Consider the following 55,229-nt stretch of genomic DNA (forward strand, 5'->3'; position numbering starts at 1 on the left):
AGACGAAGGCGTCTGGCTCTACGCCGAAACGGTCCGCAAGATCCACGAACTGAACCCCGGCACCGGCGTCGAACTCCTCATCCCGGACTTCTCCGGCAAACCCGAGCACATCGCCGCGATCTGCGACTCCAAACCCGAGGTCTTCGCGCACAACGTCGAAACCGTGCCCCGGATCTTCAAACGCATCCGGCCCGCGTTCCGCTACGAACGCTCCCTGGACGTCATCACCCAGGGCCGGAACCTGGGCATGGTCACCAAATCCAACCTGATCCTGGGGATGGGCGAAACCCGCGAAGAGATCTCCGAGGCCCTCCGCGACCTCCACGCCGCCGGCTGCGATCTGATCACGATCACCCAGTACCTGCGCCCCTCCGAACGGCACCTCCCCGTGGACCGCTGGGTCAAGCCGCAGGAATTCGTGGACCTCCAGCAGGAAGCCGAGGAAATCGGATTCCTCGGCGTCATGTCCGGCCCCCTGGTCCGCTCCTCCTACCGCGCCGGCCGGCTCTGGGCCACCGCGATGCGCAAAAAAGGCTGGGAAATCCCCGCCGAACTCGCCCACATCGAATCCTCCGGATCCACCCGCCAGGAAGCCAGCTCCCTGCTCGCGCGGCCGGCCTGATCTCCATCCCGACCGGGTCCCGACCGGGGTATAGCGTTATTGGATGACGGCAACCTACCGGTACGACGTGGACGTCCTGCATCTGCTCGTTTCGCCGGCGCACGCCTATTTCGGCCGCGCGCGCGACGGGGCCGCTGACGTGCCGACGGCGGATGCCAGCCAAGTGGAGATCGTGGCCGGAAAGGGCATCGTCGGGGACCGGTTCTTCGGCAAGGCTGCGCACATGGACGCGGCGGTCACGCTGTTCGCCGTCGAGGCACTCGAGGCCATGGCTGCGGAGCTGGGCGCCGGCCCCTTCGACCCGCTCCTGACCCGGCGCAACGTGATCCTCCGGGGCGCACACCTGGCCCCGCTCCTGGGTCAGGACTTCGCGCTGGAATCGCAGGGCGACGTGGTGCGATTCAAGGGCGGGCGGCCGGCCCACCCCTGCGCGTGGATGGACCGGATGCTCGCGCCCGGCGCGCATGCCGCCATGCGCGGGCGCGGGGGCATGCGCTGCCGGCCGCTGTCCGACGGGGTGCTGCACCGCGGGCCTGCGGTGCTGGTCAGCCCGGTGCTACTTGAGCCCGGACAGGCGGGCGTTCCGAGCGTGCTGCGGCCGAGCCGGCTGCCGTAGGGCGGCCAGTGCCTTGCGGTTAGCGGCCTACAGGCCCGGCGCCCGGCCCAGCTCGGCGCGCAGCTGCGAGAGCCGGGCGTAGGCGCTGTCCCGGTAGGCAACAAGGCTCTCCCTGCTGGCCTGGTCCACGTCCAGGAAGCCCTGGCCGGATTTCAGGCCCAGGTTGCCCTCCTCCACCGTGGCCGTCAGCGCGGCGGGCGGGGCGAACCGTTCACCGTAGGCCTTTTCCAGGGTCCGGAACGACGACTCGTAGACATCCAGGCCAGCCATGTCTCCAATGGCGAACGGGCCGAACAGCGCAAGGCGGAACCCGAAGGTGTTACTGACGACGTCGTCGATCTGGGAGGGGTTTGCGACGCCCTCTTCAACGATCCGGGACGCCTCCTTGTACAGCGCGAACTGTAGCCTGTTGGCGACGAATCCCGGTGTGTCGGCAACCCTCGCGGGCGTCTTGCCAAGGGTCCGGATGAGCTCCTCGGCAAGGTCCACAACGGAAGGCAAGGTCTCGGGCCCCGGGATGAGTTCGACGCCGGGGATGAAGGGTGCCGGGTTCATCCAGTGGACGCCGAGGAACCGCTCCGGGCCGGTGACGGACGCGGCCAACTCCCCGATCGGAATGGCGGAGGTGTTCGTACCGATGACTGCATCCGCCGGGGCCGCTGCGGAAATGCGCCTGAGAATATCCGCCTTGATCACCGGGTCCTCCGGGACCGCCTCGGCGACATAGTCCGACGTCGCCACAGCATCCTCGATGCTGGCCGCAGCCGTGAGGTTGTCCGCGATCATGTCCGCTGCGCCTGCAGGCAGCAGCCCCTGGGCCTCGAAAGCCCTGGCCTGGTCCACGAGGCGGACGCGGGCACGCTCGGCGATTCGGCCGTCGACGTCGCCGAGCGCCACCGGGTAACCGTGCAGCGCCAGCACCTGGGCTATGCCGCCGCCCATGTAGCCGGCGCCGACCACTGCGGTCTTCGAGATGGTCTGCGTGATTTTCATATTGCTGCTCCTGGGAATGGGCCGCTTCAGACGGATGGACCGTTCAGCGGATGGTGTAGCCGCCGTCGACGGCGAGAGTGTGGCCGGTGATGAGCGACGCCGCGTCGCTCAGCAGGAACGCCACGGCCCCGGCGACGTCCTCGGGTTCGCCGAAGCGGCCGATCGGGATGCGGGACAGCAGTTCTGCTGCCCAGTCCGGCCTGCTGAGGGTCGACGCCGTCAATTCCGTCCGCACGAAGGTCGGGGCAACGGCGTTGACCCGGATCCCCGCGGCAGCCCATTCCAGGGCCAGGATCTTGGTGAGGTGGATCATTCCTGCCTTGCTGGTGCCGTAGGCCGCCCGTTCCTCGATTGCAACGATCCCCGCCTGGGAGGCGATGTTGACGATGGCACCAGGGGTACCGGCCGCCACCCAGTGCCGGGCCAGGGCCGTGGTCAGGAAGAAGGTGCCCTTGAGGTTGGTGTCGAAGACCGTGTCCCAGTCGTCCTCCGTGAGCTCCAGGGCAGGCTTGGGCACGTTTACGCCGGCATTGTTGACGAGCAGGTCAATCCCGCCGCTGGCCTGCTGGAGTGATTCGGCGAACCCGCCGATGTTGCCGGGGCTGCTAAGGTCCACGGCCAGGGGCGGTGTCCCATACCGTTCGCTGATCTGCTGGGCCGTTGCGGCGTCCCGGCTGGTTCCGTAGACGGTGGCGCCGGACGCGGCAAGGTCATCTGCGATGGCCTTGCCGAGTCCCCGGCCCGCCCCGGTGACCAGTGCTTTCTTGCCGTCGAGGCGGAAGTTTGGCACGTTCCGGACCTCTTAGCTATCGAAAGTGTGGTCCGACCAGGGCAATGACGTGCCGCGGTACTTCGCTGCGCGCACGTCGCCGGACCGTGCATGGCCCTCAAACCGCTCTACCCTGGCTGCGCGTCCGCAGAGCTCACCGAAGAAGGCGCTGGATTCGGTGTTGGTCACTTCCTGGTAGGTCACGGTGCGCAGGTACTTGCCTACCCAGAGTCCGCCGGTGTAGCGGGCAGCACCGCGGGTGGGCAGGACGTGGTTGGTGCCGATGACCTTGTCGCCGTAGGAGACGCAGGTTCCCTCCCCGAGGAACAGCGCGCCGTAGTCGTGCATCTTCTCGAGTGCCTCGCGGGGGTTCTGGGTGAGGATCTGCACGTGCTCGTAGGCGTACTCGTCGCCCAGGGCGTAGGCGTCGTCCAGGGTATCAACCACGTGGACGGCACCCCAGTCGCGCCAGGCCGCCGCGGCGTAATCCCGGGTGGGCATGTCGACCAGGATCGTGTCGATGTGCTCAATGACCTTGCGGCCCAGGTCCTCACTGGTCGTAATGAGGACGGCCGGGGAATCGGGTCCATGCTCAGCCTGGGACAGAAGGTCGACGGCGACAATGAACGGGTCAGCATGCTCATCGGCCACGATCAGGACCTCGGTGGGCCCGGCGAAAAGGTCGATGCCCACCTCGCCGAAGAGCTGGCGCTTGGCCTCGGCAACGAAGGCGTTGCCCGGGCCGGCCAGCATGTTCACCGGCTTGATGGTCTCGGTGCCGACGGCCAGCGCTGCTACCGCCTGGATGCCGCCGAGCAGGTAGATCTCATCGGCGCCGGCCAGGTACATCGCGGCCACCGTGGCGTCCGGGACCTCGCCCTGGATCAGCGGGGTGCACGCCGCGACGCGCTCAACGCCGGCAACTTTGGCAGTAATGATGGTCATATGGGCGCTGGCCAGCAGAGGGTACTTCCCGCCGGGGATATAGGCTCCAGCGGCCTGGACCGGCACATTCTTCTGCCCGAGGAGCACGCCGGGCATTGTTTCGATTTCGAAGTCGGTGAGGGACTCACGCTGCTTCTGCGCCATGACGCGGACCTGTTCCTGAACGAACTTGATGTCCTCAATGGTCTGCTCAGGAACGCGCGCCATGATCTCGTCGAGCTGCTCCTGGCTGAGCAGGAAGGACTCGGGGGCGTGCTTGTCGAACTTGGCGGAGTACTCACGGACAGCCTCGTCGCCGCGCTCCCGGATGTCTGCAATGACGGTTTCCACAGTGGCGCGGACCTCCGGGGTGCTTCCCCGGGCCACGCTGTTGCGGGCCGGCTCCTTCAGCAATTTGGAATCCGCGGCGGTGCTAAGTGCTGTTGTAACGGTCATCAGGATTACCTTTCCATCTTCATCGATGGGCGACGTATGGAGCGCCCGGACCAGTCCCGCAGGACCGGATGATGATCGAGTGTATACGTATACATTTTTTGGCACAAGGGGTTGTTTCTGCTTTTTGCATACGTATACACTGCTAGTCACGAGCCAGCCGGTGTGGCTGGGCTCACTGTCCGGACGAAGACAAAGGAGTCTCTACATGAGCGCCCCCGTGACAACACCGGCACCGCCGGCAATCGATCCGAAGATGCGCCGGAAGGCGCTGATTTCCTCAGTGCTTGGCAGCTGCATCGAGTGGTACGACTTCTACGTCTACGGCGTAGCGGCCGCCATCATCCTCAACAGCCAGTTCTTCCCCCAGGCGAGTCCGTTCGTTGGGATCCTGCTCTCCTTCAGCACCTATGCCATCGGCTTCGCGGCGCGCCCCATCGGGGGCGTCATCTTTGCCCACTTCGGTGACCGCCTGGGCCGGAAGAAAATGCTCATGGCCACGCTGGGCCTGATGGGCGGCGGCACGTTCCTCATCGGCTGCCTGCCAAACTTCGCCACAATCGGTATCGCGGCACCGATCCTGCTGGTCCTCCTGCGCATCGTGCAGGGCATCGGGGTCGGCGGCGAGTGGGGCGGGGCCGCCCTGATGGCAACAGAATTTGCCCCGGCCAAACGACGGGGGTTCTTCGGCTCCTGGCCGCAGATCGGCGTACCAGCGGGAACACTGCTGGCCAACGGAGCTTTCTACGTCATGGGTTACCTGATCTCGCCCGAGGCTTTTGTGGCCTGGGGATGGCGCATCCCGTTCCTTGTCTCCATCCTGCTGGTGGTGCTCTCCTTCTACATCCGCAGCAAGGTGGATGAATCCCCTGCATTCGAAGAAATCAAGCGCAAGGGTGAGATTGAGAAGATGCCGGTGGTTAAGGTCATCAAGACCCGCCCGCTGACCATCCTCAAAGTCATCATGATGCGGTTTGCCGAGAACGCGAACTACTACATCTACACCACCTTCCTGCTCGCGTACGGTCCCGCAGTACTGCTGGAAAAGAACAGCATTCTGTTGGCAACCATGATCATGGCAGGCCTGGGCATCTTCTCCATCCCGTTCTGGGGCTGGGTTTCGGACCGTTGGGGGCGCCGCTACACGGTCCTCGCGGGAGCTACCACCATGCTCCTGATGGCATTCCCCTTCTTCTGGGCGGTGCAGACCGGTGACTTCCTGATGCTTTTGCTCGTGCTCATCCTGACCTGCAACGTCGGCCGCGACCTCTGCTACTCCGTGGAACCCGCCTACTTCACCGAACTCTTCGAGCCCAAGCTCCGCTACTCGGGAGCATCGGTTGGCCCGCAGGTTGCCGCCGTCTTCGCCGGTGGCTTCGCACCACTGATCGCCACCGCGCTGATCGGCCCGGACTTCGACCGGTACTGGCTGGTTGCGCTGTACATGATCGCGACGTCGGTCATCACCATCGTCGGTGCGCTTTGGTCTCCGGAAACGGCGCCCCGCGTCCGGCTACGCCGCGGCCTGAGCGCCGAGCACGATCCCACAACAGGCCGGTAGCCATCTCTTCCCCTGTGCCGCCGGTGACCTGCATTCCGCAGGGACCGGCGGTGCAGGCTTGGGACATTGGCTAGTCTGAAACAACAAGCTGAAGCATCTGCAACACACCGGCGCCAGGCGCGCCAGATAGCAAGGAGAACGCCCTGATGGTCACAAGCCGCGACGTGGCAGAACTGGCGGGCGTATCGCAGGCCACGGTGTCCCGGGTGATGTCCTCCCCTGCAAAGCTGTCCCCTGCCACCCGCGCCCGGGTCCAGGCGGCCATGGAAACGCTGGGCTATGTGCCCCATGCCGGCGCGCAAGCCATGAAGACAAGGCGGACCAACACCATCGGCGTGGTGGTCGCCGACCTGACCAACCCGTTCTACCCGGAGGTTCTCGATGAACTTAGCCGGGAACTGGACACCGCGGGCTTCCGTGTCGTGATCTGGAACGCCGGCGGCGGCAGCCACCACGATGCGCTCAAAGCCATCCGGGAACACGCAGTCGACGGCGTCATCTTTACGACGGCGACGGAAGACTCCGTCGAGCTGCAGGCAGCCATTGAGAAGAAGAGCCCGATCGTTCTCATCAACCGCGTGGTGGAGGGTCTGCTCTGTGACCAGGTCACCAGCAGCAACACCGAGGGGGGCGCCGCCGTCGCCGACTACCTCCTGGATAACAGCAGGACCCGGGTGGCCTTCATTGGCGGTGCCGAAAACGCCAGCACGTCGCGTGAGCGCGCCAAGGGCTTCCTGGACAGGATGGCCGAGCGGGGCCACGGCGTTCCGGAACACTTCCGCTTCCGTGGCGGGTTCTCCCACGACGTCAGCGCGCAGGTCATGAACCGCCTGCTTGCCCGCGCCGACAAGCCCCAGGCCGTCTTTTGCGCCAACGATCTGATGGCCTTCGGCGCCCTCGACGCGCTGCGGGCCAACCGGATCCCGGGGCAGGATTGCTGGGTCATCGGGTACGACGACGTCGACATGGCGGCTTGGGATTCGTTCAGCCTCACCACCGTGCGCCAGCCCAGCCGCGAAATGGCACGGGTGGGAGCTCGGATGCTGCTGGAGCGCATCCATGCGCCCGGGGAGCCGCCGCGCAGGGTGAATTTTCCATGCGACTTGATCGTCCGCGGCAGCACCGGACTCGCCGAGGCGGCTGCGCGACCTATTGATTTTGTTGCAGATTGAAGTAACGTCGCCCACGTGGACATGGATTTTCCTCACCCTCTGGAAGGAAGAACGCAATGGCTGACGTCACCATCATCGGAACAGGCAACATGGCCCGCGGACTCGCAACCCGCGCACTCGCAGGCCGCAAGACCGTCCAGTTGCTGGCGCATGACGACAAAGCCAAGGCCGATGCCCTCGCGGCCGAGCTTGGGGGCCACGTGACCCCCGGCGTGGTGGGCGATGAGATCAGCGGTGCCATCGTGATTCCCGCCGTTTACTACGATCCCGCCAAGGACGTCGTCGCCAAATACGGCAACGCGCTGGACGGCAAGGTGTACGTGGACATCACCAACCCGGTAGACACGTCCACCTACGAAGGCCTCAGCGTCCCCGATGGCAGCTCCGCGGCCGAAGAGCTCCAGAAATCCACCGGGGCCAGGGTGGTGAAGGCCTTTAACACCACCTTCGCCGGAACGCTTGTCGCCGGTGACGTGGCCGGCCAGCAGCTCGACGTCCTCATCGCGGGCGACGATGAGGACGCAGTGCGGGCCGTGGCGGACTTCGCCTCGGCAGGCGGCCTCCGGCCGATCGTCGTCGGACCCCAGCGCCGCGCCCGGCAGTTGGAGCAGGCGGGATTCCTCCACATACTGCTCTCGGCCAACGACCAGTTGCCGGAGTTCCAGTGGAACTCCGCACTCAAGGTGGTTCCGGCGGGCAGTTAGAAACCCATCGACTGCTCCGCAACTGCCGTTTTCGGGCCTGATAAGGGCAGTTGCGGAGCAATCGATTCCGGGGTTTAGCTCTTGGGCAGCCCTGCCGGGTTAAGTTCCGACTTGGCCACGGCTTCCGCCGACAGGCCCCAGCGGTCCAGGATCTTGCCGTAGGTGCCGTCCTCGATCAGGTGGTTCAGCCCTGCCTCCGCAGCTGCGGCGAAGCCATTGCCCTTCTTGGTGGTGGCGGCGATGCTCGCCTTCAGCGGCCAGCCGCCGTCCACGAGGCCCACCAGCTTGATCTTCTCGTCTGTGGCGGCCTTGTAGGCGGCCGTGGCATTCGGCCCGAACGTCAGATCCGCGCGGCCGGACTGCAGCGCCAGGTTCGAGGCGGAGTCGTCGTCATAGTACTGGAACTCGACCGGCTTCAGTCCCTTGGCCTTGTTCTCCTCGTCCCAGCGCAGCAGGATCGACTCCTGGTTGGTGCCCGAACCGACAATCACGCGCTTGCCGGCCACGTCCGGGGCGGATTCGACCTTGGTGATGTCGCTGCCGCTCTTGGCGTAGAAGCCGAGCTTGTCGTCCCGGTAGCTGGCGAAATCGAACTTGAGCTTGCGCTCCTCCGTGACGGTGACGTTGGAGAGGACAGCCTCGTACTTGCCCGATTCGACGCCGAGGGGCCAGTCCGCCCAGGCGGTGGGAACGATCTCGGCTTCCAGCCCCAGCGTCTGGGCCAGTGCGACGGCGATGTCCACCTCGTTGCCCACCGGCGTCTTGTTATCGGTTGCGTAAACCGCCAGCGGCGGTGCGAACGGGCTGACCGCCACCGTCAGCTTTCCGTCCTTCTTGATCGACTCGGGAACCAGCGCCGCAGCGGCCTCGTCAACAGTGACGGGAAACCGGTCCTGCTCGGGCGTCAGGTTGAAGGTCTTGGCTGATGACGTGGCGGTGTTGGTGGCGGCCGGCGCGTCCGCGGACGCCGCAGCCCCGGGATCGGAGCAGGCGGAAAGCGCCAGCAGGCTGGTCGCGGCGAGGGCCAGGCCCACCGCCGGCTTGAGTGCCGGTTTGAGCGCGCCCCCACGGGACTTGGGAGTGCGTGACTTAAGAGACTGACGGACCATGGTTGCCCCTTGGAAAGTAGCGATGGAAGGAGTTGATGCGAAGGTTGTGGCAGCAACTATCCGGCAGCAAAAAAGCGGCGGTCAAAGCGCGGGGAAACCGGAGGATATACGGCGTAACCGCGATTCATACGGCGTTCGAAGGCGTCATTCGGCCTGCCCAACAGCCCAGTACCGCGGCTAGCATCGAGTATGAGCGATCAATTCACCACCGAACGTGACAGCTACGGCAGGCTCCTGGCAGACCGCGAAGTATGGCGGCAGGCGGGCACCCTCGCCGCCGCCGGGGAGCTGACCGCGCGGTGGCTTGAGGGCACCAGCGAATACCAGCCCGGAACCCTGGCCCCGCGCTTCGACGACGAGACCCTGCCCATCGCCGGCCAACTGGCTGAGCTCAACCGCAGCGGACTGTTCACGAAGGAATCCCAGCCCGGCCTCGGCCCCGAGGCCGGCCATGCCCAGCGCGAGTACGTCACCGGCTTCTGCTCCGCAGAGTCGGCGGCCCTCCTGCTGCGGCTGTCCGCCGAGACGGAACTCATTGCCATCGTCCACGCCCCGGGGGAGGTCAGCCAGGCCTCCGTTCCGGTCACGCTGCACGACGGCGAAGTGGTCACTGTCCTGGGAAGCAGCGAAAGCCCGGTCGAATCGGAGCAGATCCAGGACTGGGCTCGCGAGAGCAGCGAAACCCTCGCCCTCCTGCTGTCCGATTCCTGGTACGTCGAGCTCCTCGACCCGGTCTGGGGCCGGCAGCAGCACCTTTTGCCCGCCGTCCTGGAAACCCTGAAGTCCGCCCCGGACGAGCTGTAGGCCCCCGATTTTTGACGTTCCGCGACTCCTGATGAAGCTCTGAGTCGCCCAGCATGAACGTTTACGACGCCGGGTGAACGCCTGCGTCGACAGCCATTGTGGCCGCCGGAGGCGCCTCCGTAATCTCAATCCAACGCGCAGCGCCATCCCCTCCGCTCCATCATCCAAAAGGAAAACGTCATGTCTTCGTCAAACGAAAACCCGGGCTCCACCCGGATCGCCGCGGGCCAGACCGCCGGCCGGAAACGCCCCAGCGGGCTCAAGATCGGCATCGCCGCCGGCATCCTTGCCGTGCTCGGCGCAGGCGTCGCCGTCGCCACTACGGCGGCCAACAGCTCCGCCCCGGGTTCCGCCCCCGCGGCCGCTGCCACCAGCCCCGCTACCGAACTGAAACTGGGCTACTTCGGGAACATCACCCACGCCACCGCGCTGGTGGGCGTCCAGAAGGGCTTCATCGGGAAGGAGCTCGGCGACACCAAATTGACCACGCAGGTGTTCAACGCCGGCCCTGCCGCCATCGAGGCGCTGAACGCCGGCGCGATCGACGCCACTTACATCGGCCCGAACCCGGCCATCAATTCGTTCGTCAAGAGCAAGGGCGAGTCCGTCAGCGTCATCGCCGGGGCGGCTTCGGGCGGGGCGCAGCTGGTGGTCAAGCCGGAGATCAAGACCGCCGCTGACCTCAAAGGCAAGACCCTGGCCTCCCCGCAGCTCGGCGGCACCCAGGACGTGGCGCTGCGCGCCTGGCTCGGGAAGCAGGGCTACAAGACCAACACCGACGGCGGCGGGGACGTTGCCATCAACCCCACCGAAAACGCCCAGACGCTGAAACTGTTCCAGAACGGCAAGCTCGACGGCGCGTGGCTGCCCGAGCCGTGGGCCTCCCGTCTGGTGCTCCAGGCCGGAGCGAAGGTCCTGGTGGATGAGAAGGACCTGTGGGACGGGTCGCTGACGGGCAAGCCCGGCGAGTTCCCCACCACCATCCTCATCGTGAACAAGAAGTTCGCCGCAGAGCACCCACAGACCGTCGAGGCCCTGCTCAAGGGGCACGTCGAGGCCGTGAAGTGGCTCAACGACACCCCGGCCGCGGAGAAGGCCACGGAGGTGAACGCAGCCCTGAAGGAAGCTGCCGGCAAGGCACTCCCGCAGGAGGTCATTGACCGTTCCCTGAAGAACATCGTGTTCACGGTGGACCCGCTGGCCGGAGCGTTCAAGAAGCTGCTGCAGGACGGTGTGGACGCAGGCACCACCAAGCAGGCTGATATCAACGGCATATTCGACCTGGCCAAGCTGAACGAGGTCACCGGCGGCAAGACGTCTGCCGCAGGGCTGGGCAAGGAGTAACCGAGCAAGGCACGCAAGAGGATCCGGTGGGAACATTCCCGCCGGATCCTCTTGGTTTTAAGTCGTAGCCCCTAGACAGCGCGACGGCGCCGGTCCTAGTTACAGCGCCGTGGAATAGTCCGCAGAATATTCGGGCACGGCCGAGTACTCCGGCACCGCCGAATACTCGGGCACGGCGTCAGGGCCCTCCGTATTTTTCAGGGCGTAGTGAAAGACCATACCGGCCGGGCTCTCCTGGCTTCCGACATACTCGGCGGCAGCCCATTCCCCGCCGGCCACGGCCCCTGCCCAGGCATGGGCCTCCTCCCAGTGGACGGCGGAGGCCACCCGGCCGGGCTGCAGGCTCAGGGACACGGCCACCCGCACCGAAGGCGCGCCGCCGGAGGACCGCGGGCAGGTGAAGCCGACGATGTCCACGGAAACTCCCGGGGTGGCAAGGCACGCCCGCCGGGCCATGGTGGTGGCTGCCGCGTCCAGGCCGGAACCGATGTCCTGCCGCGCCAGTGCGTGCATCTGGCTGCGGAAGGTGCTCAGTTCCGCGCTGCACTGCGTCCTGATCCTGTGAACCAAAGCTGTGATCATGTCCCCCTCGATCCAGGGAGGGCGTTGCGCCGCCCCGTCGCTGATTATGGACTTACACAACCACCGGGTAACTTGCTTCACAACGCTTGGCGACACCCGCCGTCGTGCAACGCAACAGTGCTTCACTTTCCGCAGTGGGGCGTAATAAAGGGAAGCGCTGAACGCAAGAGACGCGCCCCCGTCAGACGTGCATCCGCGCCACGAAGCGGAACCTGTCCCCCCGGAACACCGACTCGGTCCACTCCACGGGCTGCCCGTCCGGGGTGAACCCAAGCCGGTGGACCAACAGCATGGGGGCGCCCATTTCGACGTCGAGAAGCTGCACCTCGGCCGGCCCGGCCAGTTTCGTCTCGACGGTATCCTCCACCTCGGCGATCCGGATTCCGTAGTCCTCGCGCAGGGCAGCGTACAGGGAGCCTCGCTCCGCCACGGTCCTCGCCAGGTCCGGCAGCGGCCCCGCAAGGAACGCAACCTCATGCGCCAGCGGCTCGCCGTCAACCAGCCTGATGCGCTCCACCCGGTGAATGTCCGTTCCCGGCTCCACCGCCAGGCGCCGTGCCGTGGCAGGGTCGGCCGGGAGCACGCTCACGTCCACGATCCGGGCCGCAGCCGTGAGGCCCTGGCTCGCGGCGTCGTCTGTAAAGGACGTGAGCTGGCGGACGTGCGTCACCTTCGGGGGCGCCACGTAGGTCCCCCGCCCCTGTGTCCGGTCCAGGCGGCCCTCTGCCACCAGCTCGCCGATTGCCTGCCGGACGGTGGTGCGGGATGTTCCGTACTGCTCAGCGAGCGCGCGTTCGGTGGGGATCAGCGTCCCGGGCGCCGCGTCCTCGATGAGGGTGAGGATCTGCTCCTTGAGTACGTAGTACTTGGGCAGGGCAGCGGCCGCGGAGGTTTCCATGAATCTGATGGTACCTATTGACACGAAAATTGGTCTAGGCCAAAATAATGGAAATTGGTTTACACCAATTCCGGTTTGAAACAGTTCCAGACCACCAAATCCCCCTCCCACTTCCAAGGACCCAAAGATGTCGTTCCTGCAAGACCTGCGCCAGACGCCCCGCCTCGGCCTCCTGGTGGGCGGCACAGCCGCCACCATCGGCATAATCTACGGCTACGATCTGTCCAATATCGCCGGCGCCCTGCTGTTCATCACCAAGGAGTTCCAGCTCTCCACCAGCCAACAGGAGCTGGTGACCACCGCCGTCGTCGTCGGTGAAGTGCTGGGCGCCGTCCTGGGCGGCTGGCTCGCCAACAAAGTGGGCCGCAAGGCCTGCATGGTGGGCGTGGCCGGAGCGTATGCCGCGTTCGCCGTGCTCAGCGCCCTCGCCGCTGGCGTGCCCATGCTGCTCGTGGCCCGCCTGCTCCTGGGCCTTACCATCGGCATTTCCGTGGTGGTGGTCCCCGTCTTCGTGGCGGAGTCAGCACCGCCCAAGGTGCGCGGCGCCCTGCTCGTCGCCTACCAGGTGGCCACCGTCATCGGCATCATCATCGGCTACCTGGCCGCCTACGTCCTGTCCGCCACCGAAAACTGGCGGCTGATGCTGGGCCTCGCCGCCGTCCCCGCCCTCGCGGTCCTCGCTGTCACCTTCCGCCTCCCGGACACCGCCCGCTGGTACATGATGCGCGGACGCACCGAAGAGGCCCGCCGCACCCTCAGCTCGATCGAGCCGGATGCCGACGTCGACGCCGACCTGGCGGACATGCGCCAGGCCATCAGCGAAGAGCGCGGCGGCGGCCTGCGCGAGATGCTCCGCTCGCCGTACCTGAAGGCGACCGTATTCGTCGTCGGCCTCGGCTTCTTCATCCAGATCACCGGCATCAACGCCGTGGTCTATTACAGCCCCCGCATCTTCGAGGCCATGGGCTTCACGGGCAACGCCGCCCTCCTGCTACTGCCCGCGCTGGTCCAGGCCGCTTCCCTGGTGGCCGTGTTCGTCTCACTGTCCCTGGTGGACCGGGTGGGCCGGCGCCCCATCCTGCTCGGTGGCATCGGCATGATGATCGCGGCCAACGCCATCCTGGTGGGCGTCTTTCTGGCCGGACGCGACTTCGGCGGAATCCTGACCGTGGTCGGCTTCCTCGGAGTGCTGCTGTTCACCGTGGGCTTCACGTTCGGCTTCGGCGCGCTGGTGTGGGTCTACGCAGGTGAGTCGTTCCCCGCACGGCTGCGTTCCCTGGGCGCCAGCGCCATGCTGACCTCGGACCTCGTGGCCAACGTGATCGTCGCGGCGTTCTTCCTGACCATGCTGCAGCGGCTCGGCGGTGCCGGCACGTTTGCGGTGTTCGGTGCGCTGGCCATCGCCGGCTTCGTCTTCGTCCACCGCCTGGCCCCCGAAACCAAGGGCCGGAACCTCGAGGAAATCCGCCACTACTGGGAAAACGGTGCCCGCTGGCCGGAAGCCACCGGCAACAATGACAGCAGCAGCACGCCGGCGGCCAAGTGATGCGGCTCATCCTCGGCTTGGACCGTGTCCTTGGTTTGGACATCGGCGGCTCCAAGACGCACGCCATTCTGGCGGAGATTGAAGGGACAGACGACGGCGGGACAACAGTTCCCCGGCAGCTCGCCGAATGCACGGTGGGCAGCGCAAACATCGCCTCGGTCGGGCCTGACGAAGCCGCAGCGTCGCTCGATGACCTCGCCGCGCGGCTGGGCATCGGTGACCCTGTGAACCACGGAATACACACCGTGTTCGCCGGGGCCGCGGGAGCAGACACACCCGCGGCCCGGAAACGGCTGGCCGGCCTCCTCTCCCGACGCTTCCCCGGAGCCCGGATCCAGGTAGATCACGACACCCGCATCATCCTCGCCGCCGGTGGCCTGACGGCAGGCACCGTCCTCATCTCCGGCACCGGCTCCGCCGCGTGGGCGAAGTCCGCCGACGGCCGGGAAGCCCGGGCCGGCGGCTGGGGCTACCTGCTCGGCGACGAAGGAAGCGGCTACGCCGTGGCCCGCAGCGCGGTCCGTAACGCCCTGCAGGACTCCGACGACGGCCTGCCCGCCGGGCCGCTGACGTCTCAGCTGCTGGCGCAGACCGGAGCCGCGGAACCCGCTGAGCTCCTGGATTTGTTCTACCGCAGGCCGGAGCGCCGGTACTGGGCCGGGCTGGCCGGAACCGTATTCGACCTCGCCGCCTCGGACGCTGCGAGCGCAGCCATCGCCGACGACGCCGCCCGGCAGCTCGCCCGCCTGGCCCTGACGGTGAACCGACGGCTGCGCACCATTCCGGAAAATGCGCCGGTGCTGCTGGCCGGCGGCATGCTGGTGAACCAGCCGGCGCTGGCTGTGCGGGTGCTTGAGCTGCTGGCAACCGGCGGCCTCACCGAAGTCCGAGTGCTGGACCGTTCCCCCGCCTGGGGCGCCGTGGAGCTGGCCAGCCCGCTTGCCGGCGCACCAACCCGGCCTGCCGCCACAATTTCCGCCTGACCGGCGCCGCACAATTTCCCTTTGTCCCTGACCCACTGATCCCCCCAAGGAGACCCATGACCGCCCAGCGCACCGAAATCACCGCCACCTCACCCGTTCCCGGTTCCCTGATGGCCGCCGAAATCCTGGAACAGCCGGAGGCGCTCGCCCGGCAGCTTGAGCGGGGGCGCCCTGTCATCACCCGGCTGGCCGCCACCCTCCGGGACGCAAACATCAAGTACGTGCTCCTGGCCGCGCGCGGCACCAGCGACCACGCGGCCCTCTACGCGAAGTACCTCATCGAGACGGTGCTGGGGCTCCCGGCGGGGCTGGCATCGCCGTCGAGCCTTACGGTGTACGGCGCCGAACCGAAGATGGACGGGGTGCTGTGGCTGGCGGTCAGCCAGTCCGGCGGCTCCCCGGACCTGGTGGACTCCACCGCCGCTGCCGCCCGGGGAGGTGCCCTTACCGTGGCCGTCACAAACGCGCCGTCCTCACCGCTGGCGGCTGCCGCCCGGCACCACCTGGACATCCTGGCCGGGCCGGAGCGCGCCGTGGCCGCCACCAAGAGCTACACCTCGCAGCTGCTGGCGCTGTGGCTGCTGGTTGACGCGTGGGCAGGAGGGAACGGCGCGGAAGCGGCGGACCTGCCGCGTCTCGCTGCCGATGTCCTGGCCCGGCCGGAGATACTGGAGGTGGCAGACCGCTACCGCTTCGTGAACCACATCGTCACCACGGGACGCGGCTTCTCCTATCCCACCGCACGGGAGGCGGCACTGAAACTGATGGAAACGTCCTACCTGGCCGCTCACGCCTTCTCCGGCGCCGACCTGCTGCACGGGCCCTTCGCCCTGATCGACGCCGACCGGCCGGTCATCGCCGTCGCCTCCCCCGGCGCCGGCGGCCGCGCCCTGCATCCCGCTCTGGACCGGCTGGCCGAACGGGGCGCGGATGTCTGCCTCGTGGGCGACCCCGGTGCCGCCCGTCCGCGGAACCATGTGGTGCCGCTGCCCGCAGTCCATCAGCAGCTCTCCCCGATCCTGGAGATCATGCCCCTGCAGCGGCTGGCGCATGCGATGGCGTCAGCCCGCCACCTGGACCCGGACGCTCCCCGGGGCCTGCGCAAGATCACGGAAACCTGGTGAGTCCGACGCTCATTGCTGCTTCCCGGGTCATCCTGCCCAGTGACGCTAAAACCAGTGCTGTGCTGGAGCCCGGCTGGGTCGAGACCGACGGCGGCCGGATCGCCGCGGCGGGTCCCGGGCTGCCCGCCCGGGAGCCCGACGCCGATTTTCCCGACGCCACCCTCGCCCCGGGCTTTGTGGACGCCCACATCCACGGCGGCGGCGGCTCCAGCTTCAACGACGCCGACCCCGCTGCCGCCGCGGTCCGGATCGCCGGGGTGCACCGTTCCCACGGCACCACGACCCTGATGGCCAGCCTGGTCACCGCCCCGCTCACCCAGCTTGAGAAGGCGGTGGCCGCGCTTGCCCCCCTTGTGGAGGAAGGCGTTCTGGCCGGGATCCATCTGGAGGGCCCCTGGCTCAGCCCCGACCACCGGGGCGCCCACGCTGAGGATCTTCTGCTTTCCCCGGAACCGGTGGCCGTCGACCGGCTGATGCTGGCCGGGCGGGGCACCGTCCGGATGGTCACCATCGCGCCGGAACTGGAAGGCGGCCTGGCCGCCGTCCGGCAGATCACCGGCTACGGTGCCGTCGCGGCCATCGGCCACACGGGCGCCGGCTACGACCTGGCGCGGCAGGCGATCGCGGCCGGGGCCACCGCCGGTACGCACGTGTTCAATGCGATGCGGCCGCTGCACCACCGGGAACCCGGCCCCGCACTGGCGCTGCTGGAGGATCCCGCGGTGTTTGCCGAGGTGATAGCGGACGGCGTCCACCTCCACCCCGCGCTGGTCCGCTTCATTGCCGCCAGCCCGGCGCGCGCCGTCCTCGTCACCGACGCCATGGCGGCGGCCTGCGCGCAGGAGGGCAGGTACCGGCTGGGCGGGCTGGACGTCCAGGTGTCCGACGGCGAGGCGCGCCTGGTCAGCGACGGCACCATCGCCGGCAGCCTCCTCACGCTGGATGCGGCGGTGCGGCACGCTGTCCACGACGCCGGCATCCCGCTCGCCGATGCCGTCCGCGCGGCCAGCCAGAATCCGGCGGACATGCTGGGGCTGTCCGACGTCGGACGCATCGAAGCCGGCCGGAAGGCGGACCTGGTGGTCCTCACGCCGGATCTGAAGGTGGCCGCCGTGATGAAGGCAGGCGAATGGCTCGCTGGCTGAGCCCTGCTGCTGGTTGAGCGGCGGTGGGGTTGAGCGGCGCTGGTCGTTAGTCCTCCGCGCTCTGGTTCAGCACCTGGAAGTTGGGGCCGATGTTGACTTCCACCTCGGACCCGTCGCTCTTGCGGATCTCGACCTCGTAGGAGGAACCGGCGTCGTCGCCCCGTTCGACCTCGGTGACCTGTCCGGGGCCCACTTTGGCCATTGCGGCGTCGACGGCTTTGTCGCGGTCGGTCTGATTCAGCGGCTGCTGGGTGCCCCCGTTGCCCGTTGTGTCATCATCGAAGGGGTTCACGGAAGCCGCAGCCACCGACGCGCCCCCCAAAGCCGCCACAGCGACCGCCGCTCCGATGATCCACGCTGTTCTCTTGCGCACGGCAGACTCCTTTCTCATCGTTTTTTCCAGTGTCCCCCTGCGAAGGGAACCGGACAAGGAGCGTTGGTCTCGCTCGGCGGACCCGGCAGGAGCCGGTCCTTGCGGGCGCCGCTCTTTGCCGGCGGCCCGGGGGTAGCCTAGGGGCAGGAGGGCAACATGGCGGTCAGGAGTGCAGGCCTTCTGCTGTATCGGCAGAACAGCGGGGCGGAAGTGGAAGTGTGGATCGCCCACATGGGCGGCCCCTTCTGGGAGCGCAAGGATGAGCGCGCCTGGTCGATTCCGAAGGGCGAGTACCCCGAAGGGGAGGATCCGCTGGCCGCGGCACAGCGTGAGTTCGCCGAGGAAATGGGAGTCCCGGCGCCGGCCGCGGATTACGTGCTGCTCGGCACCTTCCGGCAGCCCTCGGGCAAGCTCATCACGGCGTTCACGGCGGAATCCGCCTTCAAGCCCGAAAAAATCCTGAGCAACACGTTTCCGCTGGAATGGCCCAAGGGCTCAGGAACGGTCCAGCACTTCCCCGAGATCGACCGCGCCGAGTGGATCGGTGAATCCGAAGCACGAATAAAGCTCGTCAAGGGCCAGCTGCCAATCCTCGACGCGCTGCTCGAGCACCTCGGGGCATGACGCCGTTGAGATCGGCATACCTGCATCTGGCCACGGTCGCCATGGACGCCGCCCAGGACGGCATGCGAGCCCCCGATGTTGCCGCCCTCGGCGCGGCGGTCACCCGCGAGCTGTGCGGAAGCTGGGACCACCCGCCGCCCTGCCCGCTCGCGCCGCACCATACCCGGCCTGAGCAAAAAGGTGACACCGTCACGCTGCGGATCATCTTCGCCACCGAACCGGCGAATGAGGCCCTGGTCCGCAGCCGGATAGACGGCGCCCTCCGCCAGGGAAGCCTTGCCGGCCCGGATGGGCGTACCAGCCATTGGACGTTCCTGGGCGGCGGCCCGGGCGAACTCGAATACTCCGAGGCCGAGCACGCGCGGCGCCTTACCGACTCCTGAGACGCCGCTAGCCTGCCGCCACCCTGACTGGCCTATCCTGGCTGCCCCAGGACCGTCCGGTAGATCCCCGTGTGGTCCAGGTCGCCGTCGCCTGCGTCCACCATGAGCTCGAAGGCGCTGCGGACGCTGGCGGAGAGAGGCAGCTTCAGCCCGCTGTCCTTGGCGATCTCGGCGATGAAGTTCAGGTCCTTCAGCTGGTTTTTCGCGGACCCGCCGCCCTCGAAGTCCCCGTCGATCCAGCGCTGCCCCTTCTGCCGGAGGACTTCCGAATTCGCCAGGCCGCCGGCCAGGATGGACTGTACCTTCCCAAGGTCCAGCCCGGTGGCGGTCGCCACGGCCATCGCCTCGGCCAGCGCCGTGACCGTGGCGGACACGACGATCTGGTTGCAGGCCTTGACCGTGGACCCCGCACCCGCTTCGCCGAACCAGACCACCGTGGAACTGTAGAGCTCGAAGAGCGGCAGGAGGCGCCGCACTGTCTCGCGCGGCCCTCCGGCCATGGTGCTCAGCCGGCCCTCCTCGGCTCCGATGGTTCCGCCGCTGAGCGGCGCGTCCACCACCGTAACCCCGTACCGGCTCCGGCACTCCTCGGCGAACCGGGCCACGGCCACCGGGGACACTGTTCCGTGGATGACCAGGACAGGGTCCTCGATGCCGGCCGCCTTCCATCCGGCCAGCAGCCCGTCTTCGCCGGCCAGAAGGCCGGCGACCTGCGGCAGGTCCGGCAGGACGGTCAGGACGACGCCGGCCGCAGCCTCCGCCGGGGTGCCGGCCACCTGTCCCCCGCCGATGGCCCTGGCCTTTTCCGCGGTGCGGTTCCAGAGCGTGAGGGGAACACCGGCGGCCAGGATGTTGCGGGCGATCGGGGCGCCCATTGGGCCCGTGCCCAGCAGGGCGACGGACATCGGAACCCCGGGCTTCAACTCATTCTGTGTGCCTGCCACTGCTTTGTCTGTCACTGTGCTCACGTCGTTAGAAGGGGATCAGGCCGGCCATGGCGGGCAGGAAGGTGCTGAACCACGGAACGGCGGCAAGCACCAGCAGCCCGATGAACACCGCGATGAGGTAGGGCCAGAAGTGTTTGAGGCTCTTTTCCACGGTCTCGAGGCCGGTTGCGCACGCCACGTAGAAGCCGACACCGGCCGGCGGAGCGAACGAACCGATGCCCATGGAAATGATCAGCACCATGGCGTACTGCACCGGGTTGACGCCGAATTCGGTGGCGATGGGCAGAAGCAGCGGCGCGAAGATCAGGACCGCGGGCAGGCCTTCGAGCAGCTGGCCCATGATGATCAGCAGCACGATAGTGAACAGCATGAAGAGCAGCGGTGAGTCGCCCAGGCCGGACATGAGGTCATGGATCTGCTGGGATACCCCGGCCAGGGCAAGCGTCTGGGCGAGCGGTGAAGCTGCCGCGATGATGAACAGAACCATGCCCGCCGTCGTCGTGGTTTCCCGCAGGGTATCGCCCAGCAGCCGCTTGCTGCCGCGCCGGTAGGCGGCCGCGAGAACGAAGGCGTAGGCGACGGCGACCGAGGACACCTCGGTGGGGGTGGCGAAGCCGCTGAGGATGCCCACCACCATGCCGACCGGAAGCAGCAGCGTGGGGATGGCGAAGAACGTGGCCGAGCCGCGCGCACGCCAGGTGGCCTTGGGGCTGGCAACGCCGCCTTGCTTCTTTGCGCGAAGGAAGACGAGCGCCATGACCACGAGGGCCAGGAAGGCAGCCGGAACGAAGCCGGCGAGGAACAGCGTGGTGGTGGAAATCGTGGTGATGGAGCCCATGATGAGCAGGACGATGCTTGGCGGGATGGTCTCACCCATGATGGCCGAGGCGGACAGCACCGCCACCACCTCGCCGCGCGGGTACTTTCGTTCCTCAAGCATGCCGCGCATGGTGGTGCCCACGGCGGCGACGTCCGCAACCTTGGAGCCGGAGATGCCCGAGAAGATGTACATGGTCACGACAACCACCTGCAGCAGGCCGCCCCGCAGGTGCCCGATGAGCGCGTCCACCAGCTTGGCGAGCGGCAGGGTCAGGCCGGCAGAGTTCATGACGGTTCCCGCGAGGATGAAGAACGGGATGGCCAGCAGCACGAAGCCCTTGGCCCCCGACGCCATGCCGATCGGGATGGCGCTGACCTCGGAGATACCACCGAGGTAGAGGTAGATGCCCGAAGCCAGCGCGAGGACAAACGCGATGGGCAGGCCAAGGAACAGCAGGGCGAACAGGGCAACCAGAACCACGCCGAGGAGGAGGTTGGGCGAGGCGGTGTAGAACAGCGGCTGGGACAGGACAACGACGGCGGCCAGGGCTGCGGTGATCCCCGCGCCGACCAGAACGGCGCGGCGCGGCTGGCGCCAGAGCTTCAGGACGGCAAACCAGGCGATCAGCACCATGCCGATGGAGAAGGGCAGCGATACCCAGAACACCGGCAGCTGGAGGATCGGGGTCTTTTCCTCGAGCTGCTGGACCAGGGTGGGAACGAAGAGCGCAAAGGCGCCCGCACTCATGACGAAGACGAGGCAGTCGACGAGGGCCGCCAGATACGGCTTCCAGTGTGCCGGAAGCCGCATGATCAGGGCCTGGACGGCCATGTGCGCACCCTTGGGATAGGCGATCGCACCGCCGATGAAGGCGATGGTCAGGAGCGCAATTTCAGACACTTCCTGGGTCCAGAGCACAGAGTCGCCCGTGACGACCCTGACCGCGATGTTCAGCAGGATCACGACGAGCTCGGCGAGGATCGCCGCGCCTACTGTCCATTCCAGTGCCTTGTCCAGCCAGACCGCTCCGCTCCAGCGCGGTGCGACGTGCCCGTGGTGAAGGATCTCTTCCGCATCAGACGGAAGGACCTCTTCGAGTTCCTTGAGGGCGAGTGTATGTTCCATGTTTTTCCAGACTGTCATCGTTGAAAGCGGGATGCTGAGTGCGGGGATGCTGTTCGGGGGAATGCTGTTTGAGGGCCGGGGCGCCGGAGGGCGCTCCGGCCCTCAAAGGGGCTTACTTGGCTGCGGCGATCGCCTGGTCGAAGAATTCCTTGCCGATCAGCTTCGAGAAGTCCGGGTAGAGGCTCTTTGAAACGGCCTTGAACTGCTCAAGCCCGGCGGCGGTCGGCTCGTTGGCCTTCATGCCCTTGGCGGTGAGCTCGTCGAGCTGCTTTCGGGACTGCTCCTCGTCGTAACCGGTCTTGAAGGTGGCCGTCTCAGCCGAGGCGTCCGTCAGGATCTTCTTCTGGTCCTCGTTCAGCGAGTCCCACTTCTTGGAGGACAGGGCCAGGACCCAGGCGTCGTTGATGTGGTGCGTCAGCGAGACGTACTTCTGGACCTCCGAGAACTTGTTGGTCCACGGCACCTCGATCGGGTTTTCCTGTCCGTCGATGGTTCCGGTCTGCAGGCCGGTGAAGACCTCCGAGAATGCCATGGTGGTGGGGCTGGCGCCCAGCTTGCCGAAGAAGTCGGTCCACAGCGGGTTGCCCGGGACGCGGATCTTCAGGCCCTTCAGGTCCGAGGGCTGTTCGATGGGGCGTTCGGAGTTGGTGATCTGGCGGCCGGTCCGGGTGAGGAAGGACAGGGCAACGGTGTTCTTTTCCTTGAGCTTTTCCTTCAGGACGTCGCCCGGCTTGCCCGCCAGGAACGCAGCCTCTTCCTTCGTGTCATCGAAGAGGTAGGGGATGCTGATCGCGTTCATTTCCGGCACCACCGACGCGTACACCGACGTCGACAGGATCAGCGCGTCCAGCGACCCGCCCTGCAGCCTCGTGACGGCGGCGTTCTGGTCCCCGCTGAAGCTCGTACCGTTCGGCACCACCGTGACAACCACCGAGCCGTTGGAGGTCTTCTTCACCTGGTCGGCGAAGTGCTGGGCCGAGACACCCACCGAGGAGGTCAGCGGGTCCGGGATGGACAGCTGGATCTTGGCCACCGGCGAGCCACCGCCGGGCGCCCCGGAGGCGCAGCCGGCGAGGACGGAGGCGGCGAGGGTGCATGCCAGCACTCCGGTGAGGGCGCGGGTCTTCGATTTCATGTGATGCCTTTCTTCATTGGAAGGAGTCTTGTGAATTGCTGGATGCAATTAGGAGGTCAGGGCGGCTTCGGTAACAAGCGCCTCGGTTTCGCGGCGCAGCTCGAGGGCCTGGGCGAGCGAGTCGTCCATGATGACGTCTTCCCAGCGGACGGTGGCACCCTTGGCGACGTCGGCACGCAGCTCGACGTGGTGTGCCAGGGCTACCGGCAGGGCGCCGATGGCCACGGAGTGCTTGGCCGAGACGAGCTTGCCCCAAACGGTGAAGCCGCCCTCGCCGTCGAGGAATTCGCCGGCCTTCAGGTCCTTCTTGGCGGTGGCGACGACGTCACCGAAGAAGCCGACGGGCGAGCCTGTTGCAATGCCGCGGAGGGCTGCGTTGGCAATCGACATGTTCAGCTCGAGGCCCACGTAGTGGTACGGGCGGTACAGGGCTGCGTACTGGCCGGTGGGGTCCGGGTGCCACGGGTATTCATTGAAGCAGCCGGAGACGTAGCCGTTGGTGGCCTTGACCACGACGAAGACGCCTTCCTGGGTGTTGTGGCTGATCCAGCTGCCGTCGCGGTTGACGCTGGACATGACGTCCACGCTTCCCTCGTGCGCCAGGGCACCCCCGACGTCGGCCGGGCGGCAGATGGTGGCAATTTCCTCCACGTCACCGGGCGTGAAGCTCAGCCCGTTGTCAGAGGGCACCAGGCCGGCACCGTTGGCGACGGCTGCCATCTCGATGGATGCCTTGGTGCCGTCACGGAAGGAGGTGTGCATGTACGGGTTGAGCTGGCCGGAGTCGGTGAGCTCCTTGGAGAACTCCCAGTTTTCCCAGACGTTGTCCGGGTTCATCTCGTGGTAGTGCTCGAGGTACTTGGCACCCTTGCCGGCACATACGACGTCGAAGCCGCTGGTCCGGGCCCAGTCCACCAGTTCCATGATGAGCGCGGGCTGGTCGCCGTACGCCATGGAATAGACGACGCCGGCCTCTTCCGCGCGCTTGGCGAGGGCAGGACCCGCAAGGGCGTCGGCCTCGACCGTGACCATGATGATGTGCTTCTTGGTTTCGATCGCCCGCAGCGCGTGCTTGACGCCGACGATCGGGTTGCCGGTGGCTTCAACGATGACGTCGATGTCGACGTCGAACAGCTCGTCAGCGTTTGCCACGATAGTGGTGGAGCGGTTCTCCAATGCGGTGGCGATGTCCGGAGCGATCTGGTTCTGGGGCCAGCCGACCAGTTCGAAGGCGCCCTCAGCCCGCTTCACGTTGATGTCAGCGATGGCCACAACATGGATGCCCGGGATGTTGTTTGCCTGGGCCAGGTACATGGTGCCGTACCGTCCGGCCCCGATGAGGCCCACTCGAATGGGACGGCCCTGGTTCTCGCGGTCGCTAAGAAGCTTGTGAAGGTTCATGGGGATCTCTCTGATTGATGTCTGACCGAAGAGAGACAACCTCCACCGTGGGGCCGGTGGAGCAGCTCTTCGGCGTTGCTGCTGTGATTTGGGTTACCGAGTGGAACCGGTTCCACTTTTGTACCAGTCGGTGTTAGGCTGTGTCAACAGATGTCGGTGAAGACCACCGGTTGCAAGGAGGAGCATTGAAGAAGGCGCCCACTATCCGCGATGTGGCGGCAGCGGCGGGGGTCTCCGTATCCGTAGTCTCGCGGGTGCTGAACCCGGACTCCGGCCCGGTCGCCCCGGCCAAGCGCGAACAGGTCCTGAACGTCATCAGTGAACTCGGGTACCGTCCCCGCGCTGCGGCGCGTGAACTCAGCGCGGGCCACGCACTCACCGTCGGCCTGGTGGTCACGGACCTCGCCAACCCGTTCTTCGCCCAACTGGCGGACCGTGTTGTGTGGGAAGCCCGCAGCCACGGTGTGCAGGTGGTGGTCATGACCACGCAGGAGGACCCGCACCTTGAGGCGGAATCCCTGGACACGCTCCTCGACCGTTCGGTGGGCGGCGTCATCGCCACGCCAACGGGCGGAAACGTCGAGAAATGGGACCGCCTACGGGACCTCGGGGTACACGTGGTTTTCGTGGACCGCGCCATTGCGGAGCTCAGCGACGTCGACGTCGTCAGCATCGAAAACTCCGACTCGGCCAGGCGCGCAACCGATCACCTTATCGCCCTCGGCCACGAGCGGATCGCCCTCATCACCGGCCCCGCCAGCACGTCCACCGGCCGTTCCCGGATCGGCGGCTACCGGGCGGCCCTCGAAAGCGCTTCGCTTAGCCTCGATCCCATGCTGGTCAGGGACGTTCCCTTCCGCGGAGACGGCGGGGGTGACGCCGTCGGGTCCCTCCTTGCGTCCCCGGACGCCCCCACCGGATTGATCGTCGCCAACACCGCCCAGGTGCAGAGCTCGGTCCGGCGCCTCGTCCAGATGGGCGTCCGGATACCCGACGACCTCTCGGTTATCGTCTTCGACGACAACCCGTGGACCGAACTGACAAGCCCGCCGCTCAGCGTGATCCGGCAGCCGATCGGCATGCTGGCGGTGCATTCCCTCGAACTCGTCCTCGGCCGAATGCAGGGCCGGCTCCCCGCGGGTGCCAGGACCATCGAAGTCAAGGCGGATTTTGTGCCGCGCAGCAGCTGCGTTGCACCGGTCGGCCTCGTCGCCAGCAAGTCCGTAACCGGGTAAGGAAAAGGAAAACCCATGACCGTAGTTGTCACCGCCATGTTCACACCCAAGGAAGGCGCCTTCGACGACGTCGTGGCCGCCCTCTCCCCCGCCATCGCGGAGGTCCACGAGGAGCCGGGCTGCGAACTGTACGCCATCCACGAAGCCCCGAACGGCCAGATCGTCATGATCGAAAAGTGGGAAAGCGCCGAACTCCTCGATGCCCACGGCGCCGGCGACCCCGTCAAACGCCTTAACGCCTCCCTTGAGGGGCTCCTGGCGGAGCCGGTGGAGGTGACGCGGCTGGCCGCAATCCCCGCCGGCACCAGCGCGCAGGGCGCACTCTGATCTGAAGGCTTACGCCTGAAGAAACGACGGCAGCCCCTTGCCTGCGCAGGTCAGGCGGGGGCCGCCGTCGATCCCCTGACCACCAGCTCGGGGTCCACGAGCTCCGTCCGGACCGGCAGTCCCGGATCCTTCATGCGGTCCAGCAGTGCCTTCGCAGCCCCGGCACCCACCTCGCCGTTGCGGCCGTCGATGGTGGTCAGGCGCAGAAGGTTCGCCGACGCGAGCGGCGAATTGTCGTAGCCGATCAGGGAAAGCTCCTCCGGGATGCGCCGCCCCCGGTCCCGCGCCGCGGCCGCCACACCCATCGCCATCACGTCGTTGGCCGCGAAAATCGCCGTGATCGCCGGGTACTGGTCCAGCAGCCTCAGCGCACCCTCGTAGCCGTCCGGCTCCATCGTCTGCCCGTGGCCCTGCACCGTGTGCGGCTGCAGCCCGTGGTCGCGAATCGCGGCCTCAAACCCCTTCGCCCGCAGACGGGCGGCGCCGCCCCCGCCGGTCACATGCCCGATTTCCCGGTGCCCGAGCCCGATCAGGTGCTCGGTGGCCAAGCGGCCGCCGGCCTCGTCGTCGTTGGCGACGATATCCGCCCCCGGGACCACGACGTCCCGGTTGCCCGCCACCACCGCGGGAACGTCGACGGCGGCGAACATCTCCTGCGTGGGTTCGGTCGCGATCACTATGCCGTCCACCCGCAACGACATGAGGCCGTCCACCGGCGTCCGGTCCAGGTGGGCGTTGAACGACGGGTCGGCGACGGCCACGCGGAAGCCGAGCGGTGCAAGTTCGTCGTGCAGCCCGCCCAGCAGGCTGACGAACCAGAGGTTCCGGTAGTCGTCCAGAACGACGCCGATTGTCCGGGACCGGTTGCCGGCCAGGGTCGCTGCCGCCCGGCTCGGGCGGTAGTTCAGCCTTTCGATGGCCTCCTCGACGGCAGCCCGGCGGGCGGCCGAGACGCCGGGCGCGCCGCGCAGGACCAGCGAGACCAGGGATTTCGACACCCCGGCCGCGGAAGCGACGTCGTAAATGTTCGGGCGTTTTCCGGTCTCCTGGGTCACTCTGCCATTGTCGCCCATGCACTGACCTTATAGGGATATTGACAGGACAAAGTTCCGCCCCTATCGTGTTTATGGAGCGCTCCATTTTGCGTCCCACGTCACAGCGGTCGAGTCCCGCAAAGCCCGTTTCAAAGGAGAAAACCAATGCCCACAGATCTCGGCGTAGCCGTCATCGGGGCGGGCATGGCCGGCAAGGCCCACGCCGCCGCCTTCCGCACCGCATCCGCCCTGTACAACCCCGTCCTGCCGCCGATCCGGCTCGTTTCCGTCGGAGACGTTAACCCGGAGTTCGGTTCCCTCGCGGCACGGCGCTTCGGCTACGAGCGCAATGACACCTCATGGCAGGCCATCGCCGAGGCCGATGACATCGACGTCGTCAGCGTTGTCATCGCCAACTCGCTGCACCGGGAAGTGGTGGAGGGCCTCCTGGCCGCCGGCAAGCACGTATTGTGCGAGAAGCCGCTGAGCGACACCCTGGAGGATGCCCGGGCCATGGCCGACGCCGCCCGCAGCGCCTCCTCGATCGCCCGCATCGGGTTCACCTTCCGCCGCACCCCGGGCATCGCCTACATCCGCGACCTCATCCGGAACGGGACCCTGGGCAGGGTGCTGCACTTCAGCGGCCGCTACTGGACGGACTACGGCTTCAGCCCGGATGCGCCCATGAGCTGGCGCTACAAGGGCGGCCCCGGCTCCGGCGCGCTGGCCGACGTCGGAAGCCACCTCGCGTACGTGTCGGAGTTCCTCTGCGGCGACATCAAGTCCATCAGCGGCGGCCGCCTCAGCACGGCGATCGACAAGCGGCCCCTGCCGCTGGGCGCCGTCATCGGACATGACCACGCCGCCGTCAGCGACACCTACGAGGCCGTGGAGAACGACGACTACGCAGCCTTCTCCGCCGAGTTCGAAAACGGCGCCGGCAGCTTCGAAGTCTCCCGCGTGGCAGCCGGCCATGCCAACAGCCTCAACTTCGAGGTCTTCTGCGAGAACGGCTCCGCGAAGTTCGACCAGCGCCGCCCCGGCGAGGTCCAGCTCTTTCTCAATGACGGCTCCGGCCACGAGAGCGGCTACCGCCAGGTCATCCTCGGCCCGGGCCACCCCTACATCGCCGGCGGCCTTGCCATGGACGCCCCCGAGGTCGGTTTCGGCCAGAACGACGCGTTCGCCTACCAGTCGCGTGCGTTCCTCGAAGAGGTAGCCGGCCTCAGCGAAGCGGAATCCCTGCCGCGCTGCGCTACCTTCGACGAAGGCGTCCGCAACATGGAACTGCTCGCCGCCGTCACCGAATCAGCCCTGAACAACGGAAAGATGATCACGCTATGAAGCTCGGCGTCTACAACGCAATCCTGCACGACCGCCCGCTGCCCGAGGCCCTGAAGGTCGTCGCAGACCTGGGCCTGACCGGCATCGAAATCAACTCCGGCGGGTTCCTGCCGGCGGTGCACGTTCCCACCTTCGACGACATCCTCGAAAGTGACGCCGCGCGCGATGACTACCTCGCGATCTTCGAGGGCACCGGCGTCTCCATCGCGGGACTGAACTGCAACGGCAACCCGCTGCACCCCAACCGCGCCATCGGCGACAAGCACGCCGAGGACATCCGCCGCTCCATCCGCCTGGCCCACCGCCTCGGACAGAACCGCGTGGTCACCATGTCAGGCCTCCCCGGCGGGGAACCCGGCGCCACCGTGCCGAACTGGATCGTCAATGCCTGGAACTCCGCGGCGCTGGACGTCCTGGACTACCAGTGGGGCGTCGCCGCCAAGTTCTGGAAGGAAACCGACCGGCTCGCCGCCGACCACGACGTCAAGGTCGCCCTGGAACTGCACCCGCAGAACCTCGTCTTCAACCCCGCCGACGTGTACAAGCTGGTCGAACTGACCGGCGCCACCCACGTGGGCGTCGAGCTCGACGCCTCCCACCTGTTCTGGCAGCAGATGGACCCGGTGGCCGTGGTCCGTGAACTTGGCCCGCTGGTCTTCCACGCAGCCGCCAAGGACGTGCGCGTCAACAAAGACACCGCCGCGGTTTATGGTGTCCTCGACAACCGCTTCCGCCGGCTTTCCCCCGAGGAGAACCGCACCAACCTCGGCGGCGACGAATGGGCCAACGAATGGCCCAAGCCCGCCGCCTGGGACTTCGTCGCTCTCGGCAAAGGCCACGACACCGCCTACTGGACCGAGTTCCTGCGCGCCCTCCACGAGGTGGACCCCGACATGCTCGTCAACATCGAACACGAAGACGTCGAACTCGGCCGCATCGAAGGCCTCGAAGTCGCCGCCAAGGTCCTGAAGGACGCGGACGCAGCTTTGGCTGCCTCGCTGGTCAACCACTAACCGCAACCCGCAACACACACACCACCACGGAAGCCTGCCGGCACCAGCCGGCAGGCTTCCGCTTTGTCCGGAGCCGCACGGCCCGCGGGTATCGTAGTTTTGACTTCGCTGCCACAGGTTCAACGGCCTGCCGCACCTCGGAAATCTCGCACCTGCCTTAGCCCCCGCAGGCCGCTGCCTGCAATATTGTGTCTGGGCTCGTGTCGGTGCTGCAAGCATTCGGTTCCGGCTGCTGGCGCTGGATTCTGCTCGCCGCCGCCGCGCTGGTCACCGTCGTCATGCTCATGATTGTGGGCTGCTTCGTGACGTTTCGCGGTGCGGTTCGGCTCGCCTTCTGGGGCACCGGTCCCACCATGCTCGTCGCTGCGGTTTTGACCGCCGTCGGATTCCTCGTCTGCGTGTTCACGGCCGAGGAAACCAAGGGCATGACGCTGGCCCAGGCCGGCGGCGAGCCGGAATCCGCAACCAGTAACGATGAGCAGTCGCTCCAGACAGACTAGCGGCGCGAACTAGTCGCAACAAAGGCGTGCCGTTCAGGTTTCCCACCTGGGCGGCACGCCTTTGTTTTCCCGGCCGGACGGCGGTCGAAGTCCATAGTCTCCGCGGAAATCGCCCAGCAACTGGCGCCGGCCCAAGAGCGCCGACCTGCGGGACCTGATGACCTGGCGGCAGCCACGGCAGCCACGGCCGGCTCAGAGGCGCGGCTGGCTTCCAGTCGCTCCGATGAGCAGGACGTGCGGCGTCTTTTGAAGCTCGCCCAAGGGTTGGCCCCGCTGGTTGAGCCTGTGGTTTCGGCAGGCTCAACCAGCGGGGGCTAGCGGATGCCCTGGTCGGAGAATTTCACGACGTCCGCCGCGTTGGACTTGTCAACGATGGTGGGCCCGGTGAGCACCGGCTGCCCGCCGCCGAGCTTGAAGCCGCCCCGCTTGGCCTGCCACAGGGCGTCCACGGAACCGTAACCCTGGAGCCAGGGCTGCTGGTCCACCGTGAACAGCACGGTGCCGTCCGCGATCTTCTGGGCAAGCTCCTTGTTCAGGTCAAAGGAGGCGACCTTCGCCGAGCTGCCCGCAGTTGCGACGGATTTCAGCAGGGTGAGCGTGACGGGTGCCCCCAGGCCGATGATGACGTCGGCGTCTTTGGCTGCCTGCAGCTTGGCCGTTGCCGTCGATTCCACGGACGTCATGTCGGCGCCGTTCACGTACAAGATCTCGGTTCCCGGGACCTTGGACTTCACACCGGCGCAGCGCGCTTCCAGCCCCACGTGCCCCTGGGCCTGGATAACGCAGATGGGGTGCTTGAAGTTCTCAGCCGCCAGCTTCTCACCCACCGCCTGGCCGGCGAGCTGTTCGTTGGAGCCGAAGTGCGTGAAGGCCCCGAGCTCCTTGGAGACGTCCTCACCGGCGTTCAGGCTGACGATGGGGATGCCAGCGTCAGAGGCCTTCTTGAGGGAATCCTTCAGCGCACCGGGCGTGGCCAGGGTGACGGCGATTCCGTCCACCTTCTGATCCACAGCCTGCTGGATCAGCTGCGCCTGCCGGCCCGCCTCGGGATCGTTGGTGTAGAGAAGCTCCACGTTGTCCTTTGCCGCGGCCTCCTCGGCGCCCTTCCGGACGGTGTCCCAGAAGGTGTCGCCCGCCGGAGCGTGCGTGATCAGCGCAATCTTCATGCGCGGAGTCGAGGCAGCCTGGCCCCCGCCGCCCCCGCTGTTGGATTCCGGCGCCCGTCCGCCCTGACTGGAGCATGCCGTCAAAGCCAGCATCGGGATTGCAACCGCGGCCACCGCTGCGCGGCGCCAAAAAAACTTCTTCACTGGTGATCTCCTTCGATCGTGTCCGGAAGACTGGGGGAACAACACCACTGCATCTTCCCAGCCGGAGAAGAGGGGTGTGACCGAGCGCATTTGGAGCGCTCCATTACTCGAGAATAGAAGCAGGAGTTTGTCCTGTCAATAGTTCTATTCGGCCGGTATGGGCAGCGGCAGCCGCCCTCAGCGCTGGTAGACGCCGGTCAGCGCTGCCGTGCCCAGCAGGTGACGGGCGAGGTCGGATCCCAGGCCTGCGGGCTTCGCCCCTGTCCCTCCCGGCAGTTCCTCCACGTCCAGCGCATAGACCGTGACGATGTAGCGGTGCCGGCCGTGCCCGGGCGGCGGGGCCGCCCCCAGGTAGCCGCGGAAGCCGCCGTCGTTCTTCAGCTGCACCGCGCCGGGCGGGAGCTGCGGGCCGCCCTCGGCCCCGGCGCCCTCCGCCAGCGACGTGACATCTGCCGGGATGTTGAGGACCGCCCAGTGCCAGAACCCGCCGGCGCCCGGCGCGTCCGGGTCAAACACGGTCACGGCGTAGCTCCTGGTCCCATCCGGCGCCCCGGTCCAGCTCAGCTGCGGGGACTCATCCGCGCCGCCGGCATGCATCCTGCCGCTGCGCTGCGGCGGCGGCAGGGTCCCGCCATCCTCGAAGGACCGGCTGGTGAGCCCGAACGCGGGGACGTCCGGCAGGTTTGAAAACGGGCCCGGCGATGTCATGGCTGCTCCTCAGGTGGTGGGAACTTCGGCTTCCTCTGCTGCTGCTTCGACGTGATTGAGCTCAGCCCGGGTGGGCGGATTGGCACCGGCACGGGACACGGTGACTGCTGCCGCGCGGGAGGCGTGCGCCAGGAGGGCGGTGAGCCCCTCGGCCGGGAGCGCCCGCAGGTCTGCACGGTTCTGGGCGCCGGCCAGGCCGCGGTCCACCACCCCGGAAAGCAGCGCGGCCATGAAGGAATCCCCGGCGCCAACGGTGTCCGCCACCTCCACGCGGGGCGCGGCGAACTCTGCTTCGCCCGCGGCGGTAATCCCCCACGGCCCGGCAGCGCCGCGCGTCACCACCACCATGGCCGGCCCCTCGGCGCCACCCAGCTGCAGCCAGCGCCGCGCGGACTCCAGCGGGTCCACACCGGGGTAGAGCCAGGCGAGGTCCTCGTCGGAGGCCTTGACGATGTCCGAGAGGACCACAAACTTTTCCGCCTGCCGGCGGGCGTATTCGGCGTCCGTGATGATGCTGGGACGGCAGTTGGGGTCAAAACTGATGGTCGCCGCCGGGTGGGCATGTTCGACGGCGGCCAGCACCTCTGCTGCGCCCGGCGCCAGCATGGTGGCGATGGAGCCGGTGTGCAGCAGCGTGGTCCCCTGGAGCATGAATGGCAGTCGTTCCGCCAAGCCGGGGAGCTCCCAGGCGAGGTCGAACGTGTAGGTGGCGGCGCCGTCGTCGTCCACCTGCGCGGTGGCCACGCTGGTGGGCAGCCCATCCGGGGCCTGCGGGAGCATGACGGAACTCGCCCGCAGGTGGGCGGCCACCGACTCACCGTAGGCGTCCCGGCCGTACCGGCCGACGAACTGCACCGGATGCCCCAGGCGGGCGAGCCCGACGGCGACGTTGAGCGGGCTGCCGCCCACATGGGCTTCGATTCCGGAGCTGCGCTGGACCACGTCAACGAGGCCCTCGCCGATAACAGTGAGCATGGTCATACTCTGCCAGAGAACGCCGCCAGGCGCCCGGGTCCTTCCAAAGGAAGTTGTCCTGAAGCTAAGCCTTCTTCCCCGGCAGCGCGAGCTTGAAGACCTTCGCCCACGAGGATCCCACCTGCTTCAGCAGCGGCCCGGTGGTGTACGGCAGGCCGTAGCGCCGGCAGATTTCCTGCACTTTGGGTGCAACCTCCCCGTACCGGTTGGAAGGCAGGTCCGGGAACAGGTGGTGCTCGATTTGGTGGGACAGGTTTCCGGTCATGATGTGCATGAACTTGGAGCCGGAGATGTTGGCGGAGCCGATCATCTGGCGGACGTACCAGTCGCCGCGGGTCTCGCCCTCCACCATTTCCTCGGTGAAGGTGTCCGTTCCTTCCGGGAAGTGTCCGCAGAAGATCACGGCGTGGGCCCACACGTTGCGTACCGCGTTGGCGGTGAGCGTGCCGAAGAGGGCCTGCTTGCCCGAGCCCGTGAGCATGGCAACGGCCGGGGTGGCGGCGTAGTCCTTGGTGAACTGCTTGAGGGCCTTGACGCCGAGGGCCTTGAGGTCCCGGACCATGGCCTCCTTGGACTTCTTGCCCTCCTGGTATTCGACGAGCTCCAGGTCGTAGACCGCGATGCCCCATTCGAAAATCGGGGCGAGGATCGCGTTGTACAGCGGATTGCCCAGGGCGCGGGGGGTCCAGGGCTGGTCCTCGTCCATGCGCAGCAGGTTGTATCCGACGTCGTTGTCCTTGCCCACCACGTTGGTCCAGCGGTGGTGCAGGTCGTTGTGGGTGTGCTGCCATGAACGTGCGGGGGTCACGAAGTCCCATTCCCACGTGGTGGAGTGGATGTCCGGATCGCGCATCCAGTCCCACTGGCCGTGGAGGATGTTGTGGCCGATCTCCATGTTTTCCAGGATCTTGGCCAGGCTGAGCAGGCTGGTTCCCGTGACCCAGGCGGCCTTGTTCCGGCTCACCAGCAGCGTGGCGCGTCCCGCGATCTCCAGCGCGCGCTGGATCTTGATCACCCGCCGGATGTAGGCGGCGTCGGAGGCTCCGCGCTTGGCGAGGATCTCATCCTTGATGGCGTCCAGCTCGCGGCCGAGCTCTGCCACCTGCTCGTCGGTCAGGTGTGCGGCGGCGGGCGGGCGCACTGTGGGCCGGCCAGAGGCGGCCAGTGCCCCGGGCCGCGGTTTGGTAACCGGCTTGTCCGTGGAGTCGCTGGCGGTGGACTTCGTCGCGGCTGTGCGATCGGATATTGCAGTCATTCTTGTGATGCTCCTCAGATGTCGAGGTTAACGGGTCCGGCGGCTGCCGAAACGCACGTCTGGATTAGTTGGCCCGGATCACCGTGGACTTCGCCGGTGCGCAGGTCCCGGACCTGCCCTGCACGCAGGGGCAGCAGGCAGCTGTGGCAGATGCCCATGCGGCAGCCGCTGGGCATGAGGACCCCGGCGTCCTCGCCGACGTCAAGAAGGGGGGTATCGCCGTCGGCCTCAACCTCGCGGTCGGAGGCCTCAAAGGTGACCAGACCGCCGTCGTGCCCAGCGCCTGCCAGCAGGCTGGTGTTGAAGCGTTCGATGATGAGGTTGACGGGGTCCGCCGCGAAGGGGCCTGTGGCCCCTTCTGCGCGGGCCGACTTGGAGTTCTTGGGATGGGCGGCCGCTTCGGCGGCCCACAGGGCTTCTGCGTCATCGAGGAATCCTTCCGGGCCGCAGGCGTAGGCAGCGCGGCGGCGCCAGTCGGGGCACAGGCTGTCCAGTCCGGCGGCCGAGCCGAAGTCCATCCGGCCACGCTCACCGGTGAACCAGTGGGTGACGCGGAAGTTGGGGAACTGGTCCGCGAGCTCGGAAAGTTCCTCGCGGAAAATGCTGTCCTCCGGCCTGCGGGCGGAATGGATCAGCACCACATCGGCGTCGGGGCGGTGCGGCACCAGCGTGCGGACCATGGACATCACGGGGGTGATGCCGCTACCGGCGGTGAGCATCAGGAGAGGCCTCGGATGTTCGGGGAGGACAAAGTCGCCCTGTGGCGGCGCCAGGAACAGGACGTCCCCGGGCCGGGTGTTGCGGACCAGGACCCCGGACACGGCACCCATGTCGCTCACGGTGATGGCGGGATCCTCCCCTGCGGGAGCGCTGAGCGAATAGGACCGCCAGTGCCGGACGCCGTCGAGCTCCACGCCGATCCGTGCCCACTGGCCGGCCTTATGGGCCTTCCAGCCGCGGCCGGGCCGGAAATGGATGGTGGCTGAGTCCGGCGTTTCGGGGACAACTTTGGTGACCACCCCGCGCAGCTGCCGGGCGGAGAACACTGGGTCAAAGAGCGCCAGGATGTCTTCCGGCGCAAGGGGGGTGGTCAGAACGGACGCCGCGCGCGCCAATTTGCGGAGCCGGATCATGCTGTCCGCTTCCTGCCGGGCTCACCCATGTGTATCTCCTAGTGAAACCCATGATCGAAATATGTTGACTATCCCCCGACTACAAGAGTCCCCCATGCCGGTGCCGCTAGCAACCGGCGTCCGCATCGCGGGGCGCTGGACCACGCGGGACAGGCGTGGCAAGTTGCGGGCCATGTTCAATATTCCTCCGTTGCGACGTCTGCGAGCTTTTGCGGTAGATGATAAGCATACTTACCGCCGGAGTGCATGCACTCCCTGAGCCCACGTCAAAGCAACGAACGGACGCCGGAGTAGTTCCCGCCCCTAAAGCAGCAGCAGCTCCTGGACCAGCTCGCGGCACTTTCGGTAGGACGGCGCCTTCGGGTCGATCAGCGCGAAGTGGTCGCCAGGGACCTTGACCACCTGGACCGGGGCTCCGGCTGCGCGGGCGGCCGTGGCGTAGGCCTCGGACTGGCTCACCGGCACGGTGTCGTCCTCAAGCCCGTGGACCGCGTAGACCGGGATGGTGAGCGGCACGGCGCTCATGGGATCGGCGTACTTGTGGCGCTTGGGGTACCTCTCGGCGGAGCCGCCCAGGAAGTTGCTGACCGCACCGTTGCTAAGGTCGTGCCACTCGGCCTGCGCCAGGTTGAGCAGCCCGGACTGGCTGACGACGCCGGTCAGGTGGACGGCCTCGCCGTTGAGGTTCCTGGCTACCTGCCGGTCGGCGTCGGCCGCGCCGAGTCCGGCAAGCCGGTCCCGGCCGGCCGCCCAGACGGCCAGGTGCCCGCCGGCGGAGTGGCCCAGCGCCACCACGCGGTTCAGGTCGAGGTCGTGCTCGCGGGCCAGCTCACGGAGCTTGTCGATCCCGGCGAGGACATCCTCGAACGTCCGCGGCCACCCGCCGCCGTTGCCCGCCCGGCGGTACTCCAGGTTCCAGGCCACGATGCCGTGTGCCGCGAGGTCTTTTGCCAGCGGTTCACCCAGTTCAGCGCCGTACTGTGAGCGCCAGTAGCCGCCATGGATCACCACAACGACGCCGCGCGTCGATGGCTGCTTGCCGTTGCGTGAGGCGGATGTTTCCGGCAGGAAGAGCTCGCCCCACTGGCTGGGGTGGTCACCGTAGTGGTACTTCTGCCGCTTCACCGCATCCTCCTAGGATCCTTCGAACGGGGCGCCGGGCCCCTCCTTGCCGCCTCCCGCGCGCCCGGGGTCCGGAGTAGCAGGGCACAGCGGCGCACAACAGCCATGCTCCGAGCCTACATGGACGCCGCTCCCGTGGGGCAGAAGGGGCTGCAGTGGCGGGGGTGTCACCCTCCCCGCTGTCGCACCGCCTTGATAGTTTGGATCCATGGCAAGCAATTGGGATCGCCTGGACGTCACTCAGCGCGGCTCCGTGCAGGAAGACGTGGAACTCTATGAGCGCGTCCGGCCTGCCCTGAAGCTTGTCACCCGGGAAGTCCTGCAAATACTGCGGACCATGCTCAAGGACACCGAGGTCACGCCGCTGTTCGTGACCGGCCGCACCAAATCTGTGGACTCCTTCCGGGAAAAGATCTCCCGGACCGAGGAACCGCTGGAAGAGGGCGGTCAGCGGCTCCTGAAGTTCCCGGACCCGTTCCGCACCCTCAACGACATGGTGGGCGTGCGCGTCATCACCAAGCTGCCGGCGGAGAACGCACTGGTGGCCAATCTGATCAAGCGCCAGCGGCACCTCTTCGACTGCCGCGGAGACCGCGAAAAGGACATCGGCTCGATCGAGTCCGGAACCTACGGCTACTCCAGCCGGCACCTCATTCTGCGCACCATCCAGAACGACGTCGTCAAGAACTACCAGCAGGTCTTCAACGCCGAAGTCCCGCCCAACGGCAGCTACTTCTTCGAATGCCAGATCCGCACCGTGTTCGCGCACGCGTGGAGCGAGATCGAGCACGACATCCGGTTCAAGGCCGAGGACCCGCGGGCGTGGACGCCGCACTTCGACCGCCAGTTCACCGCAACCGCCGCCATGCTGGAGACAGTTGAGACCGCCTTCGCCGACCTGCATGAACGCTACGAGGAGGTCCGCAGCTACTGGGACGTGGACGGAGAGGGGGCGGCGCAGCTCACCCCCAACCGCATCCGGGACGTGTGGCGCACCCTGCTCCCGCATGTAGACCGTAAAGTAGATGACGACTGGGGATGGGCAGCCGAACTCCTTGCGGCCCACGGACTCAAGCAGACGGTCCAGCTCGCCGGACTGCTCAGCGCCAACCGGATCACCGAGGTCCGCAGGGCCCTGGACCACCGCTACTCCCCCGGCCCGGACCGCCTGCTGGATGACCTCCTGCTGTGGCAGTACGGAACCAAGCACATTGACCTCACCGCCGAGGCGCCCGACGCCGTCCCCCACCCGCGGCGCGACAGCCTCCTGCGGCGGCTGAAGCAGATCGAGCGCTACCGCCAGACGAAGAAATAGAGTTTTCATGAAGCCCGAACAGCTCCAGTCCGGAACTGATCGGGGTTCCTTGGCCGTGTATCCGCTGGTCGCGGCCGGCCTGCTGATCGTCATCGGCTTCCGCCGGATCACGACGGCGGTGCCGTCACCTTCGTCCTCCTGACGGTCCTCGCCGTGGCCGCCTCCTCCAACGCCCCCTACACGCAGTTCAACTACGCCCCCGACGCCGAGCCTGATATCGACGTGGCGGTGATCGATCTGGACGCCTCACACCTGTGGGATGCCTCCCCTGTCGCCGTGCTGGACGCGGTCACGGAGAAGTACCGAAGGCACGGCCGTGAGGTGGAACTGATTGGCTTCAACTCAGCCAGCATCCAGATGCGGGAACGTCCGGCCGGGAGGCTCAACGCCGGAGAGTGAGCATTATCACTTCACGCCGCCTTTAGCCCTTACCTGACGCGGATCGACATGTCGGGAAGCGACACGGCCCCGTTACCCTAATGTGACATTCGGAAAAGCCTCCCGTACGGTGGAAAACGTGCCTTCTTCACCGACGAGGCACTCCCGCGCTGATTGCCTAACTCTGCCGCAGCCCGAGGAACCATTCAAAGACCCATGTCCGGCAGAGACGGGGAAACCACTTTTCGGCCCGCTTGAAGCGGGCCTTGGGGTGAAGCCGCACAGTTCCTGACCATGCTCAGGACCGCGGCCGGGTGCTCCCATCCGAATCCGACAGCTCACCTCGCAGGCATCGGGAGAGGCTTCTTCATGTCGTTCCGCTTTATTTCTGGCCGCCGTGCTGCGGTCATCCTTGCAGCATCCGGACTGGCCTTCACCGGCAGCGTCGCAGCCAACGCGGCCAACGCTCCGGCCCAGCCGGCCAAGGCTCCCGCCGCCGCCCCCGCGACGGCTGGACAGGTCCAGGCTCCCCTGAGCGCCGCCTCCAGCGTCAAGATCGCTTTTGAGCGCCCCGTGGTCAAGTCGGCCCCGGCTCCGGTGGCAGCGGCACCCGTCGTCGTCGAAAAGCCGGTTGTGAAGAAGGCTGCGGCCCGTGCCGCCGCCCCTGTCACCGCCGCCCCGGCTGCTGCGCCCGCCAAGGCTGCAGCCGCTCCGGCCGCCCCCGCGCCCGCACCGAAGGTCACCGTCAAGGCTGCGGCTCCCGCACCGAAGGCCCCCGTCAAGGCCGCCGCAGGCGTCAACGCCACCATGCTGGCGTCCGCCTACGCCCAGATCGGCATCACGCAGGACTGCACCGCCATGGTGGAGAAGGCCCTCGGTGCCGCCGGCATCCACGTGGGTGACCTCGCGCCGATGCAGTTCCTGAGCCACGGCAGGGTCGTCTCCACCCCGCAGCCCGGCGACATGATTGTGCAGTCCGGCCACGTGGCCATCTACGCCGGCGGCGGCAAGGCCATCAGCGGCGGCATGAACGGCATCAACGCCACCATGGCCCACCCGCTGTCCTGGCTCACGGCCACCGGTCCCGTCACGTTCGTGCGCGCGGCCTAGCAGAGCTGAGAAACCGCCGTGTTCCGCTGCCTTGGGGGCGGCGGAACACGGCCATCCCCCAAGGTGTTCCCACCTTTCTACAAGGAGTAGGGAACACACTGGCTATGCCTGATGAAAGACCGCAGACTCCGGCTGCGAGTCAGGATCGCCGGGTCCGGATTGTCCCCCATGCATTCCGGATCCGGTGCCTGCGTTAAGATCCGGTCCCTGCTTTAAGAGGGCAGAAGTTCCGCGGCATCTCCGCTTCAGCCCCTGACTGTGCGGTTCCGCCCCTGTGATTTGGCCTCATAAAGAGCGACGTCGGCGGCCGCGATCACCTCGTCGAGGTCAGCGGTTGTCGCGTTGTAGGTGGAAATGCCGTAACTGACGGTCGGCATCCGCAGCAGTTCGGGGATGTGCTGCTCTGCCAGCCTCCTGCTGATTTCACTCGCAATGATTTCCGCGCTCTTGGGGCCTGCGCCAGGAAGCAGGAGGATAAACTCCTCGCCGCCGTAGCGCCCGGCAAGGTCCGTGGACCGGACCGATGCGCTGCACGCCTGGGCAAAGGCCCGCAGTGCAAGGTCGCCTGCAGCGTGACCGAACGTGTCGTTGACTGACTTGAAGTGGTCCAGGTCTGCCAGGATCAGCGAGCCGCCCCTGTTGGCAGCCTTGCTGCGTTCCAGTTCCTCGGCCGCCGCCTCCAGGAAAGCACCGCGGTTCAGGAGGCCGGTCAGCCCGTCCTGGGTGGCGACTGTGCGCAGCGCCCGGGTCTGCTGCTCGGTGCTCAGCCCCGCCATGCTGAAGGAAACCACCACCAGCAGCACCATCGTGACCATCGTCGTCACCGCGGACCCGAAGTAGGTCGCAAAGACGGGACCGTTTGGCCCTTCGATGAGGAACACCGCCAGACGGCATAAGTAGAAAAATGCCACTCCGCCTGCCGCGATTGCCATGGGGATCCTGACCCGGGAGTACCCGGGTTCCAGCCGCCACAGCTCATGCGAAGCCAAGCCAATCAGCACAGCCATGGACGCCAGGAAGACGGCACCGCCGGCCCACGTATTGGACCCCGGATTGTCGACCGCGGCGGCGGCGCCCACGATCACCGGCAGCGCGGCGGACAGCCAGATATTGTGCTTCAGGTTCCGGAGGGAACGCGCGCCGGCCCAGACCCCTGCCGCGCCGGACACGAGCAGGACGTCCCCCAGCGGATTGGCCCAGACCTGCTGCGGTGTGCCGTTGAGGAGGAAGGCCGCCGAGCCGAAAAGGAACAGGAGCAGGGCGGCGCACCACCAGGCACTGTAGGGCGAGCGGGTGCTGCGGAAGGTTGAAAAGTAGAACAGCAGCGCCAAAATCAGGGCCATCGCCGCGAAGGCAACCCGCAGTGTTGCCGTGTCTAGGATCATTCCGTCCCCTTGAATCCGATCCAGTGCAATCCAGTATCGCACCGGGAGCGCCCGGGATCCCGCTGTGCCACAGAGAATTTTCCAAGTACGACACATTTGTCTGACATCAGTCATGAATTGGCCGTCCCGGCCGTACGGTGCCAGCATTATTGAATGCTTGAGGCAACAAAAGACCCCGTATCCGCTCCCTCGGCCACGGAGGCCGGCGCTGCACCCCTGAACCCGGCCCTCGCAGCGGAAGCGAAAATTGCGCGCGTCGCGGTGACCGTGTTCCCCCTTCTGGTGCTCGCAGCCGGCATCGCCGGGTTCCTGCTTCCAGGCGCCTTCAAACCGCTCGGCCCAGCGGTCCCGTACCTGCTGGGAATCATCATGTTCTGCATGGGCCTGACGCTGACGCCGCCGGACTTCACCGCGGTTGCCCGCAGGCCCTGGGCCGTGGTGCTGGGCATCGTGGCCCACTACGTGATCATGCCCGGGGCCGGCTGGGCGATCGCCACCCTTCTTCATCTGGAGCCTGCGCTGGCAGTTGGCCTGATCCTCGTGGGCTGCGCGCCCTCCGGCACCGCCTCCAACGTGATGGCGTTCCTGGCCAAGGGCGATGTGGCCCTGTCCGTCGCCGTCGCCAGCGTATCCACGCTCATCGCCCCGGTGGTCACTCCCGTCCTGGTGCTGTTTCTGGCCGGTTCCTTCCTCACCATCGACGCCGGCGGCATGGTGCTGGACATCGTCAAGACCGTGCTGCTCCCGGTGATCGCGGGCCTGCTGGCCCGGCTGTTCCTCAAGAAGCTCGTCGCGAAGGCGCTGCCGGCGCTCCCCTGGGCATCCGCCGTCGTTATTTCCCTCATCGTGGCGGTAGTGGTGGCCGGAAGCGCCAGCAAGATCCTGGCGGCCGGCGGCATCGTGTTCCTGGCCGTGGTGCTGCACAACGGATTCGGCCTCGGCCTCGGCTACCTCGCCGGCAAGCTCGGCCGCCTGGACGACAAGGCACGCAGGGCCCTTGCGTTCGAGGTCGGCATGCAGAACTCCGGCCTCGCGGCAACCCTGGCCACCGCCCACTTCACCCCGCTGGCGGCCCTGCCCTCCGCCGTCTTCTCGCTCTGGCACAACATCTCCGGCGCAATTGTCGCCGCCTGGCTGGCCCGGAAGCCCCTGCAGGAACAGAAGCCCCTCCAGGAGAAGCAGGAAGCCTAAACCGCAGCGTTCACCGCGAGTTCCCCGTCGGCCGGTTCAGCGGCGTCAGCAGGGGCAAATCCGCTCGCGGGCCGGGGCAGCCCGTAGTGCTCACGCAGGGTGCGCCCCGTGTACTGCTGACGGAACAGTCCGCGGGACCGCAGGATCGGGATGACGTGGTCCACGAAGGCGTCCAGGCCCGACGGCAGCACCGGCGGCATGATGTTGAAGCCGTCCGCCGCGCCCTTCTCGAACCACTCCTGGATGGCATCCGCCACCTGCTCCGGCGTCCCGGAGAAGGTGCGGTGCCCGCGGCCGCCGCCGAGCCTGCCGATGAGCTGCCGGACGGTGAGCCGCTCGCGCCGGGCGAGCTCCACGATCAAGGTGTACCGGCTCTTGGCCCCCTCGATCGCATCCTCCGAGGGGAGGTCCTCGGGCAGTTGCGCATCAAGTGGCAGGGATTCGGGTGAGACCCGAAGGACGCCGGCCAGCTGCTTCCGTGCGTGCTCGGGATGGATGAGCTCATCGAGCTGCTTCTCCAGCCGCCGCGCCTCGTGCTCGGTGGAGCCGATGACCGGAACAATGCCCGGCAGGATCTTGATGTGTTCCGGGTTGCGGCCCACGGCTGCCGTCTTGCGCTTCAGGTCGGCATAGAAGCGCTGCGCCTCGGCCAGTGTCTGCTGCGCGGTGAATACCGCCTCGGCGTAGCGGGCGGCGAAGTCCTTGCCGTCTTCGGACGAGCCTGCCTGCACGATCACGGGATGGCCCTGGGGCGAACGCGGCACGTCCAGCGGACCCTGGATCCGGAAGTAGCGGCCGGTGTGGTTGACGGCGTGGACGCGTGAGCTGTCCCCCCAGACCCCGGCCGCCTTGTCCCCCACCGCGGCGTCGTCTTCCCAGCTGTCCCAGAGCTTCCTGGCTGCGTCCAGGAACTCGGCGGCGCGCTCGTAACGGCGCCAGTGCGCGGGCTGGTCCTCCAGCGAGAAGTTCCGCGCCGCGGCCTCGCCGGCCGTTGTCACCACGTTCCAGCCGGCCCGGCCCCCGCTGATGTGGTCCAGCGAGGCGAACCTGCGTGCCAAATTGTAGGGATCGTTGTAGGTGGTGGAGGCGGTGCCGATCAGCCCGATGCGTTTGGTCACGGCGGCGATGGCACTGAGCAGGACCGTCGGCTCGAGCGTCCCGTAGGGGCGCTGGCGTACGTCGCCGTGCAGCACGGGCGAGTCGGCGAAGAAAATCGAGTCGAAGGTGCCGCGTTCCGCGGTACGGGCAAGCTGCTGGAAGTGGGCCGCCTGCGTTCCGGCAAAGCTGTCGCTTTCGGGCAGCCGCCAGGACGCCTCATGGTGTCCGGTGCTCATCAGGAAGGCATTCAGGTGGAGCTGGCGTGCGCCGCCGGCTTTGGCAGTGGTGCGTTCAGGCATGATCTTGTTCCTTGGGTTGGGAGGGCGGGCGGTTCAGGCGGTCCGGGATCCGACGGCGGTCCGCCAGCGGGAGAAGTGACGTTCGACGCCGACCAGCAGGTAGTTGACCAGCAGGCCGAGCAGGGACACGGTCAGGATGCCCGCGTACATGTCCGGGATCAGGAAGCTCATCTGCGAATTGACGATCAGGTAGCCCAGGCCGGCCTTGGCACCGACCATCTCGGCGGCGATCAGGACGAGGATGGAGGATGTGCCGGCCATCCGGATGCCCGTGAAGATGGTGGGCACCGCGGACGGAAGGATCACTTTCTGGAACAGCTGGAAGTTGGACAGCCCCAGGGAGCGGGCGGCCCGGATCAGCAGCGGGTCAACGGTCCGGACGCCGGCGATGGTGTTCAGCAGCACCGGGAAGAATGCCGCGTAGGCCACGATGCTGATCTTCGAGGTCTCCCCGATGCCGAGCAGCAGCGTGAACACGGGGAGCAGGGCCAGCGCCGCCGTGTTCCTGAAGACCTCCAGCAGCGGGTTGAGGAAGCGGTCGAGGGCGCCGTACCAGGCTACGAGCAGGCCGAGGGCCACGGCCGTCACGACGGCGATGCCGAAGCCGCTGGCGGACCGGCTCAGGCTGGCTGCGAGATGGTTTTGCAGCTGGCCGTTTCCGATGAGTGTGCCCAAGGCCTCGAGCACTTCGTGAAGGGGTGGAAGGAAAACCCGCGTCGATGCCGGAGCAAGGTAGGTGGGTCCCAGTTCCCAGAGCAGCAGGAACAGGATGATCGCACCGGCACCCCACACAGCTCTGCCGCCCTGCAGGGCGTACCGGCGTAGCGTGGCCGCCGGGGTCTTGCCGGGACCCGGACTCAGCGCCGGATTTCGCTCCGTCGTTGCCTCCCCGGCCGCCGCCGCGGGACCGGCCTGCGTTTGCGTTTCCTGGGTCAGTGTTGGCGTGCTCATCAGGCTGCCTTTCCGGTTGCGATGGTCCTGGTCTCGTCCGGCGCCGTTCCGTCGGGCTGGATCTTCGCGTGGCCGGCTTCCTGGGCACGGCGCACCTCGTCATGCAGCAGCGACCAAACCTTGTGCCGGTGTTCAACGAAGGCAGGGTCGGAGCGTACGTCCTCGTCGCCGGAGCGGTCACCGAGGTCGATGTCCACGATTTCCTTAAGCCGTCCCGGCCGGGAGCTGAGCACGGCCACCCGCTGGCCGAGGTACACGGCCTCGTCGATGCCGTGGGTAATGAAGATGATGGTCTTGCCCGTGGTGGCCCAGATCCGGAGCAGTTCGGTCTGGAGCTGCTCGCGCGTTTGGGCGTCCAGTGCGGCGAACGGTTCATCCATCAGCAGGATGTCCGGCTCGTAGGCCAGGCTGCGGGCGATGGCCACGCGCTGCTTCATGCCGCCGGACAGCTCGTGGGGGTAGCGGTCTTCAAATCCGCCGAGGCCCACAAGCTCAAGGTATTCGCGTGCTTTCCCGGCCCGTTCCCTGCGGCTGTAGCGCTTCCCGTCGCTGCCCACGCCTTCCAGTCCGAAGGACACGTTGGCGGCGGCCGTGCGCCAGGGGAACAGCGCATACTGCTGGAAAACGACGGCGCGGTCCCGCCCCGGGCCTGCCACTTCCCGGCCGTCCACCAGCACCTGGCCGGTGTCCGGCTTGGTGAGGCCGGCCAGGAGGTCCAGCAGGGTGGTCTTGCCGGAGCCGCTGGGGCCCACCAGGGTGATGAATTCGCCCGCGGAGACGTCAAGGGAGATGCCGTCCAAAGCGGTCAGGACCGCCCCTTCCGGGTTGTCCTTGCTGGGCCGCACCGTGAACTTCTTGGTGATGTTTTGGAGGCTGATTTTCGGTATCGGCCCGGTTCCGGAGGTCATGGTGTGCTTCCCTTCAGCAGGTCGTTCAAGGCGTTTGTTGTCCACCATGAGAGCAGAGATGGACCACCGCCTGAAGGGCGCGGTCACGAGGGGAAACGGGGCGTAACCTGCCGGCGGGGGCCGCGCGTGGCGGCGCCGGGACGCGCAGAGACTCGTTAGGAAACAGTGCGTAACCGCGGGCGTCTTCCGGTGACATCGGATGACGCATGGCGGCAGGAACGGACCGTGGAGGCGGCTGATGTTGCGGCTGGCTACGGACCATGACGTGCCGGCGTCGTCCGTACCGTGCATGGTAGGCGGGCAGCGGCCCGGCTGATTGTTACGCCGCTGCCGGTAGCCGGTTCTGGATCCCTTGGTTCCTAGAAGACGGGGATCTGCTCGGCAAAAATTCCGGCGGCGGACAACACCTCGTTCAGCAGCAGCGCGCCGTAGCCAAAGAGGGCATTCCCGCTGAGCCGCTTCCACGGGGCCGGCTGGCCGGCGGCCTGGGCGTAGCCGGCGATCCGGTCCATGAGCAGCGCAACCGCCTGTTCGGCCCTCACCGATTCGGAGACGACCACCTGCGCGATGCCGCGCCTGGCCAGTTCCGCGATGGCCTGGTCCTCTTCCTCGGAGATGGGGAGGACGCGCACGATGACGCCGTCGGCACCGCCGGCCAGCATGAACTGCCGCCACGACTGGCCAAGCAGAATGACCGGCTGGTAGCCGTGCCGTGGAAGTATCGCGGCGGCGGCTGCGGCGAGCGCACGGTCCGGCGGCCATTCCAGGTCCTCGATGGCGATGGCCACCAGATCCGTCCGGCCGCGGCGCATGCCCCGCGCTGCCTGGTTGGGCACGTAGCCAAGATCGTCGACGGCGGCCATGACGCGCTCCTGCGTAGTCCGACTGATCCGCGTGGTGCCTCCGCTCCTGCCGGACAGCACGTAGGACACTGTCGTCAGTGAGACCCCGGCCCGTTGGGCAACGTCCCGGATGGTGGGGCCGGACATGCTTCTCACTGTTCCTCCTATCGTTGCACTGCGGGTAACTTCTATTTGGAAGCGGTGCATCACTCCGTGTGCGGATGTATTGCCTGGCCTTCGAGCTGCTCCGCGTCCCACGGCGGTTCGGCGGCCATGTCCACGCCGGTTCCGGACGCGGACCTGGGCCCGACGCCCACGTCGGCGGCGGGAATGTGCGCCGGCCGGCTGATGCCCTCGCGGACACTCTCGACAGTTTCGTCGCCGAGCAGGGGGCCCGTGTAACTGATGCTGAGCTGTCCGCCCCGTACCTGAGTGCTGTAGTTCCCGAGCGCGTCGGAGACGATGCCTTCCCGGTCCACCGCGGCGGAAACGGCTGCGGGGTCCGCCGTGGCAACGTTGAAGCGCAGGTCATGCACCAGGACGGGCAAGACATAAAAGTTCTTCACGCCGAGCTTGCCGGTATCCTCCTCGGTGACTGCCCGCACAATGGTGCGTCCGTCGTCGGGAGTGGCAGTTGACGGAAGGGCCACGACGACCTCGGGGACCATCTGCTGCAGCACGGCGGGTTCGAGCACATCGGGCGAGACGGCGGACAGGTCGGTGCCCCGTGCCGCGGCGGCAGCGCCGAGCCGCTTGCGGATAGCGGCGACGTCGGCATCCAGCCCGGTGTGCACCGCGATCACCACCCTGCGCCGGACCATGAGGCCGTCATAGCTGACGGTGGGCCGGCCGTTGCCCAGATCCTGCCCTTCCTCGGCCTGCGCGAGGACCCGGTCCGCAGCGTTGGCGGAGCTGCTTGCAGGCGGGGCCGGTGCCGGGTTGGCTGCCGGAGTGGCCTGGCCGCCGCCGGTGCAGCCGGCCAGGGAGAAGGCCAGCAGCACCGCCGGTGCGATCAGTAGCGACCTTTTCATGTCATGTCCCCGCCGGGTAGGCCAGCTTGTACTTCGACGCGTAGTACCCCTCGGGCCGGGTTTCCAGCACGGGCTTGTCCGCGTTGATGGGGTCATTGTTCCGCAGGTCGCCCACGGAGAACTGGACCATCATGTCGTGGTCCTCGTGGACGAGGTTGTGGCAGTGGACCATATACCGGCCGCCAACGTGCTTGCCGGTGTCAAACTGCATGAGGACCGTGACCGACTCGTCCTCGCCCGCATAGAAGACGTCCTTCGGGCCGCCTTCCCAGGCGAACGGTTTGCCGCCGTTGGTGTTCCGGCCAATGATCTTGCCGTCGATCAGGTGAATGTGGACCGGATGGAACCAGCCGCCGGACTCGTTGACGATGGTCCACTGCTCCACCTGGTTACGCTGCGGGTTGCCGAAGCAACGGGTGAAGTTGGATTTCTCCACGTCGTCCCAGGTTTCACCGTTGATGGTCCATTCCCCGCCCTGCCGCTGGACCCGGAGGATCCTCTTGGCGACGGCCATGTCCGGGGTCAGGGCCATGGTGTCCAGCCCGCCGTTGGCCCGGCTGGGGTGCGGGCCGGGGTCCAGCGTGGTGGGGATGGCGGAAATTGAGCGGGACCCTGGCTGGGCTGCGGAATCGGCCACCACCTCGAACTTCATGACCTTCCCGGTGTTGGCGAAGTTCACGTTGTTCTTGTTGCTCAGGTTCCGCAGCTCTACAGACTGGCCCGGCTTGTACTTCCGGAAGTCGATCAGCACCTCGTAGCGTTCGGCTGTCCCCTGCCGCCAGGACGACACGGCCTGCACCTTTGGGGTCATTCCGGCGTCGGTGCCCACCACGTGGAACGGGTCACCATTGGACAAAGCAAAGCGGTAGGAACGGGTGATCGAGCCGACCAGGAACCGGAACCGGTAAATCCGCGGCTTGACCTTCATGGTGGGCCACGGAACCCCGTTGACCATGATGATGTCACCCCACAGCCCCGCGTGGCCGTTGTCGTTGTAGCCAAGGGACCCGTCGGCGTTCAGCATCACATCCGAGACCAGGATGGGCACGTCGAACTCGCCCTGCGGCAGCTGCGCGCGCTCCTGTTCGTTGGTAATGACGTACGTGGAGGCGAGGCCCGAGTAGACGCCCTGCGCCGTCAGCATGTGGTTGTGGTCGTGGTACCAGAGCGTCCGCGCCGCCTGCCAGTTCGGATAGTGGTAGTTCTTCACCCTGCCCGGTGCGGTGCGGTCGTTGGCGTACCCGTCGTACTGGGGCAGCGACGCCGAGCCGTGCAGGTGGGTGACGGTGTTGAAGGTGTTCGGGTAGAGCAGGCCCGTTGCGGGCAGGCGGTTGCTGATCCGCAGCTCCGTCCGGGTGCCCTGCTGCACGCGGATGGTGGGGCCCGGAAAAACGCCGTTGTACCCCGCCAGGGTGGTGCTGAGCCCGCGTGCGATCTGGGCTTTGCCCAGTTTCTGGTTCAGGGCATACTTCGCAAACGGTGTGCCGTCGCGGTCCCGGCCCGTGGCGTAAGGAAGCAGTTGCGGCGGCCGCCGGAAGACAGCGGTGAACGGAACCGGCATGTTCGCCGGGGCGAGCCTGCTTGGCGTGACAACCGTCGTCTCATTGTCGTCTGCACCCCGCCGGCCAGGCACACTGCCCGGAACACCCGCGATGGCCGGCCCTGCGGTTGATGCTGTGGCGGCGACAGCGCCGCCCAACAGGCTTAGTTTCAACACGTCCCTCCGTGTTGCTGCCATGACGTCCTCCCAGCTGGTTGTGATGGCCTCAGCGACAGCGTTGGCGCTGGCCATGTGTGGAAACACAGTCATGGTGCGCCGCGGGACTCCAGAAAACCTTGGGAAGCAGCGCCCGCGGGGGTCTGTCCCACCTGAATAGGTGGGAGGGCCGCAGTCGCAAGGGTGCCGCCGGGCCCGGCAGTAACAGGGGGTGCGCTGCCGGGCCCGGCGGCCTGGCCGGCTGTTGGCTGGGAGTCCGGCCGGCCAGGTGCCATCACTGTCCCAAGACGCCCCTGCGGAAAGCACGGGCTACCCGGTGGCGGCACCCTCAAATCGGTTCCCGCAGCCACCCACGGGGGCGGGACCCCCTAAGTATGGCCGCCGCAGGCGCCGCGGATCCGGCCCGCCCCCGGCTATTCCCAACGGCCCGGCGGCAGACTACCAGCAGAAGTAAGGAGCGTGGTCCCATGCAGGAGGAAGGTCTTCGGCGCCAGATCATGGGCGTGATCAGCCACGTCCTCACTGACGAGGGCACGGACTTGGACGTCCGGATGGCGCTGCTGCGGCATCTTGGCGAGAACCCCGGAAGCCCGGAACGGGCCCTGCTGGCACACCTCCGGGACTCCAGGCGACCGAGCGCGGGCCCCGATCAGGGATCAGCCGTTGCAGGTCCTGTGTAAGCAGCAGTTAGCGCTTGCCCTTCTTCCGCGAACCGCGGCCCCGCCCCTTGTCCGGGTTGGGTGCGTAACGCTGAGCGACTTTCGCCTTCTTTGCCCCGGACCCGGTGCCGCGAAGGTCCGGCTTGGGTGCCTTCTTCGGCTTCTCCTGCTGGGCGGACGGCTGCCGCGAGCTTTGCGCGGTGCGGCCGCGGACAATGCCGATGAACTCCTCGATGACCTCGTCCGTGGCGTCGCTGGGCCAGGCGAGCGCGATCTCTGTCGCCGGCGCCCCCGTGAGGCGGCGGGCCACGGTGTCCTTGGTATTGAAATGCCGCGCCACGGACATGGGAAGTATCAGCAGGCCCGCGCCGGACGCCACCACTTGCAGGGCCATTTCCGGCCCGCCCAGTTCATCGGCATCGAGGAAGTTTTCCTCGGCAAGGTCCTCCAGCGCCACGTCCTCGAACACGCTGATTTCGTGTCCCTTGGGCGCCACCACCACGGGCTGCTCCTCATAAAGAGGGATAACGTTCAACCCTTCGCGCTCCACCGGCAGGCGGACAAAGCTAAGGTCCGCCGAACCGTCGCGCAGCACCGAAAGCTGTGTGCCGCCGTCGGACATGAACGACCGCAGGGGCACGTGCGGCATCCGTTCCTCCCAGCGCCGGATCCACTTCCCCGGCGTCACGCCGGGGACGTAGGCAAAGCGGAGCTCTCGCGGGGATTCCGGCGGAGCCGGGTCCAGGGTGGGTTCATCTTCAGCGGGCACACCTTCACAGTACTGCGGACACCCTTGACTGCGGACATCCTTGACTGAAGGCATCCTTGGTCAGGGGAGGCGGCGCAGCCGGATACCCTTAATACATGACCTCCGCTAACTCCCAGTCCATGAAGCCGGCCACCGTTGCCAAGAAGCTTGGCATCTACCTCCCGGCGACGCCCCAGGAGTTCCAGGATTCAACCATCACGCGCGCGGAGTTCGCCGAGCTGCAGTCCAACCCGCCGGAGTGGCTGGCCGAACTGCGCCGCAACGGCCCGCACCCCCGCCCGGTAGTGGCACAGAAGCTCAACGTCTCCATCAGCGGTCTGGCCCGCGGCGGGGTCGAAGAGGCGCTGACGACGGCGGAAATCACCGCGCTGCTGCAGGCTCCCCCCGCGTGGCTGGTCGCCGAGCGCGCCACGCAGGCAGCCGTCCGCACCGAGGCGCAGCGGGTCAAGGACGAGGCCGCCAAGAAGGCAGAAAAAAAGGCCCGCCAGGGCTGATTTCCGGCCCCGCCCTTGGGGAAAACCGGAATTCCCAGCCCCCAGCTATGGGGGCAATGGGGGGTGTGCACCCCTCTGCGTGGCACACGTCCCCCTCACGGCTGACCACCGGAAAATGCCAGCGCTGACATGGGCAAATCTCCTGCTTCCCCGTCACAGGCCCCTCCGTGTGGGGGCCCAAAAGGTGCTGCCAAATCGGTGCCGCGGGGCGTCTGTGCAAGCCGAATCGCACAGCGTTTCCCCAAGGGGACTTATTGATTCTGTGATTGTGCGTGAAGGTCGCGCACCTCGGATCGATGAGGTCATCATGAAATCAGCACGAAGCGAGCCGGGAGCGCACACTTCTCGCCTTCCCGGTGCCCGCAGGGCCGGAGTCTTCGCCACCGTCTCGGCGGTTATCTGCTCAACCTCCATGTTCGCCATTCCCGCCGCCAACGCGGCCGTACCCAGCTTCCCGGACAACATCGTTGTCTTCCCCAACCGTGACTTCGTCACCGTCGAGGGCTACCAGAACCACATCGGAGAGACCGGCACCCTTGAGGTGCGCCGCGCCGGCAAGGTGATCGGCTCAGCCCAGGGCGTGGTCGCGGCCGGCGACGTTGCCTTCGAAGTCAACCACCCCGGCGGCTACTGCTGGGGCGCAGGAACCGGCTTGAACATCACCCCGGACATCCTCCCCGGCGATGTCGTCTCCATCAAGTTCGGCGCCACCGACGGCGGCGAAACCACCGTCCAGGACGCCTATGTCACCGGCGACGCCACGCTCAGCGGCACCACCCTCACCGTCAAGGGACACATTGGAGCGGGCGTGAACCCCGCCCAGCTGGAACAGCGCATCATTGAGCCGGCGCTGCGGGACACCACGGTGGCACGCCGTGACATCCGCGCCGTCCCCGGCGCGCTCACCCCGGCCCCCAAGGGCGGCTACTCCTCCGCCCTTGAAGTCACGGCCGACACCTTCACCGCCACCTACAACTTCGACGACGCCGCCACCGCTGAAATCGCCGCCAACGCCGGCCTCGGCGAGCGCGCCATGGCCTGGCAGTTCGAAGACGCCGACGCCAACCGGCAGGGCCTGACCATCGCCGAGTACGGCGAGCCCGGGGGACCGGGCATGGGCGGCTGCCCCAACGGCCCGCTGCAGTCCGGTCCCCCCGCGCCGTCGGGCATCACCGCCGCCAAGGTTTCGGGCGGCCTGAAGCTGAACTGGACGCCGGCCGAAGCCATCCCCGGTACCCCGGCCATCACCGGCTACCGTGCCGTTGCAGTCGGCAGGACCGTGACCGGCAACGAGCAGGTGGAGATCGGCAAGCGCATCTCCGGCCCGGCGGCCAGCGGCACCACCCTCACCGGCCTCTCCGCCACCGAGGACTATGATGTTTACGTCGTCGCCGTCAGCAGCGTCGGCGAGACCTACCCTGCCGCCCACGCCATTCCGGTCACGGACAGCACTCCGCCGACCGTATCTGCGACGCCCAACGGCGGAACCTCCCCGGTCGCCCAGCGGGTCACGCTGACGGCCAACGAGGCGGGCAGCGACATCTACTACACCACCGACGGTACCGATCCGGTCCTTTCCGGCGGAGTGCTGGGGGCGACGGCGGTCCGCTACACCGCCCCGATGGACATCGCCACCAACACCACGCTCAGGTTTGCGGCGTTCGATCCGTCAGGCAACGTCTCCACCATCAGCGAGTCCGTCTTCAAGGTAACCAACGATCCGGTTCCCGCCACTCCCGCGTTCTCAGGGGCACCCGTGGTGGGCCAGGGCACGGCCACACTGACCTGGACGGCCCCGGACCCGGGCGCTGCGGGCCTGACCATCACCGGCTACTCCGTCCAGGCTTACACCACTGACGGCACACCATTTGGTGCACCCAAGACGGCAGCCGGCACCGCAACGTCCATGGTCTACGGCGGACTCGCGGGCGACACTGCCTACCAGTTCACGATCAAGGCCAGCAACGCCAACGGCAGCAGCCCCGAATCGGCCAAGACCGCCGCCGTCACCTCACAGGGCGCCGTCGTAGCTGTGGCCGGCCCGGACCAGAACATTGTCCGCCGCACCACGGCCACCACAGTCACCCTGGACGGCACAGGATCCACTGCTGCCGGCGCCACCTACCAGTGGACGCAGCTCCTGACCGGGCCAACCGATCCGGACAAGGTCACGCTCACCGGGGCCAAGACGCTCAAGCCGACGTTCAGCCTTCCAGTCTTCCAGTCCCCGATGACCAACAGCCCCCTCACGTTCAAGCTGACGGTCACTGTTGGCACAACCGTCAAAACGGATGAGGTCCAGGTTGTACCGGTTACGGACCGGGTAACCATCGGCGTTTCACAGTGGAGGACCGGTGACCTCAGGATTGACGGCACCAGCTCGGTGGTCGGCGGAACCGTCACCGTCCGGGTGGGCGGCGCGACGGGCAGGATCCTGGGCCAGGCAGCCGTCACCGCAGCTGCCGCACCGGCAACGGGCGGCGTTTACAGCCTGCGGCTCCGCAACGCGGCAGCCGGCACCACCAACCCGGGCACCGTGTGGATTGAATCCACGCTCGGCGGCACCGCAGGTCCCAAGGCGGTAGCCAACAAGTAAGTCCTTAACCACCGAAGTCCGGTGGCCGGCGGCATCAGCCGCCAGCCGCCGGACTTCGTTGTGTTCGGGCTTCGCTTGTTTCCGGGTGGCCTAAGGGCTGCTGGTGGCGTCCTGCACCTCGCCCACCAACTCCTCGATGATGTCCTCGAGGAACAGCACACCGGTGGTGTTGCCCCGCGCGTCGAAGACCCTGGCAACGTGGGCACCGGTGCGGCGCATCGTCGCGAGGGCGTCCTCAAGCTCGCTGCCGCGGAACGTCGAGGCCAGGCGGCGGATGCGTTTCTCCGGCACACGCCGGGTGAACTTCTCCGCTGTGGTGAGGTCCATGACGTCCTTCAGGTGCAGGTAACCGGAGGGGTCGCCGTCGTCGTCGGTCAGGATGTACCGGGAGTAGCCGTGCTCGGCCACAGCCCGCTGGATGTCTGCCGGCGTCGCAGACGCCGGCAGCAGCACCATCTCGGCGATGGGAACCTCGACGTCGGCCACGGTCTTTTCGGTGAACTCGAAGGCCGCGGTGAGGGCCCCGGTGTTGTCGGTCAGGACGCCTTCCCTGGTGGACTGCTCCACGATGTTTGCCACCTCGTCCAGGGTGTAGGCGCTGGTGGCCTCGTCCTTGGGCTGCACGCGGAACAGGCGGAGGATCGAGTTGGCGATGCCGTTCAGGGTCCAGATGACCGGCTTGAAGATGCGCGCCACCATCACCAGCGGCGGGGCAAGGATGAGCGCCGCGCGGGTGGGCACCGAGAACGAGATGTTCTTGGGGACCATCTCGCCCAGGACCACATGTAGGAAGGTCACCAGCAGCAGCGCCGCCACGAAGGCGATGATTCCGATCGCTTCCCCGGACAGGGCGGTCAGGCCCAGCGGGACCTCCAGCAGGTGGTGGATCGCCGGTTCGGAGACGTTCAGGATCACCAGCGAGCAGACGGTGATGCCCAACTGGCTGGTGGCCAGCATGAGCGTGGCATGCTCCATCGCCCACAGGGTGGTTTTCGCCGCCTTGCTGCCCGCCTCCGCTTTCGGCTCGATCTGAGACCGGCGGGCGGAGATGACGGCGAACTCGGCGCCGACAAAGAAGCCGTTGACCACCAGCAGGACGGCAAGCCAGATGATGCCCGGAAGGTACTCACTCATGGGTCAGCTCCTGCGTGAGGGTGTCGATGATGCTGTCATGCGCGCTCTTGGGCGGCTCTGCCGATTCCTCCGGCGTGAATTTCAGGCGCCCGACGTGGGTGCCGGCCACCCGCTCCACACGGAGCGTGCCGCCGTCGACGGCTACCTCGTCACCGAGTTCCGGGATCCGGTCCAGCCGGTCAGCGACGTAACCGGCCACGGTGTCGTAATCCTCGCCGTCGGGGACGGCGATGCCGGTCCGGTCCAGGAGCTCATCGGGGCGCAGCGAGGCGTCGAAGGTGATGGACCGCCCGGTCCGGACCACGCCCACCCGGGCACGGTCGTGCTCATCCTCCAGTTCGCCGACGATCTCCTCCACCAGGTCTTCCAAGGTGACGATGCCGGCCGTTCCGCCGTGCTCGTCGGAGACGATGGCCACCTGGAGGCCCTGCTTACGCAGCAGCACCAGAAGGGAGTCGACGCCCATGGACTCGGGGACCATGAGCGGTTCGATCATCAGGTCCGCCGCGAGGACGCTGGCTCGTTCCTCAAGGGCCACGGCGAAGGCGTGCTTGACGTGGAGCACGCCGAGCACGTCGTCCCGGTCGCGGCCGATGACGGGAAAGCGCGAATAGCCGGTTGAGCTGGCCAGCGCAATGATCTGCTCGGCCGTGTCATCGGTGTTCACGGCGGTCATCCGCACGCGCGGGGTCATGACATCCGCCGCGCTGTGCTCGGAGAAGCGCAGCGTCCGGTGCAGCAGGGCGGCGTGGTCCATGTCGAGGACGCCTTCCAGCGCAGAGCGGCGCACCAGCGAACTCAGTTCCTCAGCGCTGCGGGCGCCCGAGAGTTCCTCCTTGGGCTCGATGCCGAAGGACCTGATGATGGCGTTCGCCGTGTTGTTGAACAGGAGGATGACAGGCTTGAACACCGCAGTGAACAGGGCCTGGAACGGAACCACCACCTTGGCGGTGGCCAGTGGCAGCGCCAGCGCGAAGTTCTTGGGAACCAGCTCGCCGATCACCATCGAGAAGATGGTGGCGATGAAAATCGCGACGACGGCGCCCACCCCGGGCACAAGGCCTTCCGGGAACCCGGACGCCGTCAGCGGACCGCTCAGCAGCTTGCTGATGGCAGGTTCGAAGGTGTAACCGGTCAGGAGGGTGGTGAGGGTGATGCCCAGTTGCGCACCGGAAAGGTGCGTCGAGGTGATCTTCAGGGCGTTGATGGTGGGGGCAAGGCGTTTCTCACCCCGGGCCT

Annotated in this window: 54 protein-coding genes and 1 riboswitch (1 of these 55 cut by a window edge); of the genes, 26 read left to right on the forward strand and 28 right to left on the reverse strand. The window is 67.0% G+C overall.

Going from position 1 to position 55,229, the window contains the following annotated elements; all coding sequences use genetic code 11:
• The coding region (locus tag G9E11_RS06670; RefSeq protein WP_190604242.1) for a lipoyl synthase at positions 1–622 on the forward strand (622 nt) is incomplete at its 5' end.
• A gap of 43 nt (positions 623–665) precedes the next feature.
• A complete protein-coding gene (locus tag G9E11_RS06675; protein ID WP_190604087.1) occupies positions 666–1,238 on the forward strand; it encodes an MOSC domain-containing protein in 573 nt (190 codons plus the stop codon).
• Positions 1,239–1,265: 27 nt separating this feature from the next.
• Here G9E11_RS06675 and G9E11_RS06680 read toward each other — a convergent pair whose 3' ends face one another.
• Genes G9E11_RS06680 through hisD form a run of 3 tightly spaced genes read right to left on the reverse strand, consistent with a single transcriptional unit; the run spans position 1,266 to position 4,380 of the window.
• Positions 1,266–2,231 carry a 3-hydroxyacyl-CoA dehydrogenase family protein gene (locus G9E11_RS06680; protein WP_190604089.1) on the reverse strand — a complete coding sequence of 322 codons (966 nt, stop codon included), beginning with the start codon at positions 2,229–2,231 and terminating at the stop codon, positions 1,266–1,268.
• Positions 2,232–2,274: 43 nt separating this feature from the next.
• Entirely contained in the window at positions 2,275–3,021 is a 747-nt protein-coding gene (locus G9E11_RS06685) for an SDR family NAD(P)-dependent oxidoreductase (protein WP_190604092.1), read from the reverse strand.
• A gap of 12 nt (positions 3,022–3,033) precedes the next feature.
• Positions 3,034–4,380, reverse strand: a complete 1,347-nt coding sequence (hisD, locus tag G9E11_RS06690) for a histidinol dehydrogenase (protein WP_190604093.1) — start codon at positions 4,378–4,380, stop codon at positions 3,034–3,036.
• A 205-nt stretch (positions 4,381–4,585) separates the two neighbouring features.
• Here hisD and G9E11_RS06695 point away from each other — a divergent pair, with 205 nt between their 5' ends.
• From G9E11_RS06695 to G9E11_RS06705, 3 genes are all read left to right on the forward strand, one after another.
• The gene (locus G9E11_RS06695) at positions 4,586–5,938 is read left to right on the forward strand and encodes an MFS transporter (RefSeq protein WP_190604095.1); all 1,353 of its coding nucleotides are present in this window, start codon (positions 4,586–4,588) and stop codon (positions 5,936–5,938) included.
• Between the two features lie 146 nt (positions 5,939–6,084).
• Positions 6,085–7,110, forward strand: coding sequence for a LacI family DNA-binding transcriptional regulator (locus tag G9E11_RS06700; protein WP_190604097.1), 1,026 nt, complete (start codon positions 6,085–6,087; stop codon positions 7,108–7,110).
• A gap of 56 nt (positions 7,111–7,166) precedes the next feature.
• Positions 7,167–7,814 carry an NADPH-dependent F420 reductase gene (locus G9E11_RS06705; RefSeq protein WP_190604099.1) on the forward strand — a complete coding sequence of 216 codons (648 nt, stop codon included), beginning with the start codon at positions 7,167–7,169 and terminating at the stop codon, positions 7,812–7,814.
• A 74-nt stretch (positions 7,815–7,888) separates the two neighbouring features.
• Here the strand turns inward: G9E11_RS06705 and G9E11_RS06710 are convergent, their stop codons facing one another.
• Positions 7,889–8,923: an ABC transporter substrate-binding protein gene (locus tag G9E11_RS06710; RefSeq protein ID WP_246468781.1), complete on the reverse strand. Its 1,035-nt coding sequence runs from the start codon at positions 8,921–8,923 to the stop codon at positions 7,889–7,891.
• A gap of 189 nt (positions 8,924–9,112) precedes the next feature.
• Here G9E11_RS06710 and G9E11_RS06715 point away from each other — a divergent pair, with 189 nt between their 5' ends.
• Positions 9,113–9,727 carry a DUF6919 domain-containing protein gene (locus G9E11_RS06715; RefSeq protein ID WP_190604101.1) on the forward strand — a complete coding sequence of 205 codons (615 nt, stop codon included), beginning with the start codon at positions 9,113–9,115 and terminating at the stop codon, positions 9,725–9,727.
• Between the two features lie 180 nt (positions 9,728–9,907).
• Positions 9,908–11,071 carry an ABC transporter substrate-binding protein gene (locus G9E11_RS06720; RefSeq protein ID WP_190604103.1) on the forward strand — a complete coding sequence of 388 codons (1,164 nt, stop codon included), beginning with the start codon at positions 9,908–9,910 and terminating at the stop codon, positions 11,069–11,071.
• Positions 11,072–11,170: 99 nt separating this feature from the next.
• On the opposite strand, the gene G9E11_RS06725 is transcribed toward G9E11_RS06720, so the two are convergent.
• Positions 11,171–11,653 carry a hypothetical protein gene (locus G9E11_RS06725; RefSeq protein ID WP_190604105.1) on the reverse strand — a complete coding sequence of 161 codons (483 nt, stop codon included), beginning with the start codon at positions 11,651–11,653 and terminating at the stop codon, positions 11,171–11,173.
• A 181-nt stretch (positions 11,654–11,834) separates the two neighbouring features.
• Positions 11,835–12,551 carry a GntR family transcriptional regulator gene (locus tag G9E11_RS06730; RefSeq protein WP_190604107.1) on the reverse strand — a complete coding sequence of 239 codons (717 nt, stop codon included), beginning with the start codon at positions 12,549–12,551 and terminating at the stop codon, positions 11,835–11,837.
• A gap of 127 nt (positions 12,552–12,678) precedes the next feature.
• On the opposite strand from G9E11_RS06730, the gene G9E11_RS06735 reads away from it, so the two are divergent.
• The 4 genes from G9E11_RS06735 to nagA are packed head-to-tail and all read left to right on the forward strand — an operon-like array spanning position 12,679 to position 17,349.
• Positions 12,679–14,097 carry a sugar porter family MFS transporter gene (locus G9E11_RS06735; RefSeq protein ID WP_190604109.1) on the forward strand — a complete coding sequence of 473 codons (1,419 nt, stop codon included), beginning with the start codon at positions 12,679–12,681 and terminating at the stop codon, positions 14,095–14,097.
• Entirely contained in the window at positions 14,097–15,080 is a 984-nt protein-coding gene (locus tag G9E11_RS06740; protein WP_190604246.1) for an N-acetylglucosamine kinase, read from the forward strand. Before G9E11_RS06735 ends, G9E11_RS06740 begins: the two co-directional genes overlap by 1 nt.
• A 56-nt stretch (positions 15,081–15,136) precedes the next feature.
• Positions 15,137–16,204 (forward strand): SIS domain-containing protein, encoded by a 1,068-nt coding sequence (locus G9E11_RS06745; protein ID WP_190604111.1) that lies wholly within the window; start codon positions 15,137–15,139, stop codon positions 16,202–16,204.
• A complete protein-coding gene (gene nagA, locus G9E11_RS06750) occupies positions 16,201–17,349 on the forward strand; it encodes an N-acetylglucosamine-6-phosphate deacetylase (RefSeq protein ID WP_190604113.1) in 1,149 nt (382 codons plus the stop codon). The genes G9E11_RS06745 and nagA overlap by 4 nt, the downstream gene beginning before the upstream one ends.
• A gap of 46 nt (positions 17,350–17,395) precedes the next feature.
• Here the strand turns inward: nagA and G9E11_RS06755 are convergent, their stop codons facing one another.
• Positions 17,396–17,722, reverse strand: a complete 327-nt coding sequence (locus tag G9E11_RS06755) for a PepSY domain-containing protein (RefSeq protein ID WP_190604115.1) — start codon at positions 17,720–17,722, stop codon at positions 17,396–17,398.
• Between the two features lie 156 nt (positions 17,723–17,878).
• On the opposite strand from G9E11_RS06755, the gene G9E11_RS06760 reads away from it, so the two are divergent.
• Both G9E11_RS06760 and G9E11_RS06765 read left to right on the forward strand, forming a co-directional pair.
• Entirely contained in the window at positions 17,879–18,346 is a 468-nt protein-coding gene (locus tag G9E11_RS06760; protein WP_190604117.1) for an NUDIX hydrolase, read from the forward strand.
• The gene (locus G9E11_RS06765; protein WP_246468782.1) at positions 18,343–18,729 is read left to right on the forward strand and encodes a hypothetical protein; all 387 of its coding nucleotides are present in this window, start codon (positions 18,343–18,345) and stop codon (positions 18,727–18,729) included. Before G9E11_RS06760 ends, G9E11_RS06765 begins: the two co-directional genes overlap by 4 nt.
• 32 nt (positions 18,730–18,761) lie before the next feature.
• On the opposite strand, the gene G9E11_RS06770 is transcribed toward G9E11_RS06765, so the two are convergent.
• The 4 genes from G9E11_RS06770 to G9E11_RS06785 all read right to left on the reverse strand — a co-directional run bounded on the left by G9E11_RS06770 (position 18,762) and on the right by G9E11_RS06785 (position 24,157).
• Positions 18,762–19,697: an NAD(P)-dependent oxidoreductase gene (locus G9E11_RS06770; protein ID WP_311764309.1), complete on the reverse strand. Its 936-nt coding sequence runs from the start codon at positions 19,695–19,697 to the stop codon at positions 18,762–18,764.
• Between the two features lie 4 nt (positions 19,698–19,701).
• Positions 19,702–21,621: a TRAP transporter large permease gene (locus tag G9E11_RS06775; RefSeq protein ID WP_190604119.1), complete on the reverse strand. Its 1,920-nt coding sequence runs from the start codon at positions 21,619–21,621 to the stop codon at positions 19,702–19,704.
• A 112-nt stretch (positions 21,622–21,733) separates the two neighbouring features.
• Positions 21,734–22,756 (reverse strand): DctP family TRAP transporter solute-binding subunit, encoded by a 1,023-nt coding sequence (locus G9E11_RS06780; protein WP_190604121.1) that lies wholly within the window; start codon positions 22,754–22,756, stop codon positions 21,734–21,736.
• A gap of 48 nt (positions 22,757–22,804) precedes the next feature.
• A complete protein-coding gene (locus G9E11_RS06785) occupies positions 22,805–24,157 on the reverse strand; it encodes an NAD(P)H-dependent oxidoreductase (RefSeq protein ID WP_190604123.1) in 1,353 nt (450 codons plus the stop codon).
• A 185-nt stretch (positions 24,158–24,342) separates the two neighbouring features.
• Between G9E11_RS06785 and G9E11_RS06790 the strand changes: the two genes are divergently transcribed.
• Both G9E11_RS06790 and G9E11_RS06795 read left to right on the forward strand, forming a co-directional pair.
• On the forward strand, positions 24,343–25,392 hold the full coding sequence (locus G9E11_RS06790; protein ID WP_190604125.1) for a LacI family DNA-binding transcriptional regulator: 1,050 nt from the start codon (positions 24,343–24,345) through the stop codon (positions 25,390–25,392).
• Positions 25,393–25,407: 15 nt separating this feature from the next.
• Entirely contained in the window at positions 25,408–25,719 is a 312-nt protein-coding gene (locus G9E11_RS06795) for a putative quinol monooxygenase (RefSeq protein WP_111904192.1), read from the forward strand.
• A gap of 50 nt (positions 25,720–25,769) precedes the next feature.
• Here G9E11_RS06795 and G9E11_RS06800 read toward each other — a convergent pair whose 3' ends face one another.
• The gene (locus tag G9E11_RS06800) at positions 25,770–26,774 is read right to left on the reverse strand and encodes a LacI family DNA-binding transcriptional regulator (protein ID WP_311764310.1); all 1,005 of its coding nucleotides are present in this window, start codon (positions 26,772–26,774) and stop codon (positions 25,770–25,772) included.
• A 144-nt stretch (positions 26,775–26,918) separates the two neighbouring features.
• On the opposite strand from G9E11_RS06800, the gene G9E11_RS06805 reads away from it, so the two are divergent.
• The 3 genes from G9E11_RS06805 (at position 26,919) to G9E11_RS06815 (ending at position 29,610) form a co-directional block, all read left to right on the forward strand.
• On the forward strand, positions 26,919–28,097 hold the full coding sequence (locus G9E11_RS06805) for a Gfo/Idh/MocA family protein (RefSeq protein WP_190604128.1): 1,179 nt from the start codon (positions 26,919–26,921) through the stop codon (positions 28,095–28,097).
• Positions 28,094–29,110, forward strand: a complete 1,017-nt coding sequence (locus G9E11_RS06810; protein ID WP_190604130.1) for a sugar phosphate isomerase/epimerase family protein — start codon at positions 28,094–28,096, stop codon at positions 29,108–29,110. The genes G9E11_RS06805 and G9E11_RS06810 overlap by 4 nt, the downstream gene beginning before the upstream one ends.
• Positions 29,111–29,316: 206 nt before the next feature.
• Positions 29,317–29,610, forward strand: coding sequence for a hypothetical protein (locus G9E11_RS06815; protein WP_190604132.1), 294 nt, complete (start codon positions 29,317–29,319; stop codon positions 29,608–29,610).
• Positions 29,611–29,924: 314 nt separating this feature from the next.
• Here the strand turns inward: G9E11_RS06815 and G9E11_RS06820 are convergent, their stop codons facing one another.
• From G9E11_RS06820 to G9E11_RS06845, 6 genes are all read right to left on the reverse strand, one after another.
• Positions 29,925–30,920, reverse strand: coding sequence for a substrate-binding domain-containing protein (locus G9E11_RS06820; RefSeq protein WP_190604134.1), 996 nt, complete (start codon positions 30,918–30,920; stop codon positions 29,925–29,927).
• 177 nt (positions 30,921–31,097) lie between these two features.
• Positions 31,098–31,628, reverse strand: coding sequence for a YbhB/YbcL family Raf kinase inhibitor-like protein (locus tag G9E11_RS06825; protein ID WP_190604136.1), 531 nt, complete (start codon positions 31,626–31,628; stop codon positions 31,098–31,100).
• Positions 31,629–31,637: 9 nt separating this feature from the next.
• Positions 31,638–32,603, reverse strand: coding sequence for a carbohydrate kinase family protein (locus G9E11_RS06830; RefSeq protein ID WP_190604138.1), 966 nt, complete (start codon positions 32,601–32,603; stop codon positions 31,638–31,640).
• A gap of 64 nt (positions 32,604–32,667) precedes the next feature.
• Positions 32,668–33,858 carry a fatty acid desaturase family protein gene (locus G9E11_RS06835; RefSeq protein ID WP_190604141.1) on the reverse strand — a complete coding sequence of 397 codons (1,191 nt, stop codon included), beginning with the start codon at positions 33,856–33,858 and terminating at the stop codon, positions 32,668–32,670.
• A 14-nt stretch (positions 33,859–33,872) separates the two neighbouring features.
• Positions 33,873–34,991: a ferredoxin reductase gene (locus G9E11_RS06840; RefSeq protein WP_190604143.1), complete on the reverse strand. Its 1,119-nt coding sequence runs from the start codon at positions 34,989–34,991 to the stop codon at positions 33,873–33,875.
• A gap of 303 nt (positions 34,992–35,294) precedes the next feature.
• Positions 35,295–36,116 (reverse strand): alpha/beta hydrolase, encoded by an 822-nt coding sequence (locus G9E11_RS06845; protein WP_190604145.1) that lies wholly within the window; start codon positions 36,114–36,116, stop codon positions 35,295–35,297.
• Positions 36,117–36,321: 205 nt separating this feature from the next.
• Here G9E11_RS06845 and G9E11_RS06850 point away from each other — a divergent pair, with 205 nt between their 5' ends.
• The 4 genes from G9E11_RS06850 (at position 36,322) to G9E11_RS06860 (ending at position 38,916) form a co-directional block, all read left to right on the forward strand.
• Positions 36,322–37,428 carry a GTP pyrophosphokinase gene (locus tag G9E11_RS06850; RefSeq protein WP_190604147.1) on the forward strand — a complete coding sequence of 369 codons (1,107 nt, stop codon included), beginning with the start codon at positions 36,322–36,324 and terminating at the stop codon, positions 37,426–37,428.
• 7 nt (positions 37,429–37,435) lie between these two features.
• On the forward strand, positions 37,436–37,570 hold the full coding sequence (locus G9E11_RS21370) for a hypothetical protein (protein WP_284691163.1): 135 nt from the start codon (positions 37,436–37,438) through the stop codon (positions 37,568–37,570).
• An 11-nt stretch (positions 37,571–37,581) separates the two neighbouring features.
• Complete coding sequence (locus G9E11_RS06855) at positions 37,582–37,827, forward strand: STAS domain-containing protein (protein ID WP_414635176.1); 246 nt, start codon at positions 37,582–37,584, stop codon at positions 37,825–37,827.
• A 180-nt stretch (positions 37,828–38,007) separates the two neighbouring features.
• Positions 38,008–38,172: riboswitch (cyclic di-AMP (ydaO/yuaA leader) on the forward strand.
• A gap of 3 nt (positions 38,173–38,175) precedes the next feature.
• Complete coding sequence (locus tag G9E11_RS06860; protein ID WP_246468784.1) at positions 38,176–38,916, forward strand: NlpC/P60 family protein; 741 nt, start codon at positions 38,176–38,178, stop codon at positions 38,914–38,916.
• A 245-nt stretch (positions 38,917–39,161) separates the two neighbouring features.
• Here the strand turns inward: G9E11_RS06860 and G9E11_RS06865 are convergent, their stop codons facing one another.
• Complete coding sequence (locus tag G9E11_RS06865; RefSeq protein ID WP_190604151.1) at positions 39,162–40,301, reverse strand: GGDEF domain-containing protein; 1,140 nt, start codon at positions 40,299–40,301, stop codon at positions 39,162–39,164.
• Between the two features lie 153 nt (positions 40,302–40,454).
• Here G9E11_RS06865 and G9E11_RS06870 point away from each other — a divergent pair, with 153 nt between their 5' ends.
• Positions 40,455–41,492, forward strand: coding sequence for a bile acid:sodium symporter family protein (locus tag G9E11_RS06870; protein WP_190604153.1), 1,038 nt, complete (start codon positions 40,455–40,457; stop codon positions 41,490–41,492).
• Here G9E11_RS06870 and G9E11_RS06875 read toward each other — a convergent pair.
• From G9E11_RS06875 to G9E11_RS06900, 6 genes are all read right to left on the reverse strand, one after another.
• Positions 41,489–42,889, reverse strand: a complete 1,401-nt coding sequence (locus G9E11_RS06875; RefSeq protein ID WP_190604155.1) for an LLM class flavin-dependent oxidoreductase — start codon at positions 42,887–42,889, stop codon at positions 41,489–41,491. The genes G9E11_RS06870 and G9E11_RS06875 overlap by 4 nt on opposite strands.
• A gap of 33 nt (positions 42,890–42,922) precedes the next feature.
• Positions 42,923–43,840: an ABC transporter permease gene (locus tag G9E11_RS06880; protein WP_190604157.1), complete on the reverse strand. Its 918-nt coding sequence runs from the start codon at positions 43,838–43,840 to the stop codon at positions 42,923–42,925.
• Positions 43,840–44,748 (reverse strand): ABC transporter ATP-binding protein, encoded by a 909-nt coding sequence (locus tag G9E11_RS06885; RefSeq protein WP_190604159.1) that lies wholly within the window; start codon positions 44,746–44,748, stop codon positions 43,840–43,842. The genes G9E11_RS06880 and G9E11_RS06885 overlap by 1 nt, the downstream gene beginning before the upstream one ends.
• Before the next feature lie 359 nt (positions 44,749–45,107).
• Positions 45,108–45,737: a LacI family DNA-binding transcriptional regulator gene (locus G9E11_RS06890; protein ID WP_194717967.1), complete on the reverse strand. Its 630-nt coding sequence runs from the start codon at positions 45,735–45,737 to the stop codon at positions 45,108–45,110.
• Positions 45,738–45,796: 59 nt separating this feature from the next.
• Positions 45,797–46,621, reverse strand: a complete 825-nt coding sequence (locus G9E11_RS06895) for a hypothetical protein (protein ID WP_190604163.1) — start codon at positions 46,619–46,621, stop codon at positions 45,797–45,799.
• Position 46,622: 1 nt separating this feature from the next.
• Positions 46,623–48,431, reverse strand: coding sequence for a multicopper oxidase family protein (locus G9E11_RS06900; protein WP_246468786.1), 1,809 nt, complete (start codon positions 48,429–48,431; stop codon positions 46,623–46,625).
• 374 nt (positions 48,432–48,805) lie between these two features.
• Here G9E11_RS06900 and G9E11_RS06905 point away from each other — a divergent pair, with 374 nt between their 5' ends.
• Entirely contained in the window at positions 48,806–49,018 is a 213-nt protein-coding gene (locus G9E11_RS06905) for a hypothetical protein (protein ID WP_190604165.1), read from the forward strand.
• A gap of 7 nt (positions 49,019–49,025) precedes the next feature.
• Here G9E11_RS06905 and G9E11_RS06910 read toward each other — a convergent pair whose 3' ends face one another.
• On the reverse strand, positions 49,026–49,766 hold the full coding sequence (locus tag G9E11_RS06910; RefSeq protein ID WP_190604167.1) for a LysR family transcriptional regulator substrate-binding protein: 741 nt from the start codon (positions 49,764–49,766) through the stop codon (positions 49,026–49,028).
• Positions 49,767–49,861: 95 nt separating this feature from the next.
• Between G9E11_RS06910 and G9E11_RS06915 the strand changes: the two genes are divergently transcribed.
• Entirely contained in the window at positions 49,862–50,260 is a 399-nt protein-coding gene (locus G9E11_RS06915) for a DUF5997 family protein (RefSeq protein WP_190604169.1), read from the forward strand.
• A 307-nt stretch (positions 50,261–50,567) separates the two neighbouring features.
• Positions 50,568–52,856, forward strand: coding sequence for a fibronectin type III domain-containing protein (locus G9E11_RS06920; protein ID WP_190604171.1), 2,289 nt, complete (start codon positions 50,568–50,570; stop codon positions 52,854–52,856).
• A 90-nt stretch (positions 52,857–52,946) separates the two neighbouring features.
• Here the strand turns inward: G9E11_RS06920 and G9E11_RS06925 are convergent, their stop codons facing one another.
• The gene (locus G9E11_RS06925; protein WP_190604175.1) at positions 52,947–53,990 is read right to left on the reverse strand and encodes a hemolysin family protein; all 1,044 of its coding nucleotides are present in this window, start codon (positions 53,988–53,990) and stop codon (positions 52,947–52,949) included.
• Positions 53,983–55,229: the 3' portion of a hemolysin family protein gene (locus G9E11_RS06930; protein WP_190604177.1), read on the reverse strand. 115 nt of this gene lie beyond the right edge of the window; the window shows 1,247 of its 1,362 coding nt (coding positions 116–1,362); the start codon falls outside the window, past its right edge — the gene reads right to left on this strand; its stop codon occupies positions 53,983–53,985. The genes G9E11_RS06925 and G9E11_RS06930 overlap by 8 nt, the downstream gene beginning before the upstream one ends.

The organism is Arthrobacter ipis, assembly GCF_014694315.1.
Taxonomy (GTDB): Bacteria; Actinomycetota; Actinomycetes; order Actinomycetales; family Micrococcaceae; genus Arthrobacter; species Arthrobacter ipis.

Excerpts from the sequence above, each read along its gene's own strand:
- G9E11_RS06675 (WP_190604087.1), top strand. The coding sequence starts at position 666 with ATGACGGCAACCTACCGGTACGACGTGGACGTCCTGCATCTGCTCGTT.
- G9E11_RS06680 (WP_190604089.1), bottom strand. The coding sequence starts at position 2,231 with ATGAAAATCACGCAGACCATCTCGAAGACCGCAGTGGTCGGCGCCGGC.
- hisD (WP_190604093.1), bottom strand. The coding sequence starts at position 4,380 with ATGACCGTTACAACAGCACTTAGCACCGCCGCGGATTCCAAATTGCTG.
- G9E11_RS06695 (WP_190604095.1), top strand. The coding sequence starts at position 4,586 with ATGAGCGCCCCCGTGACAACACCGGCACCGCCGGCAATCGATCCGAAG.
- G9E11_RS06700 (WP_190604097.1), top strand. The coding sequence starts at position 6,085 with ATGGTCACAAGCCGCGACGTGGCAGAACTGGCGGGCGTATCGCAGGCC.
- G9E11_RS06705 (WP_190604099.1), top strand. The coding sequence starts at position 7,167 with ATGGCTGACGTCACCATCATCGGAACAGGCAACATGGCCCGCGGACTC.
- G9E11_RS06710 (WP_246468781.1), bottom strand. The coding sequence starts at position 8,923 with ATGGTCCGTCAGTCTCTTAAGTCACGCACTCCCAAGTCCCGTGGGGGC.
- G9E11_RS06715 (WP_190604101.1), top strand. The coding sequence starts at position 9,113 with ATGAGCGATCAATTCACCACCGAACGTGACAGCTACGGCAGGCTCCTG.
- G9E11_RS06720 (WP_190604103.1), top strand. The coding sequence starts at position 9,908 with ATGTCTTCGTCAAACGAAAACCCGGGCTCCACCCGGATCGCCGCGGGC.
- G9E11_RS06725 (WP_190604105.1), bottom strand. The coding sequence starts at position 11,653 with ATGATCACAGCTTTGGTTCACAGGATCAGGACGCAGTGCAGCGCGGAA.
- G9E11_RS06730 (WP_190604107.1), bottom strand. The coding sequence starts at position 12,551 with ATGGAAACCTCCGCGGCCGCTGCCCTGCCCAAGTACTACGTACTCAAG.
- G9E11_RS06735 (WP_190604109.1), top strand. The coding sequence starts at position 12,679 with ATGTCGTTCCTGCAAGACCTGCGCCAGACGCCCCGCCTCGGCCTCCTG.
- G9E11_RS06740 (WP_190604246.1), top strand. The coding sequence starts at position 14,097 with ATGCGGCTCATCCTCGGCTTGGACCGTGTCCTTGGTTTGGACATCGGC.
- G9E11_RS06745 (WP_190604111.1), top strand. The coding sequence starts at position 15,137 with ATGACCGCCCAGCGCACCGAAATCACCGCCACCTCACCCGTTCCCGGT.
- G9E11_RS06760 (WP_190604117.1), top strand. The coding sequence starts at position 17,879 with ATGGCGGTCAGGAGTGCAGGCCTTCTGCTGTATCGGCAGAACAGCGGG.
- G9E11_RS06765 (WP_246468782.1), top strand. The coding sequence starts at position 18,343 with ATGACGCCGTTGAGATCGGCATACCTGCATCTGGCCACGGTCGCCATG.
- G9E11_RS06775 (WP_190604119.1), bottom strand. The coding sequence starts at position 21,621 with ATGGAACATACACTCGCCCTCAAGGAACTCGAAGAGGTCCTTCCGTCT.
- G9E11_RS06780 (WP_190604121.1), bottom strand. The coding sequence starts at position 22,756 with ATGAAATCGAAGACCCGCGCCCTCACCGGAGTGCTGGCATGCACCCTC.
- G9E11_RS06785 (WP_190604123.1), bottom strand. The coding sequence starts at position 24,157 with ATGAACCTTCACAAGCTTCTTAGCGACCGCGAGAACCAGGGCCGTCCC.
- G9E11_RS06795 (WP_111904192.1), top strand. The coding sequence starts at position 25,408 with ATGACCGTAGTTGTCACCGCCATGTTCACACCCAAGGAAGGCGCCTTC.
- G9E11_RS06805 (WP_190604128.1), top strand. The coding sequence starts at position 26,919 with ATGCCCACAGATCTCGGCGTAGCCGTCATCGGGGCGGGCATGGCCGGC.
- G9E11_RS06810 (WP_190604130.1), top strand. The coding sequence starts at position 28,094 with ATGAAGCTCGGCGTCTACAACGCAATCCTGCACGACCGCCCGCTGCCC.
- G9E11_RS06825 (WP_190604136.1), bottom strand. The coding sequence starts at position 31,628 with ATGACATCGCCGGGCCCGTTTTCAAACCTGCCGGACGTCCCCGCGTTC.
- G9E11_RS06830 (WP_190604138.1), bottom strand. The coding sequence starts at position 32,603 with ATGCTCACTGTTATCGGCGAGGGCCTCGTTGACGTGGTCCAGCGCAGC.
- G9E11_RS06835 (WP_190604141.1), bottom strand. The coding sequence starts at position 33,858 with ATGACTGCAATATCCGATCGCACAGCCGCGACGAAGTCCACCGCCAGC.
- G9E11_RS06840 (WP_190604143.1), bottom strand. The coding sequence starts at position 34,991 with ATGATCCGGCTCCGCAAATTGGCGCGCGCGGCGTCCGTTCTGACCACC.
- G9E11_RS06850 (WP_190604147.1), top strand. The coding sequence starts at position 36,322 with ATGGCAAGCAATTGGGATCGCCTGGACGTCACTCAGCGCGGCTCCGTG.
- G9E11_RS21370 (WP_284691163.1), top strand. The coding sequence starts at position 37,436 with ATGAAGCCCGAACAGCTCCAGTCCGGAACTGATCGGGGTTCCTTGGCC.
- G9E11_RS06860 (WP_246468784.1), top strand. The coding sequence starts at position 38,176 with ATGTCGTTCCGCTTTATTTCTGGCCGCCGTGCTGCGGTCATCCTTGCA.
- G9E11_RS06865 (WP_190604151.1), bottom strand. The coding sequence starts at position 40,301 with ATGATCCTAGACACGGCAACACTGCGGGTTGCCTTCGCGGCGATGGCC.
- G9E11_RS06870 (WP_190604153.1), top strand. The coding sequence starts at position 40,455 with ATGCTTGAGGCAACAAAAGACCCCGTATCCGCTCCCTCGGCCACGGAG.
- G9E11_RS06875 (WP_190604155.1), bottom strand. The coding sequence starts at position 42,889 with ATGCCTGAACGCACCACTGCCAAAGCCGGCGGCGCACGCCAGCTCCAC.
- G9E11_RS06880 (WP_190604157.1), bottom strand. The coding sequence starts at position 43,840 with ATGAGCACGCCAACACTGACCCAGGAAACGCAAACGCAGGCCGGTCCC.
- G9E11_RS06885 (WP_190604159.1), bottom strand. The coding sequence starts at position 44,748 with ATGACCTCCGGAACCGGGCCGATACCGAAAATCAGCCTCCAAAACATC.
- G9E11_RS06890 (WP_194717967.1), bottom strand. The coding sequence starts at position 45,737 with ATGTCCGGCCCCACCATCCGGGACGTTGCCCAACGGGCCGGGGTCTCA.
- G9E11_RS06895 (WP_190604163.1), bottom strand. The coding sequence starts at position 46,621 with ATGAAAAGGTCGCTACTGATCGCACCGGCGGTGCTGCTGGCCTTCTCC.
- G9E11_RS06900 (WP_246468786.1), bottom strand. The coding sequence starts at position 48,431 with ATGACTGTGTTTCCACACATGGCCAGCGCCAACGCTGTCGCTGAGGCC.
- G9E11_RS06905 (WP_190604165.1), top strand. The coding sequence starts at position 48,806 with ATGCAGGAGGAAGGTCTTCGGCGCCAGATCATGGGCGTGATCAGCCAC.
- G9E11_RS06915 (WP_190604169.1), top strand. The coding sequence starts at position 49,862 with ATGACCTCCGCTAACTCCCAGTCCATGAAGCCGGCCACCGTTGCCAAG.
- G9E11_RS06920 (WP_190604171.1), top strand. The coding sequence starts at position 50,568 with ATGAAATCAGCACGAAGCGAGCCGGGAGCGCACACTTCTCGCCTTCCC.
- G9E11_RS06925 (WP_190604175.1), bottom strand. The coding sequence starts at position 53,990 with ATGAGTGAGTACCTTCCGGGCATCATCTGGCTTGCCGTCCTGCTGGTG.